Genomic DNA, 46,577 nt, shown 5'->3' with positions numbered 1-46,577 from the left:
GGAGTGGGGTGATGGGGGGACAAGGTAATGGGGAGTGGGCTGGAAGTTGTGTTGGAAAATTCGGGTTTTCTATCCCCTTGTCCCCTTGTCCTGATTCCCAATTTCCTAAAACTTGCAGCCATTCTTGCCAGCGTTGAAACAGCCCCTGCCAGTCGGATGCGTCCAGACTTTCGGTTGATTGATCGGGTTCTAATCCAGCGGCTTGCACCATGGAACGTGCTAGTGCCGGACTTAAACCTCGATAACTCTTGAGTAGCTGACGCCCTAATGCTCCTGGAACTAAACTGACTCGTTCTTGCCAGCGTTCTTGGGATTCGCTCAAGCTGGGAGTCGTGCCGATGAGGGCGGGAGGGGGTTCGTAGGGCTGACCGGTTTGAATGGGACGGACGCTGGATTGCTGAGCACTCACTTGATGAGCTGCTGTGACAATGAGATTATCGGCTCCTGTGAGGATAAGGTTACTGTATTTGCCGATAACTTCCACGTACAGGTGCCAAATTGCCGGATCTCCAGGGCGGCGGGCAAATTGCAGATCTAATACCCGTTCCCATGGGGCAATTGTTTCAATTGCGACTAGGGCTAAACCGTTTAACTGGTGCCGCAGTTGGTCGCTGAAGGTAAAGGTATCGGGGGTTCGGGGCGGTGGGTTACTGATGCAAATCCTGGCGGCTTGGGGATGCCAGGATAGGGTTAGCCACCCGCGACTGTTGAGGGTGCGTAGTGCGAGGGAGATAGTAAAGCGATCGCGCTGATAAACTTGTTCGATACGTGCTGGTATCCATTCAGCGCGTATCTCAGCACAAGCGGCGATGAGGGTCGTAAAATCAACCAGTTGCATACCCAAGCCCTGTTTAGACGTAACTACTTATTTTTGGGTTTGTCCTCTGTCTTGAGGAAGAACTAATGACCCGAAACTACGATTGACAGCTAGCAAACCTAATCTTTTTGAGCTTAAAACCTAAAATCAGGTTGTTCTGTACAATTTAGCCTTGTAAGGCTCAATTTTTGTGGATAACATTGAAATTAAATCCTCTTAATCGCTCCTCGCGCGGCTCTGCCGTTATCTCTCCATGGACATTCAACTGATCAATATCGGTTTTGGTAACATCGTGTCGGCAAACCGAGTCGTTGCGATTGTCTCCCCAGAGTCTGCTCCTATCAAGCGTATCATTACGGATGCCCGCGATCGCGGACAGCTCATTGATGCGACCTATGGGCGTCGGACTAGAGCTGTGATTGTCACGGATTCTAGCCATGTTATTCTCTCAGCCATTCAGCCGGAAACGGTTGCCCATCGCTTCGTAATTGGCAAAGATGGGAGTAGCAGCAATAATTAAGCCTTACTGAACCTGCAAAATGCAAACAGGCAAACTTATCGTATTGACCGGTCCGAGTGGCGTGGGCAAGGGAACATTAGTGCGATCGCTCCTGCGACGCTATCCTCAATTGTACCTGTCTATTTCAGCGACCACTCGCCAACCCCGCCCTGGGGAAGTTGACGGCAGAGACTATTATTTTGTCAGCCGTGAGAAATTTAAGGAAATGGTGGCAGCTAATGAGCTGCTAGAGTGGGCTGAGTATGCAGGGAATTACTATGGAACTCCCCGAACTCCTGTAGAGGAACAAATTCAATTGGGGCAGTCTGTTCTATTAGAAATTGAAGTGGTTGGGGCAAGGCAAATCCAAAAAACGTTTCCTACTGCCTTGCGTATTTTTATCCTACCTCCCAATTTAGAAGAATTAGAGCAGCGAATTCTCGGTCGCGGTAAGGATAGTGAGGAAGCAATTGCCCGACGCCTGGAACACGCCAAAGCTGAAATTGAGGCGGCTGATGAGTTTGATTTGCAAATTGTGAATGATGATTTGGATGAAGCGCTTGTGAAGGTTGAAGGAGCGATTTTTGGATAAAAATTAATTTTTAATTCTTCCAGAAGAGGATAAACGGAGCCTGTAATAAAACAGTAGGCTACCTGAAAATTGACCTGACAAGGATGAAGGATTTTCACCCAAGAGGGTGTAGCCGAGGATGAAAAACTCGGTTACGTTTTGATTACAAGCCCTTGCTTTTAAGGGCAGGGATTAATTCATCCTTCAGCCTTCAGTTAATCTACTGGTAATCTACTGGTGACTTTTGGTAAAGAGTAATGTCAGTATTGAAGAACTAGTATCAGGGAGCATCGCTAAAGTATCGAAGCTCAATCTAAATCATTGCAATCTAATGCAAATTAATATAAATCCCCCTGTACTGGAGCAACTTATCGATCTACTCCAATCCTGTTTTTCTGTGGAAGAGGTTCGCACAGCCATTGAACCCCTGATGGAACAACTCTTTCCGAACGAAGCTGGTGCAATTTATATAATGAGTTCCTCAAAAAATCTGCTAGAGGCGATCGCAACTTGGGGTTCGTTGCCCTTAAGTAGTGATCCGATATTTACTCCCAACGAATGTCTCGCCCTGAAAAGAGGGCAAGCTCACTTAGCCGAAGATACACATCATTGTTTACTTTGTCAACATATCCGCAAAAATTCCCTGTCTGTCGAAACCTTATGTGTACCCATGATGGCTTATGGGGAGCCTGTGGGAGTGTTATCAATCACTTCTCACAAGCGGGGAAAAATTGCCGGAATCAGGGAACTGGCAGAAAAAGTTGCTAAATATACAGGATTAGCATTAGTCAACTTAAAACTTCGGGAAACCATTAAAAACCAAAGTTTCCGCGACCCCCTTACTAAACTTTACCATCGGCGTTACTTAGAAGAATCCCTGGAACGAGAACTCCACAAGTCAAAACATCACCCCCAGTCTGTAGGCATCATTTTGCTTGAAGTCGATCACTTTGAACACCTCAATAATAGTTTGGATCAAGCTGCCAACGACTTCCTGCTCCGAGAGATAGGCTTGTTCTTACCCCAGAAAATTCGGGCTTCTGATATTGCTTGCCGTTATGGAAGCCAACAGTTTCTGCTACTGTTGCCAGACGTGCCACTGACAGTTACCCAAAATCGAGCTGAACAACTGCGGCAGGCAATTGAGCAACTATCTGTCGAATACAGAGGTAAGCTTGTCGGCTCAGTTTCAATATCTTGTGGAGTAGCAAGTTTCCCAGAAAACGGCACGACGGCAAAAGAAATAATCCAAGCTGCTCAAACAGCACTCAACCAGTCTCAAGAACTAAGAATGCTGCATATCTAAGTTAAATGTGGCATAGCTTAGGCTGCGATCGCATTGTGGAGATTTTCAACTCCTGAACGTCTGAACTTCTCTGCCTTTTGTCCTATTTCGGATTCCCGACTCTCCCCCATCCCCCTAGAGGGGATGGTACGCTAAGGGTTAGTGGGTGTGCATTTGTCAAGGTAAGGCAAAGCACTCCAGCTATTGAAGTTCAATCTATCGATAGGAAAGCAAAGTGGTTGCCACGCCTGAAAAACTTCAACCTGTATCATCCCCGCAAACTAGCGGTAGCGATCGCGTTGCCGTTTTGCTCATGGGCTACGGTGAGGTCGAAAGCTATGAAGACTTTGCCAATTACAATGAACAAGCCTTAAATCTACTCACGGCTAAATTCGCGCCCGTACCAACCTGGATCTATCCACCCTTAGCGAAGATTCTGGCAATTTTTGATTTCCACGAGTGGGGACATCAGCACAACAACTTTATCTCACCCCACAACAAAATTTTTGAGCAGCAACGGGCGGGTATTGAACAACACCTGCAAGAAAAATGGGGCGATGGCGTTCAAGTCTTTAAAGCCTTTAACTTCTGCGCTCCTTTTCTGCCGGAACAAGTACTGGCTGAAATTCAAGCACAGGGCTTTGACAAATTGCTCATCTATCCCCTGCTCGTCGTTGATTCTATCTTCACCAGCGGCATTGCGGTCGAACAAGTGAACAAAGCACTGGCGAAGTTGACTGAAGGGAGCGAACATTGGGTCAAGGGACAACGTTACATCCCATCCTTCTACAACGAACCCGACTACATTGACTTAACAGCCCAACTGGTTGAGGAGAAAGTCGCCGCCGATTTAGCACAAGCGCATCTGCCCTCCCAAATTGGCATCGTGCTGATGAACCACGGTTGTCCCCACGAAGCTAAAGGTTTTACCTCTGGCATCATGGAAAGTGAAGCGCTCTACGAGCGAGTACGGGAGAAGTTAATTAACAAATATCCCCTTACTTCCGTCGGCTGGCTCAATCACCAGACTCCCTTGATTAAGTGGACTCAGCCCAATGCTGAGTTAGCTGCCAAGAACTTAATCGATTTGGGTGCCACAGCGATCGTGTTTATGCCGATTGGCTTTGCTACAGAAAATCACGAAACGCTGCTAGATGTTCACCACATCATCCATGACTTGCAGCACCGCAACCCTGATGTTACCTACATTCAGATGGCTTGTGTCAATGACCATCCTGATTTTCTAAAGATGGCGGCTGATTGGGCTAATTCTCATATTGAAGCACTGTTGGCGGAAACTGCGATCGCCGTCAATCCTCAATTGGCATCGGTTCAGGCATCAAGCCACCATCACCACCACGACCACCATCATTAGTTCAAAACTAGTGTAATTGTCTGGCACTGTAAATACACGCCCTGCTCCTTTGATGGGGTAGGGCGTCTTTCCTGCCAAATCCAGTTGTATAGTTATATAGACTTCTTCCTAGAGACAAACAATTTCGACACTTTCATCTATCCTAGTTATGACTTTAGTCGGTTAGCTAAATGCCATCTGCTACCTTCAGACTATGACCGAAGGACAAAATCGCGACCAAGCAGGTCGTCTGATTTTATTTACTACTCTCTGGCTGACGCTATTCGTTCTATCCGTTAAAGTTTCAGCAGCTTGGGCAACGCGATCGCTAAGTCTGATGGCAGAGTCCCTGCACACCCTGATCGTCAGTTTCAGTATGCTTCTGAGTTTGGTAAAACTGACAGCCCATGACCGCCCGATGGCACGCTCAGTTTATGGTCATGGCAAGCGAGAAACATTCATCACCTTCCTGCTTATTGCCTTTTTAGGCTTTGTGGGTTTGAATTTGTGGATTATGTCGAGTCAGCAGTTAACCACCGCGACTCAGGGAGAACCCCTACCGTTTCCAATCCGTGTCAGTTTGCCCTTAATACAGCTATTGGGCGTTGTGGTAGCAACTAGCTTGGGTTTGGCACTTCTGAGTCTTTATAAAGGCAAAGTTTTGGGTAATTCTGCCCTCCGCTTTAATTCCCGTCAACTATTAAAGGATGTCTGGCTGACACTCTTGGTATTAGGTGGGCTTTTGGGAGTGTGGTGGGGGTTAGTGTGGCTAGATGTGGTGCTGGCAATTTTGTTGGTGTTATTGGCGGCTGGTAGTTGTTGGCAAGTGATTAGCTGGCAGTTACCCCTCTTAGTTCAGCAAACAGCGATCGCTCCTGAAGTTCTTGCTCAAATTGCTCACCAAGTCGGGGGTGTTACTCACTGCTACAAAATTCAGTCGCGGGGGATTATCGGACGATTGGTGTACATTCAGATGCACCTGGTCATACACCCGGAGTTTGCTGGAGTTACAACGTTGATTGTTGAGCGAATAAAAGGAATGCTCCAAGAACGTTACGGTTCCGTTCAAGTAACTTTTTATATTGATGATGACTTTCGGGAAGCGGTAAATTGGCACCGTTCAACGCTAAAGTCAGAAGCTAACGGCAAAAGTGATCATCTTGATGATTAACTAGTTCTTTATCAATGACAGGGCGCTAGAGTAAATTTCATAAACCGGAATTATTCCACTGGGTACTGATGATGGCTGTTTGGCTTGCACCAGTAACACGATAGTGGCAACTAAAAGAGTAAGGATAACGGTGATCGTCATTCCCAAAAGGAACCTTCTCGCGGTTTTGCTAGGCTTGCGAACAGTGCTGTTTTCGTCTTGGATGGGATGTTCTAAAGCTTTTGGGTCAGAGTAGCGATCGCAATAGGAACCTGTTGTTAGTGGGCTAACAGTATAATTTTGATGTCTAAATGCTTGAGTTTTTTCAGTGTTCATCTTAAATTCCACCTTACTATAGGGAGCTTAAATGAAGAGGGTTTAATTGTGCTAACCTACTTAAATTGCTTCAAATCAGGGTATTGCCCATGATACAATCAACAGGTGAACCGGATTTCCTTTCTATGAGTTAAAGTCAAGCCAGGGAAAATTAGCACATCAGGGAGGAATTGGCTGATCTATTTTAAGAGACTCTACTACCAAGATAGCTGTTTCGATCATCTGAGCGACTCTACCTGGGAATAGATTGGTAGCTATATCCCAAGCATGAATTTTGGCTTTCTATGGGTCACTCAGTAGTACCAAGTTCTAACTCAGAGTGCATAGATGCCGTCTTAAATCGGGGAATGATAAGGTAGAAGGGGTTAACCATCTCATCTTTAGTATATCTATCACTCTAGATTTGCATTAGCCTTCAGTTTAGCTTCTTTCTCTTCAAGTTGCTGGTGTTGCTGTATTAACTCTTCTTCCTTAGCTTTCAATTTAGCTTCTTGCTCTTCAAGTTGTTGCTGTTGCTGTATTAATTTTTCTTCCCTAGCCTTAAATTGGGCTTCTTGCTCTTCAAGTTGCTGCCGTTCGGGTATCAATTCGCTTTCGAGGGTTTGAATATTTTCTCGACGCGCTTCCATTTCAGCTCGCTGGCGAGTCAAGTCCTGGCTTTGCAGCGTCAAGTCTTGCCGCCACTGTTCGCTACGAGCTGCTTCTTCTTCCAAGAAACTTGGAGTAATTCCATGGGCTAGGTACTTCTGCACGAAATCCAATACCCAATCTTTGGCAGACTGAATATCTAGAACCTCTTGAGTTTCAGAAAGATCTACCAACACCAACAAGCCTTCGCTCAGGGAGTTGGCATTAGGCAGCGGAATGCTTTCTGGGTTAATGATTGCCCAGGAATTTTCAGAGTTTTGGCGGGCGAGCAATTGAAGTTTTGTCCCGCCTACACTCTCGTTGTTTTGCACTTGGGCCAAGTGTAGCATTGCCTGTCAGTTGTTGTTGGTTAGTGATTAGAAACCCTGCTTGAGAAGCAAAAAAGCTGCCTCTTTAGAGCCGATTGAGGCGATCGCGCAAAATCTCCGCCTGCTTTTGTGCCTCTGCTAAAGCATCCTTCGCACCCTGCACGACTTCTGCTGGAGCTTTGCTGACAAATTTCGGATTAGCCAGACGAGCAGAAAGGGATTGGATTTCCGCTTCTACTTTGCCTAAATCCTTTTCTAACTTAGCGCGGAGAGCGTCTACATCCACAATACCAGCGAGGGGAATCAGGGCTTGGATAGTACCGATAACACCTGCCATCGTTGTTTTGAGTTCTTGCTCCAATGCTGAAGTAATCGTTAAAGTTTCTACCTCGGCTAAGTCTTGAATGTAAGACCGACCTGCTTCCAGAATTTGACGTTCGTCAGAATTCTCACTTTGCAGAATAATCGGTACCTTTGTCCCTCGCTTGATATCTGCCTCAGCTCGGAGGTTGCGAATGGTGCCGATTGTATCAATCAGCAGCTCGAATCGCTGCTCCAGTTCCGGATTGATGGGGGTGGCAACGGATGGGGTAACAGATGTAACAGATGAGGGATGGGGTGTTTCTGCTGCTTCAGTCTCAGCGCTAGGCACTTTTGGATAGGGTTGCAGCGCTAAAACGTCTTCATCCTCAGCTTTTTGTGTGAGTGTGTGCCAAATTTCTTCGGTGATGTGAGGCATGAACGGATGGAGAAGTTTCAGGATACCCTCTAAGACATGGGCGAGGGTTTTTTGAGCAACAATCCGTGAAGCTGAGGTTGCTTCTTGGCGCAGTCGGGATTTAACCAGTTCGATGTACCAGTCACAGAAGTCACCCCAAATGAAGTCGTAGAGTCCCTTAGCCGCTTCTCCCAACCCGTAGGTATCGAGGTATGCACGAGTTTGATGGACGACTTGGTAGAAGCGGGAAAGAATCCAGCGATCGCACAATTCCAACGCCTCAATTTCTCCTGCTAGTGGAGAACCCAACTGCTCGGGCGTCTTCCCCTCCAAATTCATCATCACAAATCGGGCAGCATTCCACAACTTATTAGCAAAGTTGCGCGATGCTTCCACTGATACCGATTCATCGGTTTTGCGGTTGTATTCTAAGCGAATATCTTGACCTGCCCCTGCTACTTCCTTAATTAGGGTATAGCGCAGGGCATCAGTGCCGTACTTGTCAATCAGGATTAAGGGGTCGATGCCATTGTTGGCTGACTTCGACATTTTCTTATTGTTCTCATCTCGCACCAAACCATGAATGTAAACCGTTTTAAAGGGCATTTGACCTGTGAAATGTCCTGCCATCATCGTCATTCGAGCAACCCAGAAGAAGATGATATCAAAGCCTGTTACTAAGGTGGTGGTGGGGTAATAGGTCTGGTAGTCAACTGTCTCGTGGGGCCAGCCTAAGGTAGAGAAGGGCCACAAGCCGGAAGAAAACCAGGTATCGAGAACGTCGGGGTCTTGTTGAAGCTTGACAGTTTCGCCAAATTGTGATTTAGCTTTTTCTAGAGCTTCTTCTTCGTTATGGGCAACAAAAAAAGGCGTGTTGTCCTTAATTTCTCCATCGGTTTCGCTGACGGCATACCAGGCAGGAATTTGGTGTCCCCACCACAACTGGCGAGAAATGCACCAGTCTTCTAATTTCACCAACCAATCTCGGTAGACTTTACGCCAGCGTTTGGGGACGATTTCGGGGGAGTTGTGCTGGTCGAGGAATTCTAGGGCTTTATCAGCTAGGGGGCGAATTTTGACAAACCATTGGGTTGAGAGGAGGGGTTCGACGGGGACTTTCGCGCGATCGCTATAAGGGACGGTATGCTTGTAATCTTCTACTTTGACGAGGAAGCCCTCTTCTTCTAAGCGTTTGACGACACTCTTGCGGGCGTCAAATCGGTCTTGTCCTTGGAAAGAACCCGCCTTTTCGTTTAAGGTGCCGTCCTTATTCATAATGTTGATAAAGGGCAGGTTGTGCCGTTGACCCATTTGAAAGTCGTTGGGATCGTGTGCCGGAGTTACTTTCACGCAACCTGTCCCGAAGCTGGGGTCAACCAACTCATCCCCAATAATCGGGATTTCTCGCCCCATAATGGGTAGGGTTAGGGTCTTACCAATAAGGTGCTGGTAGCGTTCGTCCTGAGGGTTCACGGCAACGGCAGTATCACCCAACATGGTTTCAGGTCGGGTAGTTGCCACTTCTACAAAACCGCTGCCGTCGGTGAGGGGATAGCGGAAGTGCCACAGATGCCCCTCAACTTCTTTATTCTCTACCTCCAAATCCGAGACGGCGGACTGCGATGCGGGACACCAGTTCACCATGTATTCGCCCCGGTAAATCAGTCCTTCTTCGTAGAGTCGGGCAAAGGCTTCTAGCACAGCTTTGGATAAGCCTTCATCCAGGGTGAAGCGTTCCCGCGACCAATCCACCGAGACGCCCAAGTGCCGCAACTGATTGACAATTGTACCGCCAGATTCTTTCTTCCACTGCCAAGCGCGAGTGAGATAGTTCTCGCGTCCCAAGTCGTTGCGAGTTTTGCCTTCTGCTTTTAATTGCTTGTCGAGAATCGTTGATACCGCAATACTGGCATGGTCGGTGCCCGGTAGCCAGAGGGTATTGCACCCTTTCATACGCTGGTAGCGGACGAGGGTATCGATTAAGGCACTCTCGAAGGCATGACCCATATGCAAGCTACCCGTGACATTGGGCGGCGGAATGACGATACAGTAGGGTTCACCGCCTTGTTCTGGGTGGGCTTGAAAGACTTGATGCTTTTCCCAGAACTTCTGCCATTTGGCTTCAGTGGTGGTTGGGTCGTATTTAGTTTGTAGGGTGGGATTGGTTGCAGTCATTCTTTAGGGTCTAATTTTACCTAAAATTGTGCCATATCAAACAAGGGAGTTTTGAGATTAGCGCTGTTGCCGCTTTTGATAGCTGGGACTTTGCGACAATCGCACTCCCACATTAACCTCGGTAGTTAAATAGATTTACTAATAGTCAGAGTTTAAATCAGTAATACTGTTTGAACTTGTTACCTATCGCTACGAGCCTGTATTTACTGGAGGAATTAAACATTATCCCTAATGGGGGGGGATTCGTTACAAATTGGTTAAGTGATTTTGTTATGACTGTACACCGCGATAATATAGAGGTTTAATCCTAAAACAACAAATTATTAGGGATGCGAGTGTACGCTCCATTGGTTCTAGCTGATGAAACACACCCTTTCGGTTCTGGTTGAAGATGAAGCTGGGGTTCTGACTCGAATTGCCGGTCTATTTGCCCGTCGAGGTTTTAATATTGAAAGTCTGGCTGTTGGTCCGGCTGAACAGGTTGGTATTTCTCGGATTACGATGGTAGTGCCGGGAGATGACCGTTCGATCGAGCAGCTTACCAAGCAACTCTACAAGCTGATTAATGTAATCAAAGTCCAGGATATCACTACAACCCCTTGTGTAGAGAGAGAGTTGATGCTGATTAAGGTCAATGGCACTAGCTCAACGCGATCAGAGATTATTGAACTAGCTCAGGTATTTCGGGCGCGGGTAGTTGATATTGCCGAGGAGTCACTGACGCTGGAGGTTGCGGGTGATCCGGGGAAAATGGTAGCGATTGTGCAGGTATTGAGTCGATTCGGTATCCGCGAGATTGCCCGGACTGGCAAAATTGCTCTCGTCCGGGAGTCGGGGGTTAATACGGAGTATCTCAAGTCTTTGGAGGCGAAAGTTTAGGTTTTGCTTGTTCCTGAAGCGCTGGAGGGGTTGTATTGAGAGAACCTCCAGCGCTTTATCGTTGGGAGGACGGTTCGATACCCAATCGTATTAATTTAGAGCAACCAAGCCTTTTTAGCAAAATCAGCGGGCTTCTCACTATCTTTTTGAATGGGTCTTCCTATGGTCTGTTGCTGCGGCTGCATTTGCTTTATTTGCCTATTTGTCTTATCTTCTTTGTTTTGTTTTGTCAGGGTGTTAATTTCCTGAGTTAGCCGTTCGTTGGCTTGGGCTAGTTGAACCGCTGCTTTTTTGGCTTGCTCAAATTCGGCTTTCAACCCCTCAATTGTCTTGAGTTGTTGTTGCAGTTTCTCAACTGAGTCTTTCTGCTGTTCTAAATTAGCTTGCAGGTCGGTAATTTGTTGCTGTAGAGAGGCTTCTCGTTGATTGGCTTCTTCTAAAGCCTCTTTTAACTCGATCAGCGTTGTATCCTGATGTTGAGTTTCTTCCAGTGCCGCTCTCAACTCTGTTACCGTTGCTTCCAACTCAGCCTTGGTCGGAGCGGAGCGTCTAGCATTCGATTTGCTTTGTGTAGTCATTGTTGGTTTCTCCACTGCTTCAGTATCCTGCTCTAAATCTTGTTCGCCAGAGGTTTCATTGTTTTCCTCGTCGGGTTCTGCTAACTTTTCTACCTCTTCCCGCAGCAGGTCTGTCAAACGTTTCTTTGTCATTTATCCCCCAATCACGCTGTAATTCGTCTATCACGCGGCGATAGTCTGACTGAGCTTCACGGGCATTTTCACCTCGCCATTGAGTAATGGGTACGCCCTGAAGTGCGGCTCGTTCGTGAGCTTTATAAGTCCGTATAAACGCATGGAATGCTGGGACTCCTAGTTCCCGAAGCGTGGTTTGAGCTTCCAGCGCTTCTCTGATACTGCGGGAGTCTACCCGCGTTAGTAACACCCGATAGGTAGTTTTCTGCGGGGCAATTGCTTTGCGCACGGTTTCAATCAGCACAGCCAAGTCCATGGGCGCGGGTGGTGTCGGCAAAACGATGTAATCGGCGATCGCCACAACTGCGGCTAAAGCTTCCGAACGGAGTGCTGGCGGAGTATCCACCACCGCTAACTCGTAGCCTTGGATTTTCTGCAAACGGCTCAAGAGTTCGGGATTTGTTTCTTGAGCAAGGTCAAAACCCATGCCACCTTCAGTTCGTTCTGCCCACCACGTTGCCGAACCTTGAGGATCGGCATCAACCAACAGGACTCGTTTTGTATCTGAAAGAGCTGCGGCTAAATTGATTGAGGTAGTTGTTTTGCCAACGCCTCCTTTACCATTAATGATAGCGATTATGCTTGGCACGATAAATCCACATTATTTCCGAAAAACTTGGTGCTAGTTTGTAACGTTTACTCACACAAAAACCATAAAGCTTTGCTTTGCATCGCTTATCCTTTTCTTAAAACCCGATTTTTCGACCCTTGGCTTGAATGGACTTCCGGGGCTAGCTGTAGATAGTGAATTGCACTAATTTTCCTCTATTAATTAGAATGCCAGTCTATGGGAGCAAAAGCAAGAGTCGGCGCGACTGCGAAACTAGGCAGGGGAAGCGGAGCCTGTAGCAGGGATTGTCATAAAGTGTGACCTCTTCAGCCCTTGAGGGAATTGAATGGACGTTTTTTGCTATCTCGATCTAGATGCATAACTCCCCATTGGTGCATGGCATCAATGATGGGTTTCAAACTCTCTCCTAATGGCGTCAGGGAATACTCAACTTTCGGCGGCACTTGCGGATACACTTCTCGGTAAACAATTCCATCAGCTTCCATTTCCCGCAGTTGTTGGGTCAGCATTTTTTGGGTAATTCCGTTCAAGGCTCGGTGCAACTGACCAAAACGTTTCACACCTGGAAATAATTCCCGCAGAATTAAGACTTTCCATCGTCCGCCTATTACCTCTAGAGTTCTTTCCACAGGACAACTTGCTCTCTCGCTGACGGTTGCTTTGACTTCCATAGTATCTTTTTGGATATTACCTTACTTTAAAGTACATACTTATCATAATAGCTGTAAAGGGTATAAAGTAGAACTATACGAAAAAGAAAAACAAATAAAGGTTGAAAGCTACTTGCAACTGCAAACATACCAGTAATCCCCCTTATTGTGATGGGAATCACAGCAAACTTTAATGGGTCATTTGTCCTCTGTAAAAATTAATGACTAATGACTAATGACTAATGACTAATGATCAATAGATGTAACTGAGGACTAATATGATTAAACTTCGCAAAGCTCAAGAACGAGGACACGCCAATCACGGTTGGCTAGATACTTACCATACCTTTTCCTTTGCCAACTATTATGACCCAAACTATATGGGATTTCGCAGCCTACGGGTGATTAATGAAGATCGAGTCAGTCCCGGCAAAGGTTTCGGTACCCACGGACATCGCGATATGGAAATTATCACCTACGTCCTTGAAGGAGCGCTAGAACACAAAGACAATATCGGGAATGGTTCAGTGATTTATCCCGGCGATGTCCAGCGGATGAGTGCTGGCACGGGTATCTTGCACAGCGAGTTCAACCACTCCCAAAGCGAATCTGTTCACTTGTTGCAAATTTGGCTGTTGCCGAAAACTACGGGAATTTCGCCAAGCTATGAACAGCACAATTTTGGATTAGCAAAAAATCCTGGTCAACTGCGCTTAATTGCAGCACCCGATGGTAGAGATGGAGCTGTTACTGTCCATCAGGATGTGAATTTGTATGCTGCAATTCTTCTAAAAGGCGATCGCATTTCTCATTCCCTACAACCCCAACGCCATGCCTGGGTACAGGTTGCTCGCGGTGCTGTGACGCTAAATGGCTTATCCCTCGAACAAGGGCATGGCGCAGCGATTAGCGACGAAACGGATTTAGCGATCGCAGCAACAGAAGATGCTGAGATACTACTATTCGATCTCCCATGAACTGGCTCATAACTGAGTCACCTTCACAGGGCTGGAATAATACTTCCCCCTTCCCCTCAACTCTTCAGCCAAGAGACAAGGGGATTTTTTTTGCACGCCATATTGTATTAGTGATTGCAGCCAATTTACACAAAATATGCTATAAGATAAATTTCGCGACCAGAGCGCTTTGAAGAGTTCAGCAGCACAACTCAGGATGAAAATTAGAGAATATGGTGTTTAGAAGGGTGCAACTATTTATGAGCAGACAATGACCGAAGAAACGTTTAACCAACAGATTACACTATCCCTCAGACGGGTAGAAGCGCTCTGGCAGAATGCACAGGAATTGCTGAAGCTGCCCGGAGAGCCGTCTCAATCTTCTGAGGAGTTTTCCACTCAGCCACAAAAACTTCTAATGGAGAGTTTGACAGAACTGTCTCACTCCCTGCAAGAGTTGCAATTTGCTGCTGGGGAACTACACCAGCAAAATGAACAGCTCGTCGAAAGTCGCAGGACGCTAGAAGCAGAACGCCAACGCTACCAAGAACTTTTTAATTTTGCCCCAGACGGTTATCTGGTAACAGATCTTGATGCGACAATTGTAGAAGCGAACCAAGCAGCAGCTCGATTGCTGAACGTTTCCCCAGAGCTTTTGGTTGGTACATCATTAGTCGTTTTTGTCGCAACCCAAGAACGCCGAGACTTTTACTATAAGTTGAGTCAATTGCAACAGGGCGAATCTATTACGAATTGGCACGTCCAGATTCAGCCGCGTGGCGGTGACTCTTGCCTAGCGTCGTTTAGAGTAGCACCGATTCAAAATTCCTCAAATCAAGTGGTGGGGTTACGCTGGCGACTCGAAGACTTGCCTGCCACACGGCACCGCGAGTCAACTGAACAGCAGAGCAAAAACCTTTTCTGTTCTATGGTTGAACGGGCAGCGATTGGTATTGCCATTTTGGACAGTCAGGGGCGCGTTATCAATAGCAACCAGATGTTACGAGAAATGGTTGGTTGTGACTCCGAAGCGTTGCAGACATTTTTTCCTAAGTTGATGAACTTGGATAAACCAGGAGTGGAGTCGGCAATGTTTCATCAACTGCTGACAGGACAACGCTCCTCTTACCAGGTAGAAAAGCATCTGGATAAGCCAGAGGCATCGGTTGAGTGGGGACGCTTGACTGTTGCCTTAGTGTCCGGTACAGATGCCGAGCCAACCTGTGCTACTTGTATCTTCGAGAATATTACCGAGCAAAAGCAAATTAAAGCCGCACAACAGGCGGTTATCAAACAGCAGCAGGACATTAAGCAGCAAGCGCTTAAACAGTTAGAAGCCAGTCAAAAAGAGCAGGCTTCTACGGCAAAGCCACCACCAGAGAAACTTAGCCAAAATTCAGATATCTCCGTCGAGCAGATGGGAAAACTGCTGAATGAGATTCTATCGAACTCCAGCGATTTTTTCTTTATCTGCGATCGCTCTGGGAAATATATCTATGTGAACCCGACAGCCGCAAAAGCATTGGGATTGGCACAAGGGGATTTGATTGGGAAAACCTGGCAAGAACTCAATCTGTCTGCCCAAATCGCCGAACGGCTGGATGCTCAACAAGAGACGGTGCTGACAATTGGACAGTTCATTACTGATGAAGCGAGTTTGACGACAGTAGAAGGGGTGAGGGATTATGAATATAAGATAACCCGCCTCAGCAATACGAATGGCAACGACGCAGCGGTGGTTGTTACCTTTAAAGACATCACCCAGGAGAAGCAAGCAGCAGTAGCAGCCAGTGAAGCTTTAGCGAAGGAAGCAGAGTTTAATGCGCTCAAATCTCACTTTGCTAAGTTTACCTCGGCTGTCACTCAGGAACTGCGCAATCCGCTCAATAGCATTTTTTCTTACGCCAAAGTCCTTGAGAGTAATCATCTGGAAGGGAATAATGAACAAAAAAGTCATTACCTCCAGCGCATTCAAATTGATGCCAAACGAATTAATCAGCTTCTGAATGACCTGCTGTTGGTTAAAAAAATAGAAATCGGTGAATTGCGGCTAAATCCCACCTGGATTGATTTGACGGCGTTTTGCAATGAATTAGTCCATGAGTTGCAACAAAGTACCTTTTCCCATCATCAGATTACCTTTGTCAGTCAATGTCAGCGTTCTGGGATGTACGATGAAAAGGTGTTGCGGCGAATTCTGACGAATTTGCTGCTCAATGCCATGCAGTATTCACCAGAGGGCAGCAAGATTCAGTTTGAGCTGGTATGCCCAAGAGAACAAGCCGTTTTTCGTATCCAAGATTTTGGTATTGGCATTCCTGAAAAAGACCAACGATTACTATTTAAAGCGTTCCATCGTGGCAGCAATGTCGGTGCAATTGCTGGGAGTGGCTTGGGATTGTATATGGTTAAGCAATGCGTGGACTTAGAAGGAGCCACAATTGGCGTAGAAAGTCAAGTCGGTGTGGGTACAACCTTTACTGTGACTTTACCCTTGAAGCAACAACCTGTGGGGAGTTGAAAGGAGCGATTCAGGAATGGGTAAAGATACTCATCTCCATTCCCCATTCCTTATTCCCCATTTTCAGCTTACTAAGTGGATGAAGATTTGCTATGATAGCAATCTGGGAAAGTCGCGGACGTGGCGGAATTGGCAGACGCGCTAGATTTAGGTTCTAGTACCGCAAGGTGTGAAGGTTCAAGTCCTTTCGTCCGCATTTGAGAACTAGTATTGTATTTTTCCACAAGTCCCTAAGCGCTTTCTTCCTAAGGGGATGCCTGTTGAGGACTTACGGAGCTACACCACAAATAGGGGTAATGGCGCGTTATGCTCCGCTGGACAGCTACGCTTCACGCACGCCCTCCCTTCCTAGCTGTAACCTCCTCTTAAGACTGAGATGAATTGATACTGCCTCAGTCGATGTCGGTGGGTAAGTCATCGATTGACATTCCTGCCTGCTCTAGCAGTTCTTTTAATCGTCGGATTTGAGCAAAGTTCAGTTTTATCACTCGTTCGCCTGCTTCGTGGCGGATGACGGTTCTGCGCGATATTCCCAAACAATCGGCTATTTGCTCCTGAGTCATTCCCAGTCGCTCTCTGACTTCCTTAAGAATTGGCAATTCTGGGTTGCGTTCTGAGTTTTGATCGTCTACCATTTTACTTGTTGAGTGACACTCGGTCACTTTTGAAGCCACAAAAATAACGGGGAAACACTTTGGGAAGTCCCTATACTTCCTGTTTCCCTGTCTCTCTATGGGTAGTTTCTCACACCAAGCAAGTCAGCCAAGAGTTTAAACTCTTGGCTCATAGCGAAAGTCCACTTAAGTGGACTGAATTTCTTGTGCTGCAATCTTTTAGTCCTCTTCAGAGGACTTTAGGGGCTTGCGGAGAAATAAGCTCCCAGTCATCCTAGAAGATATAGGAAGAAAAGAGCAACCTGCTTGTGCTATCCATCTCTACCCTGGGAATCTCCAGAATAATGCTAAGCGACTCGATTAAATCTACCATCAAAGATGCAGCCACGAAACTGACGGGCAACCGAAAACGAGCCTTCATGGCAAAAGTCACCGAAGACTACTTCGAGGGTTCAGCCCGTAAAGCAGAAACCGTTTTAGGCTGGTATCGTCACAGCGTCCAACTGGGGTTGCATGAACGGCAAACAGGGATTGTCTGTGTGGACAACTATCAGGCAAGGGGACGACACAAAAGTGAAACACTCTTACCCAACTTAGAAGCAGATGTGCATTCCCTGGTGGATGCTCAAGCCCAGGCAGATCCTTTCATTGCAATCTCCCCTGCTCTATACCCGCATTAGTGCCAGAGCGGTGCGAGAAGCACTGATGAGTAAAATGGGCTACCAGCAAAGCGAGCTGCCCACTCGCCAGACCATGGGTGAGATTCTCAATCGCATGGGGTATCGCCTAAAAAAACACAAAAAACGAAACCGTTGAAAAAGATTCCTCTTTCCCGATGCTATTTTTGAAAATGTGTTCCAACACAATCAAGCATCGGACGACAATCCTAACTCATTACGAGTGTCTATTGATACTAAAGCCAAGGTCAAGATTGGGAACCTCTCACGCGGAGGCAAAGCCCGTACCCTGGAAGCCAAGCAGGCAGATGACCATGATACAGAGTGGCAGAACGTCTTAGTTCCGTTTGGGATTCTCAATACCCAGACAGACCAACTCTCGATTTACTTGGGTCAATCGGCTGAAACCAGTGATTTTATCGTTGATTGTTTAGCGGCTTGGTGGAGTGACAATCAACCCCATTACTCCCATCTAGATGAATTAGTGATTGACCTCGATGGAGGGTCTGCCACCCGTTCTAACCGCACCCAATTTATCAAACGGATGGTCGAACTGTCCCAAACGATTGGTTTAACCATCCGGTTGATTTACTACCCTCCGTACCACAGCAAATACAATCCCATTGAACGGTGTTGGGCGGCGCTAGAAAACTATTGGAATGGGGCGATTCTAGATTCAGTTGAAGTTGCTCTACACTGGGCTTCCAATATGTCTTGGAAGGGAGTTGCGCCAATTGTACATCGGGTTGAAACCACCTATGCAAAAGGCATCAAGGTTCTGGGCGCAGCCCTAGAACAGTACCAACCCTTCTGGCAACGTTCTGAAACATTACCTAAATGGGATATCACAATTGTTCCCGCTTGATTGGGAGGTTATTTTCTTGCAATTCCCTTAGTAGCTTTGATGTGATTGTCTACTGCTGATTCATAGGCTTGGTAGGATGCTTCACCCTGCGTATTCTGGACAGTTTTAGCATTTTCCTGAAAAGCTTTCGCTAACGTTTGTATAGTTTTGCCATCCTCTTCGATTATCTGTCCGTGTTCCTTGCGAAGATACTCTTTTTCTTGTAAAGACTTTCCCCTTTCCTCTACCTGTTTTCCATGTTTCTCTACCTTTTCAGCGTGTTCCAGCGCAAGCTTTGCGGTTTTTTCGGATACCCCATGCCTCATGCTTCCCATTTTTTTGCCCTCAACTAGAAACTGACTGTTATGCTAACGCCAAGCTCCCCCTACTATCACCTATCTCAGGTTATACCCAGTTGCAGCGAGGGTTGCGTAAGGAGAGAAACATCCACTCCCTACTCCCTTTCCTTGATATTAGGATTCTAAACTCAACCGTCCAGACGCGATCACTCAGATTGTGTAAAAGGGTATAGCTCTTTTGTAGAAGCGATCGCTATGTCAAATTCCTCCCCGCCCGAACCGCCATCTCCCCTCAATATTGATGAGTGGATGGCAATTTTTGTCGCCTTTACCGCTATCAGCAGTATTGGATATTGGGTGCAGAACAAACAAGATCAGGGTTGGACTCTAAAAAACTTGCAATTTTTGCCACCCTCGCCTCAACCTAACCAAACTCCAGAGGCACTATCAACACCCAAACCAACCCCAACTGCGCCCGAATCTTCTCCAGTCATTTCCAATCCAATCCCGACTGCGCCCAAGTCACCTTCCCCTCGCAGCCCGACTCTAGCCATCCCCAGACTGTCTAAATTGCTAACACGCAAAAAAAAACCATCTCCCACCCCTCCTACCTCATCTGTTGAATTTTCCGATGTTCCCAATAACTTTTGGGCAAATCCTGCGATCGCCTCCCTTGCCAAACGTAATGTTGTGGTTGGCTTTCCCGATGGCACCTTTGAACCTGAGCGCTTCGCCACGCGGGGGGAGTTAGCCGCTATGCTGCAAAAAGCATTCGACCGCAAAAATAAACAAAACCCTGTCGATTTTGAGGACTTGCCCCCCAACTACTGGGCAAGTGATGCTATTGCAGAAGTCTTTCAAACCGGTATTTTAAAAGGATATTCAGATAACCGCTTCCGCCCCAACCAACCCGTCTCCCGCGCTGAGGTTTTGGTTGCTCTCGTCACAGCACTAAATCTTAAACCGCCATCGACGCCAGAGAAAAGCTTACAGTCTTTCAAGGATGGGGAGCAAGTACCCGATTACGCGATCGCTAAAATTGCCGCTGCTAAAGCTGCTGGTTTAGTGACTGGCTACCGTAATGGAGAATTGCTAGTTCCAAGCAAACCTGCCACCCGTGCTGAGGTTGCCGCCATGATTTATCAAGCCTTACAGCAGTGAATGTTTGTTGCACCTTTTAGATCGACTAAATTCCAACCCCTCTGAGAGGAGCAAGGGTCGTGAAATGATACATTGATCAGAGTTTTGCGTCAATGTAGCACTTTGACCATGGAGTAATATTGTGTAATATAACTATACAGTTCTTAATTTTTCACCGCCAGAGACTGAATCCCGAAACGGCAAGAAGTGTCAACAACCCAACGCTCATCCTACGTTTTTATCATGACAAAAGCACTGACAGACGAATACCTTATGAGAGATGACCTTCAGGAATCCTTTACGCGCAGTCATATCAATCCTTCGACCTTAAGCACATTTCAGAGAATTTTATTAACAACAGATGGTACGGTAACGGATATATTAGAAGCCTATTTGTTTGAACAAATTAAAATAGATAAGCTATCCGAACAACTTAATAAGCTTTCAGATAACATTTCAGTAATAGGGTTAAAAGAAGGGACAGAAGTCATTGAAAGAAAAATACTTTTACAGGGAAAAATAAGTCGAAAAAACTACATTTACGCCGAGTCGATTATTGTTCCTGAAAGACTGAACGAAAGCTTCCGATATGCCCTGCTTCAAACTAAAACACCCATTGGAAAAATTTGGCTAGAGCAACGAGTTGAAACTTTTAAGGAGATTATCGATTCTGCAAAAGAACCTGCTAATGATTTAGCCTACCATTTTAATATCAAATCTTCAGAAAATTTACTATCACGAACTTATCTCGTTTTTTCAAATCGTCAAGCCGTGATGATGATTACCGAAAAATTTCCGGAGAGCTATTTTATTAACAACTTCTGACGCTGTAGAGATGTTGTAGGGAACGTCTCTATATGGTGACATATGCCATGCCCTTACACATTTTTTTGTTTATTACAAAAGCTAACAAAATTTTTAACTACACCCATCTATATTAATTAGCTCGTTAAAAAGTACCCCATAAGGGTACTGTAACCTTTCTCAGACTGTACAGAGATAGCAGACCCATTCGTCGTCAATCAACAACTGGACTTTGAAGAAAAGGCACTTTTGTATCCTATCGTACAACACGTAAGTGAACTAACGTTATATATGGTTAAGTTCAAATTTTCGATGGTACTAGCCATAGTGTCATCCAGTTTACCAAAATCTGGAAAATGGTTGATTGCTTGAACGTTTAGAGGTGTGTTATGGAGTCAGAAGTAAACACGGGGAACAGCCGCACCCCTACTCCGAATTCAAAATTCAAAACGGTTAAAGAGTTTGCTTTGAATTTTAAGTTCAACTGATCCCGATTGGATTGACTAAAAGGAGTTTTTTACCATGCGACAAATGTGCTGGCTATTTCGGTTTGGTACAACCGAGGCAAAAATTTTGCACCTGCGGACTTCACCAAACGAAGCTTGGCGTCCCTATACAGCCTTTCCGCAATACACCGTTCCCGATTACCGCATCCCAGGTGGTTCCAAAGGTTGGGCAACCTATCAGAAACTCAGATTAGCAGGCTGGGTGTTAGTCTCCAGCTCTAATGAAACGGTTAATGAGTCTCAGAAACTTGCCAGTTAAACATCAAGAAAAAAGTGAAAGGGGAAAGGGCTGGGAAAAATTTTATCCCCCTTCCCCCTAAACTACTACGCCAATACTTGGTAAGGATTGGTTAACTTCTCCAACTGCTGTAGCAACAAACTCAGGAACAAACCGACATCAGTAACGACGCCAACCGATTCGATAGAACCGCGATCGCTTAATTTCGTCACCACGGCTGGGTTGATATCCACACAAACCATCTTCACCCCTGCCGGCGTCATGTTGCCAACTCCAATGGAGTGCAGCATTGTAGACAGCATCAAAATCAAATCAGTCCCTTCTAACAGCTTGCTATATTCAGTCTGCGCTTTAATCAAATCCATCTGGGTGTCTGGTAGAGGACCATCATCGCGGATCGAACCCGCTAAGGCAAAAGGCACATTGTTTTTCACGCATTCATACATCACGCCTTTTGTCAAGACTCCGTGCTCGACCGCTTTAGCAATGCTGCCATAGTGCCGGATGGTGTTAATAATTTTCAGGTGGTGTCGGTGTCCGCCCCGCACCGGGACTCCCCGTTGCATATCAACCCCCAAAGAGGTTCCCATCAGGGATTGCTCGATATCGTGAACGGCGATCGCATTCCCACCTAAAAGTCCTTGTACATAGCCCTCTCGAATCAGCCGCGACAGGTGTTGACCGCCCCCAGTATGAATCACCACAGGTCCGGCGGTAACGAGTACTTTACCACCTTGGTCGCGGATTTGGCGCATTTCCCAGGCAATCTGCTCAACAATTAATTCCACACGGCGTTCGCTAGAGACACCGGCTCCCATGAAACTGAATTCCTGCTGATTACTGCGCTGTGTCCTAGATTCCGTCTTGCGTACCGTGCGAATTCCTTCAACACCGACGATTACCTGTTCACCGGCTTTTAGATCCCGTAGCAGTTTGCATTGAGCTACGGAACCCTTGGGAGTATCAGAGACAGCGATCGCCCCATCCATGCGCTGGTTTTCCACTTTCACCCACTCACCATTCACCCGCACCTCTGTCGGATAAATCGTCGTAACGTAAAAATCATCGGGAGCCACACCCTCTTGAGTAACAGCTTCCACGTTAATATCGCAGACGTCTTGAGGAGTAGCGACAGCCCCCAGATCGATAAGCTGGCTGACGATCTCTTCCATCACATCATGGGAAGGAGCCGATACCTTCACCTCAGCGCTTGAGGTACTCTGCCGTTGTTCTCCCAGATTAAAATTGAGAACCTGAAAACTACCGCCATTTTCCACAATCAAATCTAAAGCGCGGCTGATGAGCCCGGAGTCTAACAGATGCCCTTCCATGCGCATGGTGCGGCTTTCAACTAGGACATTGGCATGGACTTCGGTACGGACTGGCTCAGTAACGCGCAGGGTTAGGCATTTAGCAGCCCCCCCTGCTTTCAGAAATTCTGTGAGGGGCGTCTCAACGACTTCAAAGCCAGCGTCAGCAAAGCGTTGATTGAGGCGATCGCTGGCTTTGTTCATCACGATCACTCGGTCGATATTGACTGCATTGCAAGCGAAGTTTACCGCATCGGCTTCTTCAATCGCAATCCGTTTTTCTGGCAGCACCCGCATCTCGATCAAGCGGTTGGAGTAGGCGTCGAACGCACCAGGGTAGTAGAGTAAATAGCCGCCTGTCAGAGGGCAGAAGCAGGTATCTAGGTGATAGAACCGCTCATCGGTTAGTCGCAGCGATACGACTTCAATGTCGAGCCATTTTGCCAGATAGGGATGAGAATCGAGTTCCGAGCGGAAACCATATCCCGCCCACAACCAGCGCCCTTCCCGGTCGAGTAAGGCATCGCCAGCACCTTCAAAGGGTAAGTCTTTGGGCAGTTCGTAGACGGTATAGCCGTGATCTTCAAACCATTGTTTAAAGTAAGGTTCTTCACCCTGACGTTCTTTGTGCAGGAAACGACTGAGAACAACGGTTTTACCCAGAACTAAACCGGCATTGGCAGTAAATACCATGTCGGGCCAACCCTGTTGGGGTTCAACTAAGTCAACGAGGCTGCGATCTTTGAGGATGTGATGCAGCTTGTACCACTGCTCAACGGCGCGATCGCGCGAGGATTTGTGAATGTTCCCTTCCATCCAGGGATTAATCACATAATCTACGTCGTAGTGGTCGGGAGCACACATCAGAAAGCGAATCGAATCAGTCATAATGAATGAAAAATTTTAGGTAGATGCCTACAAGAGATTTCTATTGACCGTAGGCTTGGCAGTCAAAACAGACCAATTTTCTATCCTATCTGATTTTGACGGGCAAGTATCCAACTTTAGCGTTTGGGTTTGACAATAGAAGTATCCTGAGCAAAGCAATAAGGGATAGGGGTGATCTACATTGACAGTTACATCAAAAATATACGGAATCCAGTTCAATCTGACTGAATATTGAAGCAGGGCATTGATCAGGAATTATTATGGCAATCGATAATTTTGAGCGGTTTTTTGAAGCGTGTAATCCCAGCAAAACTATCGATATGGGTAATCCGGCAGACCGCCCCTACTATATCGATTTTTCGACGGTGCGCGGTGGCAAGATGATTGAGGCATTGAATCGCACAATTACTCGTCTCTCGCCGGATACACCGACCTGCCAACTTTTTACAGGTCATATTGGTTGTGGAAAATCTACAGATTTATTGCGGCTAAAAGCTGAATTAAGCGAACGGGGTTTTCATGTGGTTTATTTCGAGTCTACCCAAGACTTGGATATGGGGGATGTGGATATTAGTGATATTTTGTTAGCGATCGCTCGGCAAGTGAGTGCTAGCTTGGAGCAGCAAAAAATACATTTACAACCCCGTGGCTTCAAAGCGTTACTGAAAGAAGCAGCCGAGTTGGTTAAATCAACAGAAGTAACAGCCGAAGCCTCTTTTCCGGGATTGGGCAATCTGACAGTCACCAATCAGGGAAATGCTGAGTTTTCACTAGCTGCGGGTATTGGCAAGATTACAGCTAAAACCAAAGATAGCGCTAGGCTGCGCAGTCGTTTACGGCAATATCTGGAGCCTCAAACTAATTCTCTTTTGCAAGCCATCAATGAAGAACTGCTCAAACCCGCCATAGAAAACCTGAAGCAACAGGGTAAAAGAGGACTTGTCGTCATTGTCGATAATTTGGATCGAGTAGATGCTCGACTCAAAATAGCGAAACGCTCGTTGCCAGAGTATTTGTTTATTGACCGGGGTGAACAATTACGCAGACTCAACTGCCATGTGGTGTACACTATTCCCCTATCGCTGATGTTCTCGAATGAGAGCGAAACGCTGAAAAATCGCTTGGGCGGTGGGATACCTCCTCAAGTACTGCCCATGGTATCAGTACAACGGCGAGACGGCAGGGACTACGAACCCGGAATAGCACTGCTGCGACAGATGGTGCTAGCGAGGGCATTTCCGGAAGTAGATGCCAATCAACGCCTGCACTCCATTACCGATTTATTTGACAGTCCTGCAACATTAGACCGTCTCTGCCGAGTCAGTGGAGGTCATGTGCGGAATTTGCTAGGGTTGCTCTATGGCTGTTTACGAGAACAAGATCCGCCATTGTCGCGTCATTTGCTGGAAAAGATGATTAGGCAAGACCGCGATCGCTTGCTCTTACCCATTGATAATAATGAGTGGGAACTGCTGTTTCAAGTCATCCAACAACAAAACGTCTCAGAAGAGCAAGAGTACCAAACCCTGTGGCGAACTCTATGGTTATTTGAGTATCGAGATGAGCAGGGATGCTGGTTTGGTATCAACCCCGTTTTGGCTGAGTCAGAAAAATTTAAGTCTTGGCAGGAGTGTAATCATTAAGTTAGCCACTCACCTTTTGAAGAGGGTAAGAGGATGAGCGATCCCGATTTACTCACAGATACTGATGCCGAAAACGAGCGCTCCCTGAATACCTTAGCTCGAGCAATCAAGCTTTCGCGGGGACGGTTCTGCTTAATCTTGGCTCGCTGCAATTATGGCTGTTGTCAAGAAACCATTGGGCAACGACTTCAACAACTCTGTCCTTTTGAGATTCGAGAGTTCGCTCTGCCGGAGTCAGCCAGAACTCTTTATACAGCACTCAAAGAAGAACTGGGGGATGAACAGCCACCTGCATTAATGGTTTTGGGTTTAGAGGCAGTAACGGAACTTGATGATTTACTAAGTGCCACGAATCAAGTCAGGGATGAGTTTCGGAAACGCTTTTCCTTCCCGATTGTGCTTTGGGTGAACGATCAAGTGCTGCGTAAGCTGGTTAAAATAGCCCCCGATTTCAACAGTTGGACGGGTATCCCCATTGAGTTTATGGTGAGCAGCCAACAAATACAGTTGCAACTGCAACAAGAAGCACAGGGATTCTTTGCTGCCATTTTAGACACTGGCTCTAGTGAGTTTCTGCCCAACTTTGCCATTCTGGGCGCGAGGTATCGTGATGAACTGACTGCCGCTGTCAGAGATTTAAACCGTCGCCAGATCCACTTAGAACCAGAGATTGAAGCAGGTGTGTCTTTTGTATGGGGTCGAGATGAATATGCCAGTGACCATATTGATACTGCTGTTACTTATTATCAGAAAAGTTTAGGGTTTTGGCAGCAAAACCGTAATCTAGAATACTGCGGCGTCTTACGATACCATCTAGGACTGTGTTGGTTACGTTGTGCTGAACTCGAACGCAACGACAATCAAGATTATTGGCAGGACGCTAAACAGGAATTCCAGGAAGGGATTAATGATTTTGAAGTAGTAGGACGTTGCGATTTAGTCGCTAAATTTATTAATCCCCTAGGGGCAGTTCTACGACGATTAAAAGCTTGGGATGAACTGCAAACCCTTGCCCAAAAAGCTCTGAAACTACATCAAGATTGTGGAACTCCGGTGCAATTGGCTCAGGATTACGGCTTTCTAGCAGAAGTTGCCCTAGAGGAATCCCACAATTACAAACAGGCAAATGAGTGGGCGAATCAAGCTCTGGTGATTATCAATACACTGCCAGAGGCGGAGCAACAGCAACGGGGATTGTATGAATTACTCTTGGCGCGATCGCAACAGCAGTTAGGTCAAATGCAACAGGCAATTGACACCCTAGAACAAGCCAAAAAAGGAAGCAATCCTCAGGACAATCCACAGCTCTACATTGACATTCTGAGAACCTTGCGATCGCTCTACTTTCACCAAGGTGATTATTTAGAAGCATTTGGGAACAAGCAAGAGCAACGCGCCATTGAATCTCTCTATGGTTTCCGCGCCTTTATCGGTGCAGGACGCTTACAACCTAAGCGACAGGCAAAAACAACACTGGGGATCAAGACAAAGAGCCTACACCCTGATGAGATCATTGCACCAGAAATTGCGGTTTCCGGACGGCAGTTTGATGTCAATCGCCTAATGGAGAGAATCACGCGGAATGACTGCAAATTGACCGTGATTCATGGTCTTTCAGGTGTTGGCAAAAGTTCAATCTTAACGGCAGGATTAGTCCCAGCGCTTAACTACCACACTATTGATACACGCGATCCCTTACCCATTGTGATTAGAGTTTATACCAATTGGGAAAAGGAGTTGGCTAAGAAGTTAGCGAAGGCGCTGGAGAGTCCTGAACGGCAATTTTTGAGCCATGGGTCATTTGACAGTTGTGACAGTTGTGCGATCGCTGCCAGCACCATTTTAGAGCAATTGCGAAACAACGAAAACCGTCATCTGCTAACTATTCTTATTTTCGATCAATTTGAAGAGTTTTTCTTTGTCAACCATGAGCCATTAGCCAGACGAGCATTTTTTCGTTTTTTAGACGACTGCCTCAGCATTCCCTATGTGAAAGTTATCTTGGCTTTGCGTGAAGATTATCTGCATTATCTGTTAGAGTATGAACGCTTAACCAAGCATTCCATAATCAACTTTGATATTCTAAATAGAGAAAACCGCTACTACTTAGGGAATCTCTCACCCAAAGATACTGAATTAGTTATTAACAGCCTCACAGAACGTTCTCATTTATTCTGGGAAACCGAGCTGATTCAGCAACTGGTACAAGATTTAGCGGGAGAACTCGGAGAGGTGCGTCCCATTGAATTGCAAATTGTGGGCGAGCAGCTCCAAACGGAAACTATCACGACATTAGAGAAGTATCAGGACTATGGTAAACAAAAACTAGTTGAGCAATTTTTAGAAACTGTAGTTAAAGACTGTGGCTCCGAGAATCAAGACGTTGCTGAATCTGTTTTATACTTCCTTACCGATGAAAAGGAAAACCGCCCCCTTAAAACTTATGCTCAAATTTCAGCCGAGCTAGCCAAAGAAGCTGAAAAGCTAGATTTAGTATTAGAAATTTTTGTCGCTTCCGGTTTAGTGGTGCTGCTTCCCGAAGTTCCCGCCGCTCGCTATCAATTGGTCCACGATTATCTAGTCACCTTTATTCGCCAAAAGCGAAAAACAAAATTAAGCCAAAAACTCCAAGAAGCTGAAGAAGAGAATCAGAGATTAGCAGAAGTCATCGCCGAACTGAAACAGGAAAAGGCACAACGGCAGCGGACTGAAGCCCAGCTCAATCAGGCACAAGTAGAGATTGCACAGGCTCAAAAGAGAAGTCAACAGAAAATTCAGAAAACGATTCGGAGAGGTCGTCTGGTACTAACTCTGTGTTCTTTGCTAGCAGTTACTCTCGTAGCTGGGTCATTAACCTGGGTAGGTACAACACTCAAAACAGCTAGAAAAGGCACACAGATAGAGTTGGCAGGGGTCAAAACTTTACAACAGTTTGAGTCTAAAGAAATAGAAGCACTACTTTCGGCAATGGAGAGTGGACAAACCTTAAATCAATTTATTGGCAAAAATCCCCTGTTCACCCAGTTCACCCAGTCTTTAATAACCAGTCCCGTATTAGCACTACAAACAATTCTGGACAATATTCATGAAAAGAACCGACTTAGCGTTAAAGGCGATACAGTGAATGATGTGAGTTTTAGCCCAGATACAGAGCGTTTGGTTACTGTCGGGAAGGATGGCAGGGTGCGGATCTGGAGCCTTTCAGGACAGTTATTGAAAGAATGGCAGGGAAATCAGGGAGAAATTTTTAGCGTTAAGTTTAGTCCAACAGGGCAATATTTAGTTACGGCAGGAGAGGATAGTACAGCGCGACTGTGGGACTTATCAGGGCGGCAACTGGCTCAACTCAATCATCAAGCCGCAGTAACCAATGTGGATTTTAAGTCAGATGGACAACTCCTAGCAACGGTGGGAAAGGACGGTACAGTTCGACTCTGGAACCTATCCGGGCAGCAACTGCGCCAATGGGATGGAAAAGAAAGTCAGGATCTACTCTGGGATGTAAGTTTTAGTCCAGATGGGCAACGACTAGCAACTACCGGCGAAGATGGCATCGTTCGACTCTGGAACCTATCTGGGCAGCAGATTGCTCAAATGCAAGGTCATCAGGGTGCAGTTTTTAGTGTCAGTTTTAGTCCCGATGGGCAGCGCTTGGCAACAGTAGGAGCGGATGGTATTGTTTTACTCTGGAACCTATCAGGGCAGCAGGTCGGTGGATTTAACACCAAGCAACCGATACTTACAAGTGTCAGTTTTAGCCCGGATGGGCAGAGTCTGGTGACAGCCGGAATAGATGGTACAGTCCAACTCTGGAATTTGTCCTATAGCCCTATTCCAGAAGGTACAGAGCGCACGGTCAAATTCTGGAGGTTGTTAGAGCAGCCCATTCAATTTAAAGGACATCAAGGCTGGGTTTATAGTGCGAGTTTTAGTCCGGATGGGCAATACCTGGCTACAGCCGGGGAGGATGGCACAACTCGCCTCTGGCAGCTCTCAAAAGAGCAACCCGTTGAATGGAATGCTCACAAATCTAGCGATTGGAGTGTGGTGAGTTTCAGCCCAGATGGTCAGCATTTAGTCACAGCTAGCTTTCAAGACAATACTGTCCGTCTTTGGAATCGCTCTGGGCAGCAGCTAAGAGAATGGAAGACAGAGCAGAAAAACATTGAGAGTATCAGTTTTAGCCCAGATGGGCAGTACCTCGCTACAGCAGCCGATGACGGTACAGTCAAACTTTGGACTCGCTCCGGGCAGTTCATCACTCAATTTGACGCCCATCAAGGCATAGTCTACAGCGTCACTTTCAGCCCAGATGGTCAACGTCTGGCTACTGCTGGAGCAGATGGTACAGTCCGCCTCTGGAACCTGTCAGGGCAGGAAATTGCTGAATATAAAGGTCATCAAGGTAAAGTTTACAATGTCAATTTCAGTCCAGATGGTCAGCGTCTGGCTACTGCTGGAGAAGATGGTACAGCCCGACTATGGAACCTGTCAGGACAGTCTCTCACTCAATTTGACGCCCATCACGGCAAGGTCTACAGCGTAACCTTCAGCCCCGATGGGCAACGCCTTGCTACTGCTGGAGAAGATGGTATAGCCCGACTTTGGAACCTGTCAGGAAAGGAAATTCGTCAACTTGAGGGGCATCAAGGCAAAGTCTTTAACGTTAATTTCAGCCCCGATGGGCAACGCCTTGCTACGGCTGGAGCAGATGGTACAGTTCGATTGTGGAATTTGTCAGGGCAACAAATCGCTCAATTTGACCGTGAACGGGATGCAGCCTACAACACCAGTTTTAGCCCAGATGGTCAGCATTTAGCCACTGTCGGGGCAGATGGGATAGTGCAGTTATGGGAAATTGAAGAGTTGGATGAACTGCTAAGTCGGGGTTGTGACTGGCTGAGTGAATACCTCAAAATTCATTCTCAAGAAACAAATCTCTGCCCCAGTCAGCCTTGAACTGGGTTGTCTAAACGAGTGTCTTTATAATTCCTTGTCCCAATACTTGATTTATGTGTTAATATTGTAAGTTTATTATAAATAGCCCTGGAGAGGTAAGGAATTAGGTGTAAGTTTGTGTATAGTGCTAGTAGGTTCCTACACTAGGAGAAAAACCGATGTCTAGATTATTGCTCATTCTTGGAATCCTTATCCTCAATACACCTGCTGTCTTAGCCTGTAACGGGCAAACCATAAGAAACAACAGCAACCATTCTGCCTTCTCTAGAGAGTATGCAGGACAAGGAAAACTTGGATTACCTCCAGGTCCTGGTTCACCTGATCGTGAAAGTTCAGGGACAAGGTAGTATGACCCAGGATAACGTTCAGATTCAACAGGGTGCAAGGCTAATAAAACCCTACACCAAGCTGAGTACAGGTATGGTGCAGTTAGTTTTTATGTTTATCCTTTCCTAAGTCACTTTAATAGGGCGAATGGCTTGCCACAATTCCTCATACTGTTCAACGGCTTCCTTCGGCAGAGGATAGAGAAATTCACTGTCATTGAGAACAGACAAATCAGGCAGAAGTAAGGGATTTTTGCGGATTTCTGGGGGTATTTCTTGGGGATTAAGGGTGAAGAGTAGAGGCGAAGCGGCATCGCTCAACAGAGAAATTTCAATGGCGGATTGCTGTTGCCAGCAAAAATTAACCCACTGCTGGGTTGGAGAGAGGGAATCTGCGGTTTCTCCAGTACTAGCTTGCTGGGTTCTAGCGGTGGGTTGTACCCATACATCTGCCCAAAGAGCCGTTCCCGGTTGGGGAAGTACTGCTTCAACTTGCCGATCGCGTCCTCGCAGTGCCAGGATATCAGTAGACCAACCCACGGCTAGCCAGGTATCTCCCAAAATCAGAGGCTCTAAATAGTGCTTAGAACTGTAAAACTTAGCTTGTTGGTGCAGTGCTAACAGTTCCGCTTCAAGGTTTGGCACCTCACTTAAATTAGGGGTGTTGTAAGAAAAGCCCAGTTTTTTCAACGTCAGACCGATTACTTCTCGCGGATGATCCAGTAAAGAAATGCGATCGCGTAACTCGGGACGCCACAAATCACTCCACTGTGTCGGTGTCCAACCCAGCGCCTTGAACTTATCGCGGCGATAGGCAATAACAGTACTGCCCCAGCGGTAAGGTGCGCCCCAGATTAGTCCAGATTTGTCAAGTTTACCTTTGCGGTTGCGTTGCACCAGTAACTGCCAACGAGGGGGTAGCTGCTGCCATTGGGGTAATTTTGAAAGCTCTAGGGGTTGAATCAGTTCCTGCTCGATGGCGGCGTCTAACCAATAATCCCCTAATGTTACCAAGTTTGCGATCGCTGGAGTTTTGGGAGTAATGAACGGAATTGACAAACGCGGTTTAGTATCCTTTGTCTTTGCTTGCCGCTTCCAGATTTCCAGGCGCTTGTACACATCCACTAACTGTGTTTCTGGCTCGAAGTTGAGCGCGATGGGTTGTGTGAGCGCCTTGCGAAATTCACCCAGTAGTTGAGCTGGGATTGAATCTTTCAGCAGTCGCACGTTCAAAGACTGCTGCTGCCTGCTATTACATCCAGATGCCAACTGCCCTAGAGTCAGGGCACTAGCACCCACGAGAAAGGAGCGTCGTTTCATCTCTCTAATCTGCTGGATACCTCGTCTATGTGTAACATGGGCGGTGTCGTTTACTGATAGTCTGCTTGATTTCTGACCAGACCTATCCTAGCCTTTGACAGAGCTGGAGGTTACTAAAACTTATTTTGCTGCAAAAAACGATACATTCTGTCCATATTCCTCTGTCGCTAAAAGTGAGATTGATAACGGCAGCCTGCATTGGTAAAAAAGTCTGAAAAGGCTCGAAAGCTAGTGAATACACGACTAAATTAACCTTAAATTTTGAATGAGCGATCGCTGAAATTTTCACAATTGACCCTAGAAAAAAATGAGCAAATGCTTGAATTGCCCAATTGTCTCAAATAATTAAATGAATCAGCACTCAAGAGGCTTTTTGGCTTACATTAACTAGCATGAGAGAGAACCAAGTTATGGAAATTGGCAGTCGCATGGATACAGCTCAACAGCAAATCGTCGGTCTAAGTCATAAAGTTGATTCGCTATATCAAATCATCGATCAGCTCAGTCACCAAGTGTCAGAATGTGTGTTGGCAATTCGCCAAATACCACCATCAGGCTCTAACCCATCCTCGTTAGGGGTAAATGAGAGACCGTATACCTACCACAGCCCCAGTCTTCTCGACTCTGTGATGGAACATAAAGATATTTTAATTGACAGCAACAGTGAGAGCATAAATTCCCATCAAAACAGTGATAATGTTCTGTCTGCTGACGTTCAAGTGCAACGCCTAACCGCTCAACTGACAGCCGCCTACAATCGCATTGCGGCTCTAGAAGAACAGTTACTCGTTCGCAGAATCCACTCCTAACTTATCTCACTAACATCGGTTGTATCGCTCGACCAAAGCTTCAATCCTTTGAAGTAATTCCATAGAGTTCCAGCCTTTGGAGAGATGGCAAGCGATCGCACATCCCCCAGCACCAACCCCTTCCTTAACATAGCCTTGCTCGTAAGCTCGCAGTTGAGGGTATTGGGATGTCGCAAAACTCAACTCGGTTGCTAAAAGAGGCACGCCGCCAATAGCTTGTGCTAATCCAATCGTGTCACCGGTGGAGTCTTCTGCCACCCATCGGGTTGTTCCTACAACGACTCGGGTGGGTTGCCATAGGAACGAATCAGGCTCAATGCCTTTTAACTTAAACCTATCGCCCAACACTCTAGGCTGTGCTAACGCTTCTGCTAAAGCGTAAACTGCCAGCATTTGCGTACCACCAGCTAACAGAACCCCACTGCTACGACTTGCCCCCATCACCAGTCCGGCGGCAGCGATTTGCATGGGATCTCCTACCGCTGCCACTAATTGGAAGGGATCAATAGCATAACCATGCTCCAGTCGGGCACGTTGCAACCCAACCTGCACAATTTCCCACTTTTGGGCATGATTGCAGGTTGGGTGACTGCTATTGACCTTACCCGCAGCGGCAATGCCTAACCCTGTTAGGATACTCAAAGCCGTTGTGGTTCCTCCCACCACACATTCTCCAATAATTAAATAGCCATCAGCCGCAATAGCTGCAAGTTTTTGCCCCCACTTTACCCCTTGTTCAAACAGGTGTTTTACGGTGTCGAGGGGCAGGGCATTTCCAGAAGTCAGGCAATTAGCAGGAACACCACCCAAGTCAATAGCAGGTACGGCTGGGGGTTGAGGTAAACCGGCGTTGAAAAGATATACAGGCAGGTTGCACGCTTCGATGACAGCGCGAGAAATGAGTACAGGAGATGCCCCAATGTCTAAAGGCGGCAGGGGATACCGAGGATGGGGAGTCGGTCCGTTGATTAAAAATTCGGCATCTGCGATCGCAGTATACTTGCGATCGGCGGGTGTGGCACCAGCAGCAGAAATACCGGGAATCAAACCCGCAGCCGTAAATCCTAAAATGCAGGCGAACACGGGCGGACGCCCCTGATACTGTTGCAACCATTGATGTCCCTGTTTGAGCTGGGTATAGATTCGGATCACAGAATTACCAAATATAAAATTAATCTACAGTTTATCGCTCGAGATAAAGGGTTTTACTGTTAAAATTTCTTCAACCCATCTTAGACAACCTATCCGTCCTTAAACTGGGGCGTTTATATCGTCATCGTCACTAATGCACCATTCATAATTCATCTGATCGCCCAATTGCAGCCCATCAATCCCTTCAATATACAGCTTTAAAATAGTAGCCTTCCTTGCTGTATTGATGTTAGGGTAGAGGAGCAGTTTCTAGGGTTGAGTTACTGTTCAGGGAGAATCTACCCGTGGCAGACTTATTTAACAAGTCGCTGATTTTTTTTGTAAGAACTAGAAGATTTCCCCTATGTCATCTCTACTAGAAAAGTTACTTGCCGCTGGCTGGTGTTACGAAAGCCATCGTCCTCAGCATGAGGAAGAGAAGAGTGAAATCTATAAGGATTGGGAGATTATCACTCACCCAGAACTGGCTCTACACTATCTGCCTACGGGAGAGTATTTTATCGCCTCGACTAACCCTATCTCTGGATCTAAGGTTTCTCAAGCTAAAGTCGGAGTTATTAAAGCTTTGATTGATTCCGATTTATAATATAGCGTTTCTACTCCATTAAAATCAGCCGTAGCGGATCTAAACGGATATACCACGGAAAAGGTCGGTCTTTTAGGTTAGCCCACTTTTCTTTATACACTTCAGCTTGCAGATGGTATTTACGAGAACCGTCTGGAGGACTGTTCAGCCTGATATACAAAGTTACTCGGTGCTGGGTTTCACTCGTCTTTACTAACCAGCAAGGAAAGGTGTTCTTTTGATTCGGATTATTTGAAAACGTGAGGTGATGGGCGCGAATTCCCACATAAGTTAATAAGTCTGGGATAGGTTCGACAATGTGGAGGATACACCCCCAGTCCAGCGCCTCGATGTGTTGGGAATCAACAGTCTGGACATGGGAAAAGTTTTTGCATTCTGTAACCTGTGCGGCTTTGAAGGTGGGAGGACGCTCAAAGATTTCTTCTTTCGATCCATCGGCGATAATTTTTCCGTCCGAAAGAATCAAAAGATTATGACAAATTCGATAGGCTTCCTCTAGTTTGTGGGTGATAAAAAGTGTGACTCCTTTATACCTCGAAAGAACCTCAATCAGCAGTTGTTCGATCTGACTTCGTAAATAAGTATCTAATGCTGAAAGGGGTTCATCTAAGAGTAAGGCTTCTGGCTCAATTGCTAAAGCTCTGGCTAATGCTACCCGTTGTTGCTGTCCGCCTGAAATTTGGTGAGGGTAGCGGTCTTCCATTCCTTTCAACTGCATCAGATTGAGGTATTTTGAAACTCGCTGTATACGTTTTACTTTGGGTAAATTTTGCAGACCAAAAGCAATATTTTGAGCGATAGTTAGGTGGGGAAAAAGGGCGTAATTTTGAAAAACCAAACCAATTCGGCGTTTGCGACTAGGAACATTAATACCCCGTTGCGAATCAAATAAAACTCGTCCGTTTAAAATGATGCGTCCCTCAGTCGGAGTTTCCAAACCAGCAATGCAACGTAGAGTCATACTTTTGCCAGAACCGGAAGCGCCTAAGAGTCCCAAAGGGTTTCCATCTGCACTAAAGGTGGTTTCGAGTTTAAAGCTAGGAAAGTTTTTTTGCAGATTAACTAAAAGTTCTACATTTTGCTTTCGATTCCGTTTGGTTTCATGGGTGTCACCTTTTGTAAGGGCAGATTTACCAATTTTATTGTTCCACTCAGAGAGGGGTGAGTCCGCCCCTACCGACCTGGTTTTGCCTGATGCATTCCCGTCCGAGAATTCCACATCCTGAAACTGACCCAGAATCAAGAAATTTAACAGTTTTTTAGTAAACGTGCTGGCTTTTGGGGGAACTGTATTTTTCAGACTTTGGGTGCTAGACCAATAGTTAATAGCAGTAATCACAGCTAGGGAAATCGCTACCATAATCAGCACCCAGTTTAAAGCTTGACCTATTCTTCCGGCTTCTGCCTCAAAAAAAATAGCGATCGGTATGGTTTGTGTTTTGCCAGGAATGCTGCCAGCTACCATTAATGTGGCACCAAATTCACCTAATGCTCTGGCAAACGATAGAATCGTCCCAGCTACAACTCCCGAGCCTGCTAGAGGTAGGAGGACTAACCCAAAAATTTTCCACTCAGGAACCCCCAAGGTGCGAGCGCTATTAAGCAAATTAGTTTCAACTTGTTCAAAGGCTCCCAGCGTCGTTTTATACATTAAAGGAAAGGCAACCACACTCGATGCAATTACGGCGGCTGACCAAGTGAAAACAAAGTTGATGCCAAACTGCCTCAACACTTGTCCCACAGGACTATTTCTACCCAAAAGCAGCAGCAATAGAAAACCTGTCACCGTTGGCGGAAGTACGAGAGGAAGGGTAAAAATGCCGTCAATAAACCCTCTACCTTTGCCTTGATAGCTATGCATCCACCAAGCTGCCATCATTCCTGTGAAAAAGGCGAAGATTGTGGCGACTAAAGCTGTTTTGAGGGAGATCCATAGGGGAGATAAATCCATTTCCATGTTAGCTACGCTTGACGGGTTGCGATCGCTTCGCTCCAGTGCAAAATTAAAAAATAACAAAAGGGAAGTGAGTTTACTGAGCCATACTAAAGCCGTACTCTTCAAAAACTGCTTGAGTTTCGTTGCTTGATAGAAACTCCACAAATTCCTTAGCCGTTTCTGGATTTTTACTATCTTTAATGACTGCTATGGGATAGATAATCGGTTTATGAGTGTCTGCTAGTGCAGTCGTGACTACCTTTACTTTATCAGAGACTTTGGCATCAGTGGCGTAGACAATGGCTGCATCAACGTTACCCGTCTCTACATAAGAGAGGACTTGACGTACATCTTTAGCGAAGACAGTTTTGGTTTGAAGTTGGTTGTAAATCTTAAGCGATGTCAATACTTCCTTGCTATATTGTCCGGCGGGAACGCTTTCAGGTTCTCCGATAGAGAATCGTTGTATTTGGCTACCCGCTAAGTCCTTAAAGTCAGAAATATCAGGTGCATTCCCATTGTTAGGTACAATCAAGACCACTTGGTTTTTTAAGAGGTTTTTGCGAGTACTATCTAGCAGCAGATCTTTTTCTTCTAAAGCATTCATCTGTTTTTCTGCTGCCGAAATGAAGATATCAACAGGCGCTCCCTGTTCAATTTGTTGCTGCAACGTACCGGAACTACCAAAGTTGTAATTAAGGGTGGTGTTTGGGTTTTCTTTTGTGTAAGCTTCTCCTGCGGCTTTCATGGCATCTTGCAGACTGGCAGCCGCTGATACTGTCAGTTCTTGAGGTTGTGCTTGGGGGGGTGATGTTGCAGAGGGCTGATTGGTTGTGACTTGACTACAGCCGACTACTATTAGAACTATCGCAACCATCCAAGCCATGACGGTGAAGACACGTCTTTTACTCATGGGTTTTTAGTTGTAAATTGCTCTACCCTCCTCTTCTTTTTTATGTTAATCAATACTCATTTATAAAATAAATAAGAATTAGCTTTATTATCGTTTTTTCGATTAAAATTCCTATAAATTTGAATTGGGTTAACATAGCTTCAATATTATTTACATAATTGTGAGTCTTTGCTCAGTCTACTTCAATCCATTTGAGGCTAGTTTAGGGAGGTTCATTCTCTATATATAGCCCTTATGTTATTGAAAACTTAACATCATTTTGTATAAATGATAACAAAATAACGAGTACGTTTCAAACTCTGATGAAGAATTGAAAAGCCCTGTAACTCAAGGCTTGCAAACTCTAAAAAAAAGCTTACTATGCCTTTAGTAAGTCATTTAGTTTACGGGTGTATCCCAACGCTGCCACTGGTGGTGAGAGCATCTTGCTCCCGGAACTATGGCAAGCGGGGAACGTCTCCGCACTACAGATTTGCATCTAAATGGGATTCTCCCGTCAGTTTCTCGGTTAGTTTTCAGTTTTCAATTAAAGAGCCATGTCAATTACCAGTTGCCTAACAGACTTTTCTGTACCAGAAATTCTGCAATTTATTGAAAAAGGGCGGAAAACCGGCTTGCTAACGCTTGGTTCTTTGCCAGATGATCCCACAACACCGAGCGATATTCATTACATCTGGGTCCATCAGGGACGCATCGTGGCAGCCGCAAATCAGTTAGACCATCAGGGGTTAGCAACGCTGATGTCTCAGCAGATGGGGGTTAGCAAGCGCGTCGTTGCTAAACTCGTTCAGTTATGTCCCACGGATAAACCCCTAGGTTTATCGTTGAGACGCAAGGCTATTTTATCCGCCGAACAACTCAAACAACTGTTTCAGATGCAGGTATTGGAGCGAGTCAGTACCTTATTTGAACTCAAAGACGGTCAGTTCAAGTTTATCCAAAACGCGCCCATACCAACGCGAGAAATGACGGGTTTGACCGTATCGGCGACGGAAGCAATTTTGATTGGGTTGCGAATGCTCAAAAAATGGGACACCCTAGCTGATAAGTTACCTGATCCGAATGGGGGTTTGGTTGGTATCGCGGCTAGTTCCCCTCCCTATCAACTGAATTATCTAGAAAAGAAGGTGTGGGACAACGCTCAAGGTACACTTTCTCTGTCTGCAATTTCCAAGGAACTGAAACTCACCGTTGAAGAGGTACAGCAAATTGCATTCAGGCTGATCACATTGAATTTAGTTGAAGAGGTTCCTTTACTGACGGGTATTCTGCCAACCCAAGAAATCGAACCCCTACCTGTCCAGTTAACTGAAGAATTGGAACACGAAACCATTACCCCTTCATTGTTACAAAACTTAGTAAATTTTTTGCACAGTAAAGGAAACGATCACATTCCAATCCGTTGGGGTTATGCTTCAGAACGTCATACTCAAGAAGGAGTCATGCCGATTGAGCCTTCGATCGATATAGTACGCTGCTAATTTGTGTCGTGATGCTTTGAGTATTCGAGTGGGTTCAAAGTACACTCTTGCTGATCACCTTCAGTCATCGCTCACAAAATGCCAATGTCCAGAAGCTTTTCCTGGTTCAAACAAACACCCGATGTTCTAAAGAGGGCATTTGGCGACGGACTTGCTCAAGACGAACGGGATTGATTTCAGCGATCGCTATTCCAGGCTTATCTCCAGCATCAGCTAAGATGGAACCCCACGGATCAACAATCATTGCATGACCATGGCTTTGGCGCATTGCATAGTGATGCCCCGTTTGTGCGGGGGCAATTACATAGCAAGTATTCTCAATAGCTCTAGCTTGCAAAAGGACTTGCCAGTGATCTTTGCCCGTATAGGCAGTGAAGGCAGCGGGGATCAACAAAATATCAGCTCCCTTGTAAGCTAAGTGGCGGTAAAGTTCTGGGAAGCGAACGTCGTAGCAGACGGAAAGCCCCAAACTCCCCAGTTTTTCCGATGGGTAGACCGGCGGGAACAAGGTGCCAGACATCACCGTGCTAGATTCTTGATAGGTGTTGCCATCAGGTAGATTGACATCAAAGAGATGAGCTTTCTGGTAACGAGCGAGTTCAGTACCGCTGGGATCGATGAGCAGAGCTGTGTTATAGACTTTGTTACTACTGACAGGTACAGGAAAGCCTCCCCCTAAAAGGGTCACTTGAAAGCGCTGTGCCATCGTTTTGAGGAATTTTTCGCTCTCCAGAGCAATTGCATCTGCCTGAGAAATTTTTTCTTCCTCTTTACCGAGGAATGAGAAGTTTTCAGGTAAGGTAACGAGTTCGGCACCGCGACGCACTGCTAGTTCGATAAGTTCTTCAGCCGCAACCAGGTTTTTTTGAAGGTCGGGCAAGCTGGTCATTTGAATAGCAGCAGCAAGATAAGATTTCATGGGCAGACGCAGAACGGATAATTTTCTGGCTTGGGTATTGGAAACTTACTATACCAAGCAAAGCCGCTAACTGCTACCTTTTTACCGAGTCAACCGGGTACATTCCCTGAACCATTTAGCTCTATCTCAAGGCAGATACATCCGTCGTTATTCCGGGTTAACCTTCATTTGGAAAAAACAATAGCGGCAAAAAATTGACTAGCCAAATTTTGTAAACATATGTAACTAGTATACTGATGCTCTGCCCGCAAATCCAGCAAGCTGAAACAAAAGTTAAGGAGTTGCGTCTTTGAGTTATTATGTGCTTAAAAAGCAGGAAGTCGGTATTGCTGTTAGTAAACGGATGAGGACATAGTGAAGATGATGGGAATCCAGGAAATTGCACAACAAGCGCTAATGACAGGGTGTCTGACAACAGAAGCCGAAAACCAACTTCGCCAGTTGTTATCGATGAAGTACGATTGGGAAGACTTTCAGGCTTTCATTAAATTGCAGAAAGAAGTGATGGAAGGTCGAGTCAGGCAGGAATCTCGTGAGTTATTTGGCTCTGGGTTTTCCAGCAACCCATTTACCCAAAACGTTGTGATTGCGTCTTAAGTGCCGTCTAGTCAATAGTGTTTTATCCCCTCTCTACTTTAGGGGAGCGATCACGGCTTTGTTCCTAAATCTAGTCCTACACAGTGATCTTAAACAGCAATTTTTTCTCGGAGAATTAGGGCAAAGGCTTTGGCTTCACTTCTTTCTTGGGGCCATCCCTTCGCCTCTGTCACTCTCCCTCCCGTTTTAGTGATGGCGACTGTGGGAATACCGCAAAAACCCAGATAAGCAATGCCTATACCAGCGACTAAAACGAGCAATCCACTGAGTTTAGCAATGAAACTGCCCGATAAAACTATATTGAGAGCAAAAAATAAAACTAGCCCCAGACTCCCCGTGATAATCGTCGCCCAAGATTTTGGCTGATAAAAGCGAACCGCAACAATTTGCGTTAAGGGAATCTCTTCTTTAGCTCCCTTATTAAATAAACCTTTATTACTTAAAAATGTAACCTGTTTGATCGATATAGTTCCAAACTTATTACTGATAAGGCTTTCCTCTAGGCTTTCAGGCATACACGCTAGCTTCCCGCTGATAGAAACAGCTCGATTTTAACCTTCTCTTCTATCCTTTGGCTCTAGAGTTTACAGAATATTTTCAAAACAAGCTAGCTCCTGATTTTTCTTCATTCAATCAAAATTTAGCGATCGCAAAATCTTCATAAAGAAGAAGAGAAAAGCATTTGAAGTCTTACCCATCTCCCCAATCACTTTGTTGCAACAACCGCCATATTCCAAGCCAACGGCTTCATTAACGGAATTTGTTTCAAAACTCGGTCAATTTTCTCTAAGCGCTGATAATTTGGCTGCAGCCGTTGGTGTTCGAGAATTATTTTTTTCCAGTATCGTTCCTGATTAGGGTTAACTTTTTCTATTAAATAGAAGCGTAGAAAAATCCAGAGGGTTCCTAGCCAAAAGGTATCCCAAGCCGTTTGTGAAAATAGAGCCTTAATGTCATTCACAATAGCAATATCCAACGGTTGCTCGTCGTCCGTGCGGACTTCTGTTGCCATGCGCCGATAGACATTAATAATAGGATTATGCTTCAAAGGGTCCCAAAAACAGGCTTTTCCCCCTGGTTTGAGGACTCGGTGCATTTCCCGCAATGCCATTTTTGGGTCTGGGATGTGGTGGAGTAAATTGGAGGCGTAGACAAAATCAAAGGTATTCTCCTCAAAATCGAGCGCCATCGCATTAGCAGTACGTCCTTCTATCTCGACACCATTCCCTTGTGCTAACTTCAGTGCTACCTCTACCATTCCTGGCGAATAGTCAGCCGCCACGCAACGTGCCCCTTTTTGGGCAAAATAGACGCTATTTTCACCGGCACCACAGCCTAAGTCTAAAAGTAACTTGCCGCGAATATCTCCCATCTGTTGGAGAATAAATCGATTTTCTGGTGCAGTGCAAGCTTCAAAGTAGTCTGCCACTCGTATACCATCGACATCAATCGCAGCCGCCCAAGTATCGTGGAAGCGTCGCTCTTTGTCTAGGGTTTCCTCTGACATTTTGTTTTTCTTGGGGAGATACGGTAAGAGATTTAATCTCTAGGGTACACGAATCGATCCTTAAGATTCATTGGGTCTGTGTAACAAAATAAGCTGTTTCAAGTCGTTGTTATAGGCAAGCTGGATACAAAAAACCCCACAAAGAGGATTTGTGGAGTCCCAGTTATTTTGCCGTAACTGATTACATCAAACCAATTTGTTGGAGAATACCTTGACCGGTTAGTAATTCGGTTGCCAAGCCAATGACAAAGCCCAGCATTGCTAAACGACCGTTCCAGGTTTCAGCAAAGGATGTAAATCCGAACTTGTTCTCTTGTTCCTGCATGAGCGGTGTCTCCTAAATCTATCCCTTTAATAAAACGTAACTTAATTCTTCTAAATCTGCAACATTTCTTTAAACTATTGGAGACAAAACCTGGTATTAAAGCTTGGGCAGCTACTACAGAACACCCCCGTAACAATCTCAGAAAGGATTACCCTGGAAATACGTTGTAACTTTACTCCATGATCAGTCATGAAACCCTGGCACTTCCTGCTGTTGCTAATACTAACCACAGCGACTGCCTGTGGTTCCACCAGCACCTCCGTTGAACAAGCCACCTCCCAGTCCACGCCAGAAAGCCAATCCTCTCAACCCGTTACCGAACCTGCCGATAGTCCCAGCCAGCAGTCTGCTGCCATACCGACACAGAACCTTGTAACCACAAAAACCCTAACGCCCCAACCTATCAAAATAACCCTTGCCGACTTACCCCCACCCTTTGCAACCAATAGCGCTTCTAAATCTCCCAACGTCGTAGCGATACCGAAAAATCCGACGCTGAACGTACCTGAAGGGTTTCAAGTCAATGTCTATGCCGATGGGTTAGACAGTCCCCGTTGGCTGGCACTCACTCCCACAGGTGATGTTCTTGTCACCGAAACCCGGCAAAATCGCATTCGCCTACTCCGCGATACCAACGGTGATGGGGTTGCCGATGTCAAAAAAACCTTTGCCAATGCCGAAAATGGGTTAGATATCCCCTTTGGCATGGCATTCACTGACAGTTACTTCTTCCTCGGCAATACCGATGCAGTTCTGCGATTTCCCTATCGCCAAGGTCAAGAACAACTGACTGGCACGGGTAAAAAAATTGCGGATCTCCCTGGTGGTGGCTACCGACAGCACTGGACGCGCAATGTTGTTGTTTCCCCAGACGGTCAAAAACTTTACGTTTCCATTGGTTCCCGTTCTAATGTAGACGAAGAACCGCTACCACGGGCATCGGTGCAAGTGATGAACCTCGACGGTTCCAACCCACAAACCTTTGCCTACGGTTTGCGCAACCCCATCGGACTCGACTTTCACCCCACCACCGAGGAACTCTACACCACAGTCAACGAACGGGATAAACTTGGGGATGACTTAGTTCCCGACTACCTAACACGCCTTCGCCAAGGGGAATTTTACGGCTGGCCCTACGCTTATCTATCACCCAATCTCATCGACCCACGTCAGGCAAACAACGGTCAAAGTAAACGTCCCCAACTCGTTGCTAAAACTCAGACGCCTGATGTTTTGTTCCAATCTCACTCCGCCGCTTTGGGACTGCAATTTTATAAGGGGCAAACTTTTCCTGACAGGTATCGTAACGGTGCTTTTGTGGCGTTTCGCGGTTCCTGGAATCGCGACCGAGGTACAGGTTACAAAATTGTCTTTGTTCCCTTCGATGCTTCTGGACGACCTCAAGGCGATTATGAAGACTTTCTCACAGGTTTTCTGATTAATCCATTGGGACCAACGACCTGGGGACGCCCTGTTGGTTTATTAGTGCTACCAGATGGCAGTTTATTGGTAACAGAAGAAGCCAACAATCGCATCTACCGCATTCAATATCGCGACTGAATTTCCCTGGACGCTGTAGGGAATGGGCTTTGATTATTGGTTATTACCCCTTACTCAAGGAAAGGCAACGGTGAAGCGAAAGTTACTAGTTCTAGCGATGGGTGCTGCTAGCAGCATCTTGGTAGTATTGGCGGGTCGCGCTCAGATTCCCTCTAAAGTCGAAGCTGATGTAGTTGAGGCAGACTCTGTAGGAGTTTTACTGCTGGGTTCAGACGCAGAAAGCGAACCCTACTACCCCCTAGCATCAGGAGTTTATTTAGGTCGCGGCATCGTTCTCACCAATTGGCACGCCGCCACTTATGCTGCCCTGCTGCTGTTAGAAGATATTGAGCTAAAACCCACAGACGAACTCCTGACTTATAAAATGGGCGATCGCTCGAATTCTCTGATATATTCCTGGATTTGTCTGGCTCAGACTAATACCGACACTCTCAAACCCCCGAACTCTCCCTACTGGATCAGCCCCACTGATGCTGATAACTGCATTCCCTACAATCTCACCCCATGGCAAGCATTTCGACCCTCAGAACCGAATCAAGCACCGATGCCCACAGCTCAGTTTGAGGAACTACTCTTTCTAAACCGTAGTATGGAACTTGCCATTGTCAAACTCGATCCTCAAGACTTAGCAAAAATAGAGATTTCACCGCCTTGCCTGTCGAAAGTTCCGGTAAAAAAAGGGGAAACCCTAACGGTTCAAAGCCACGTTGGTGGTCGCTATCCAGCCGTTACCGTCACTGCCATCGTCAAGGATGACCAACCTCAACTGCGCGTTGACCCTGATCCTCGCGTTCCTGTAGATAAACGGTACGCTGCCATGTCCATTATTGCAACTCTTCCGGCTGACCAATCCAATTCGGTCGGTCCCGGTTCATCGGGGGGTCCGGTATTCAATCAACGGGGAGAACTCGTGGGTTTGGTTTGGACGGGACAGTACTTAGACGACGGGACAATGGAGGTTTGGATTACACCCACCTCCAGTTGGTTGCCTTTGCTGGAACAGGAAAAAGTTCCTGATGAGGATTTGCGTCAAGTTGTCGAGGCACCTTGTCCGGCTATTTCTAATTCACCGTGACATCCTCCTACACTAAATCTCTAAGATAAAATTATCCCTAACGGCGATTAGACTGGAAGAAGGAGAGAGTTGGCGCAGGTGGTTGCAGATTCACCCTAGGGACTGAATCTGAGGAAAGTCCGGGCTCTCGAAAGACCAAACTTGCTGGGTAACGCCCAGTGCGGGCGACCGTGAGGATAGTGCCACAGAAACATACCGCCGATGGTGTAGAGACGCGCCATGGAAAGTCTCTACAAACAGGTAAGGGTGCAAAGGTGCGGTAAGAGCGCACCAGCAGCATCGAGAGGTGCTGGCTCGGTAAACCCCGGTTGTGAGCAAGGTCAAAGGAACTACGGTTGGTCTTTTACCAGTTCCGTCTAATAGAGCCGCTAGAGGCGTCTGGTGACAGGCGTCCCAGATAGATAACTACCCTCTTGGCGATTCGTCAGGAGAACAGAACCCGGCTTATGTCTGACTCTCTCCTATTTTCATTAAAGAAGGGGAATGGGGAATAGGGAATAGGGGGTAGAAATTGAAAAATGAGAGTTTCAGTGTTCCATATGACAGTTGAACCCAGACGACGCAAACAACTCCAAACATTAGTACAGAAGCTAGGATTGCCCGACACTATACCCGTCGATTGGTCGTTGCTAGACGTGGCGCTAACCCACCCCAGCATTTCCTCAGATGCCAATTACGAGCAGTTGGAATTCGTCGGTGATGCAGCGGTACGCATAGCGGCATCAGAATTATTATTTGAAACCTACCCCCACGCCTCAGTCGGTGAATTTGCCGCAATTCGTTCTGTATTGGTGAGCGATCGCATTCTTGCCCAGATAGCGAAAAGCTACGGATTAGAGCGGTATTTACTGGTGTCTAACAGTGCTGGTGCGGACAAAGCCGGGGAGCGATCGCGCTTGGCAGACGCCTTTGAAGCCATGTTAGGAGCACTCTACCTGAGTACCCATACCCAAGAACTGATTCGTCCTTGGCTGGACTCTCACTTACTACAACTGGCAGCAGAAATTCGCCAAGATCCCGCCCGCCAAAACTATAAAGATGCGCTTCAAGAGTGGACTCAAGGTCACTACAAAATTCTCCCCGACTATCGCCTCACCGAAACCAGTTCTGTACACGGTGACAGCCAACGCTTCACCGCAGAAGTCTGGCTTAACGATCAGCGATTGGGTGAAGGCAAAGGGCGTTCTAAAAAAGCGGCTGAACAAGCTGCTGCAAAAGAAGCATTTATGGCAGTCAGAGATAATAGTTCTATTTTACAGAATTAAATATTAGTCATATAATTATACAGGGTTTTGAGTTAGAAATGAATGAAATTTTATCAAATGTGAAACCCGTAAGAATTGTGGTATTGGGAGTGGGTCGCTGGGGTAAGCATCTGGTGCGGAATTTCTGGGAACACCCCGATGCCCAATTGGTGGCAGTAATCGATCCGCACCCAGAACGCTTAACAGCAATTCGAGAGCAGTTTAGTCTGGATACCGATGTTGTTTTGGCAACGGATTGGGGATCAGTACGCGAGCGTACTGATATAGATGCTGTCGTCGTTGCGACTCCGGCTGCCACCCATTATTCCCTAATTCGGGATGCCCTACAGCAGGGATACCATGTCCTAGCCGAAAAACCCCTGACCTTAGATGTTGCTGAATGCATCCAACTCTACCACTTTGCCCAACAACAGCAGCGGCAACTTATGGTTGATCATACCTATTTGTTTCATCCAGCCGTTGAGGGTGGTAAAGCTGTGATGCAATCAGGGCGATTGGGAGAGTTGCGCTACGGCTATGCTGCCCGCACTAATTTAGGTCCAGTCCGTCAAGATGTAGATGCTCTATGGGACTTAGCGATTCATGATATTGCCATTTTCAATACCTGGTTGGGACTGTTACCGATAGAAGTTCAAGCAACGGGTAAGGTATGGCTGTGCCGGGAAGGAGAAGCTGGGGAGCGGGGGAGCAGAGG

At 46.3% G+C, this 46,577-nt stretch carries 40 protein-coding genes, 1 tRNA gene, 1 other RNA gene and 1 pseudogene; 25 read left to right on the top strand and 18 right to left on the bottom strand.

The window, feature by feature from the left end; translation table 11 throughout:
* A partial coding sequence (locus tag IQ257_RS12630) for an Rqc2 family fibronectin-binding protein (RefSeq protein WP_193933057.1) occupies positions 1–838 on the bottom strand: 838 nt, incomplete at its 3' end.
* A gap of 232 nt (positions 839–1,070) precedes the next feature.
* On the opposite strand from IQ257_RS12630, the gene remA reads away from it, so the two are divergent.
* The 5 genes from remA to IQ257_RS12605 all read left to right on the top strand — a co-directional run bounded on the left by remA (position 1,071) and on the right by IQ257_RS12605 (position 5,697).
* Positions 1,071–1,337 (top strand): extracellular matrix/biofilm regulator RemA, encoded by a 267-nt coding sequence (gene remA / locus IQ257_RS12625; protein ID WP_193873578.1) that lies wholly within the window; start codon positions 1,071–1,073, stop codon positions 1,335–1,337.
* A gap of 19 nt (positions 1,338–1,356) precedes the next feature.
* Complete coding sequence (gmk, locus tag IQ257_RS12620) at positions 1,357–1,908, top strand: guanylate kinase (protein ID WP_193873577.1); 552 nt, start codon at positions 1,357–1,359, stop codon at positions 1,906–1,908.
* A 310-nt stretch (positions 1,909–2,218) separates the two neighbouring features.
* Entirely contained in the window at positions 2,219–3,193 is a 975-nt protein-coding gene (locus IQ257_RS12615) for a diguanylate cyclase (RefSeq protein WP_193873576.1), read from the top strand.
* A 214-nt stretch (positions 3,194–3,407) separates the two neighbouring features.
* A complete protein-coding gene (locus IQ257_RS12610; RefSeq protein WP_193873575.1) occupies positions 3,408–4,547 on the top strand; it encodes a ferrochelatase in 1,140 nt (379 codons plus the stop codon).
* A 193-nt stretch (positions 4,548–4,740) separates the two neighbouring features.
* Positions 4,741–5,697, top strand: coding sequence for a cation diffusion facilitator family transporter (locus IQ257_RS12605; protein WP_193873574.1), 957 nt, complete (start codon positions 4,741–4,743; stop codon positions 5,695–5,697).
* On the opposite strand, the gene IQ257_RS12600 is transcribed toward IQ257_RS12605, so the two are convergent.
* From IQ257_RS12600 to IQ257_RS12590, 3 genes are all read right to left on the bottom strand, one after another.
* On the bottom strand, positions 5,698–6,012 hold the full coding sequence (locus tag IQ257_RS12600; RefSeq protein WP_193873573.1) for a hypothetical protein: 315 nt from the start codon (positions 6,010–6,012) through the stop codon (positions 5,698–5,700).
* Between the two features lie 392 nt (positions 6,013–6,404).
* On the bottom strand, positions 6,405–6,989 hold the full coding sequence (locus IQ257_RS12595; RefSeq protein WP_228060662.1) for a hypothetical protein: 585 nt from the start codon (positions 6,987–6,989) through the stop codon (positions 6,405–6,407).
* 64 nt (positions 6,990–7,053) lie between these two features.
* Entirely contained in the window at positions 7,054–9,861 is a 2,808-nt protein-coding gene (locus IQ257_RS12590; RefSeq protein WP_193873572.1) for a valine--tRNA ligase, read from the bottom strand.
* A gap of 360 nt (positions 9,862–10,221) precedes the next feature.
* Between IQ257_RS12590 and ilvN the strand changes: the two genes are divergently transcribed.
* Entirely contained in the window at positions 10,222–10,740 is a 519-nt protein-coding gene (ilvN, locus tag IQ257_RS12585) for an acetolactate synthase small subunit (protein WP_193873571.1), read from the top strand.
* A 95-nt stretch (positions 10,741–10,835) separates the two neighbouring features.
* Here ilvN and IQ257_RS12580 read toward each other — a convergent pair whose 3' ends face one another.
* From IQ257_RS12580 to IQ257_RS12570, 3 genes are all read right to left on the bottom strand, one after another.
* Complete coding sequence (locus IQ257_RS12580; RefSeq protein WP_193873570.1) at positions 10,836–11,450, bottom strand: hypothetical protein; 615 nt, start codon at positions 11,448–11,450, stop codon at positions 10,836–10,838.
* Positions 11,374–12,081 (bottom strand): ParA family protein, encoded by a 708-nt coding sequence (locus IQ257_RS12575; RefSeq protein WP_193873569.1) that lies wholly within the window; start codon positions 12,079–12,081, stop codon positions 11,374–11,376. Before IQ257_RS12575 ends, IQ257_RS12580 begins: the two co-directional genes overlap by 77 nt.
* Before the next feature lie 287 nt (positions 12,082–12,368).
* Positions 12,369–12,734, bottom strand: a complete 366-nt coding sequence (locus IQ257_RS12570; protein ID WP_193873568.1) for a winged helix-turn-helix transcriptional regulator — start codon at positions 12,732–12,734, stop codon at positions 12,369–12,371.
* A 257-nt stretch (positions 12,735–12,991) separates the two neighbouring features.
* On the opposite strand from IQ257_RS12570, the gene IQ257_RS12565 reads away from it, so the two are divergent.
* From IQ257_RS12565 to IQ257_RS12555, 3 genes are all read left to right on the top strand, one after another.
* A complete protein-coding gene (locus tag IQ257_RS12565) occupies positions 12,992–13,690 on the top strand; it encodes a pirin family protein (protein ID WP_193873567.1) in 699 nt (232 codons plus the stop codon).
* Positions 13,691–13,940: 250 nt separating this feature from the next.
* Positions 13,941–16,190: a PAS domain S-box protein gene (locus IQ257_RS12560; RefSeq protein ID WP_193873566.1), complete on the top strand. Its 2,250-nt coding sequence runs from the start codon at positions 13,941–13,943 to the stop codon at positions 16,188–16,190.
* Positions 16,191–16,304: 114 nt separating this feature from the next.
* Positions 16,305–16,386: transfer RNA gene (locus IQ257_RS12555), tRNA-Leu, on the top strand.
* A 196-nt stretch (positions 16,387–16,582) separates the two neighbouring features.
* Here the strand turns inward: IQ257_RS12555 and IQ257_RS12550 are convergent.
* The gene (locus IQ257_RS12550; RefSeq protein ID WP_193873565.1) at positions 16,583–16,825 is read right to left on the bottom strand and encodes a helix-turn-helix transcriptional regulator; all 243 of its coding nucleotides are present in this window, start codon (positions 16,823–16,825) and stop codon (positions 16,583–16,585) included.
* A 323-nt stretch (positions 16,826–17,148) separates the two neighbouring features.
* On the opposite strand from IQ257_RS12550, the gene IQ257_RS12545 reads away from it, so the two are divergent.
* Complete coding sequence (locus IQ257_RS12545) at positions 17,149–17,484, top strand: hypothetical protein (RefSeq protein ID WP_193933056.1); 336 nt, start codon at positions 17,149–17,151, stop codon at positions 17,482–17,484.
* Positions 17,408–18,346: pseudogene (locus tag IQ257_RS12535) on the top strand (ISAzo13-like element transposase-related protein). The gene IQ257_RS12545 and the pseudogene IQ257_RS12535 overlap by 77 nt, the downstream one beginning before the upstream one ends.
* An 8-nt stretch (positions 18,347–18,354) precedes the next feature.
* Here IQ257_RS12535 and IQ257_RS12530 read toward each other — a convergent pair.
* Positions 18,355–18,660 (bottom strand): hypothetical protein, encoded by a 306-nt coding sequence (locus IQ257_RS12530; RefSeq protein ID WP_193873562.1) that lies wholly within the window; start codon positions 18,658–18,660, stop codon positions 18,355–18,357.
* A 219-nt stretch (positions 18,661–18,879) separates the two neighbouring features.
* Here IQ257_RS12530 and IQ257_RS12525 point away from each other — a divergent pair, with 219 nt between their 5' ends.
* The 3 genes from IQ257_RS12525 to IQ257_RS12515 all read left to right on the top strand — a co-directional run bounded on the left by IQ257_RS12525 (position 18,880) and on the right by IQ257_RS12515 (position 21,333).
* Positions 18,880–19,785 (top strand): S-layer homology domain-containing protein, encoded by a 906-nt coding sequence (locus tag IQ257_RS12525; protein WP_193873561.1) that lies wholly within the window; start codon positions 18,880–18,882, stop codon positions 19,783–19,785.
* Positions 19,786–20,007: 222 nt separating this feature from the next.
* Positions 20,008–20,589, top strand: coding sequence for a chorismate--pyruvate lyase family protein (locus IQ257_RS12520; RefSeq protein ID WP_193873560.1), 582 nt, complete (start codon positions 20,008–20,010; stop codon positions 20,587–20,589).
* Positions 20,590–21,090: 501 nt separating this feature from the next.
* Entirely contained in the window at positions 21,091–21,333 is a 243-nt protein-coding gene (locus IQ257_RS12515; RefSeq protein WP_193873559.1) for a hypothetical protein, read from the top strand.
* A gap of 65 nt (positions 21,334–21,398) precedes the next feature.
* Here the strand turns inward: IQ257_RS12515 and IQ257_RS12510 are convergent, their stop codons facing one another.
* Positions 21,399–23,510: a TIGR00300 family protein gene (locus IQ257_RS12510; protein ID WP_193873558.1), complete on the bottom strand. Its 2,112-nt coding sequence runs from the start codon at positions 23,508–23,510 to the stop codon at positions 21,399–21,401.
* A 260-nt stretch (positions 23,511–23,770) separates the two neighbouring features.
* Here IQ257_RS12510 and IQ257_RS12505 point away from each other — a divergent pair, with 260 nt between their 5' ends.
* Positions 23,771–25,153, top strand: a complete 1,383-nt coding sequence (locus IQ257_RS12505; RefSeq protein ID WP_193873557.1) for a P-loop NTPase fold protein — start codon at positions 23,771–23,773, stop codon at positions 25,151–25,153.
* Positions 25,154–25,186: 33 nt separating this feature from the next.
* Entirely contained in the window at positions 25,187–30,112 is a 4,926-nt protein-coding gene (locus IQ257_RS12500) for an eIF2A-related protein (RefSeq protein WP_193873556.1), read from the top strand.
* A 452-nt stretch (positions 30,113–30,564) separates the two neighbouring features.
* Here the strand turns inward: IQ257_RS12500 and IQ257_RS12495 are convergent, their stop codons facing one another.
* Positions 30,565–31,758, bottom strand: coding sequence for an extracellular solute-binding protein (locus IQ257_RS12495; protein WP_193873555.1), 1,194 nt, complete (start codon positions 31,756–31,758; stop codon positions 30,565–30,567).
* Positions 31,759–32,150: 392 nt separating this feature from the next.
* Here IQ257_RS12495 and IQ257_RS12490 point away from each other — a divergent pair, with 392 nt between their 5' ends.
* Entirely contained in the window at positions 32,151–32,567 is a 417-nt protein-coding gene (locus IQ257_RS12490; RefSeq protein ID WP_228060661.1) for a hypothetical protein, read from the top strand.
* A gap of 9 nt (positions 32,568–32,576) precedes the next feature.
* On the opposite strand, the gene cobT is transcribed toward IQ257_RS12490, so the two are convergent.
* Positions 32,577–33,719: a nicotinate mononucleotide-dependent phosphoribosyltransferase CobT gene (gene cobT / locus IQ257_RS12485; RefSeq protein WP_193873554.1), complete on the bottom strand. Its 1,143-nt coding sequence runs from the start codon at positions 33,717–33,719 to the stop codon at positions 32,577–32,579.
* 343 nt (positions 33,720–34,062) lie between these two features.
* Here cobT and IQ257_RS12480 point away from each other — a divergent pair, with 343 nt between their 5' ends.
* Positions 34,063–34,305 (top strand): hypothetical protein, encoded by a 243-nt coding sequence (locus IQ257_RS12480; protein ID WP_193873553.1) that lies wholly within the window; start codon positions 34,063–34,065, stop codon positions 34,303–34,305.
* Positions 34,306–34,315: 10 nt separating this feature from the next.
* Here IQ257_RS12480 and modB read toward each other — a convergent pair whose 3' ends face one another.
* Together modB and modA are read right to left on the bottom strand one after the other, a co-directional pair.
* Positions 34,316–36,262 carry a molybdate ABC transporter permease subunit gene (gene modB / locus IQ257_RS12475; RefSeq protein ID WP_193873552.1) on the bottom strand — a complete coding sequence of 649 codons (1,947 nt, stop codon included), beginning with the start codon at positions 36,260–36,262 and terminating at the stop codon, positions 34,316–34,318.
* Positions 36,263–36,335: 73 nt separating this feature from the next.
* Positions 36,336–37,154 (bottom strand): molybdate ABC transporter substrate-binding protein, encoded by an 819-nt coding sequence (modA, locus tag IQ257_RS12470; RefSeq protein ID WP_193873551.1) that lies wholly within the window; start codon positions 37,152–37,154, stop codon positions 36,336–36,338.
* Positions 37,155–37,690: 536 nt separating this feature from the next.
* Here modA and IQ257_RS12465 point away from each other — a divergent pair.
* Positions 37,691–38,635, top strand: a complete 945-nt coding sequence (locus IQ257_RS12465; RefSeq protein ID WP_193873550.1) for a DUF4388 domain-containing protein — start codon at positions 37,691–37,693, stop codon at positions 38,633–38,635.
* 106 nt (positions 38,636–38,741) lie between these two features.
* Here the strand turns inward: IQ257_RS12465 and IQ257_RS12460 are convergent, their stop codons facing one another.
* A complete protein-coding gene (locus tag IQ257_RS12460; protein WP_193873549.1) occupies positions 38,742–39,554 on the bottom strand; it encodes a carbon-nitrogen hydrolase family protein in 813 nt (270 codons plus the stop codon).
* 360 nt (positions 39,555–39,914) lie between these two features.
* On the opposite strand from IQ257_RS12460, the gene IQ257_RS12455 reads away from it, so the two are divergent.
* The gene (locus tag IQ257_RS12455; protein ID WP_193873548.1) at positions 39,915–40,151 is read left to right on the top strand and encodes a hypothetical protein; all 237 of its coding nucleotides are present in this window, start codon (positions 39,915–39,917) and stop codon (positions 40,149–40,151) included.
* 89 nt (positions 40,152–40,240) lie between these two features.
* On the opposite strand, the gene IQ257_RS12450 is transcribed toward IQ257_RS12455, so the two are convergent.
* The 3 genes from IQ257_RS12450 to IQ257_RS12440 form a co-directional block, all read right to left on the bottom strand.
* The gene (locus tag IQ257_RS12450; protein ID WP_193873547.1) at positions 40,241–40,666 is read right to left on the bottom strand and encodes a hypothetical protein; all 426 of its coding nucleotides are present in this window, start codon (positions 40,664–40,666) and stop codon (positions 40,241–40,243) included.
* Positions 40,667–40,857: 191 nt separating this feature from the next.
* Complete coding sequence (locus IQ257_RS12445; RefSeq protein ID WP_193873546.1) at positions 40,858–41,658, bottom strand: class I SAM-dependent methyltransferase; 801 nt, start codon at positions 41,656–41,658, stop codon at positions 40,858–40,860.
* Between the two features lie 181 nt (positions 41,659–41,839).
* Complete coding sequence (locus IQ257_RS12440; RefSeq protein WP_193873545.1) at positions 41,840–41,983, bottom strand: chlorophyll a/b-binding protein; 144 nt, start codon at positions 41,981–41,983, stop codon at positions 41,840–41,842.
* A gap of 189 nt (positions 41,984–42,172) precedes the next feature.
* On the opposite strand from IQ257_RS12440, the gene IQ257_RS12435 reads away from it, so the two are divergent.
* From IQ257_RS12435 to IQ257_RS12415, 5 genes are all read left to right on the top strand, one after another.
* Positions 42,173–43,543, top strand: coding sequence for a PQQ-dependent sugar dehydrogenase (locus IQ257_RS12435; protein WP_193873544.1), 1,371 nt, complete (start codon positions 42,173–42,175; stop codon positions 43,541–43,543).
* A 70-nt stretch (positions 43,544–43,613) separates the two neighbouring features.
* The gene (locus tag IQ257_RS12430; protein WP_193873543.1) at positions 43,614–44,618 is read left to right on the top strand and encodes a S1 family peptidase; all 1,005 of its coding nucleotides are present in this window, start codon (positions 43,614–43,616) and stop codon (positions 44,616–44,618) included.
* Positions 44,619–44,683: 65 nt separating this feature from the next.
* Positions 44,684–45,080, top strand: an RNA gene (rnpB, locus tag IQ257_RS12425) — RNase P RNA component class A.
* 77 nt (positions 45,081–45,157) lie between these two features.
* Positions 45,158–45,883, top strand: a complete 726-nt coding sequence (rnc, locus tag IQ257_RS12420; protein ID WP_193873542.1) for a ribonuclease III — start codon at positions 45,158–45,160, stop codon at positions 45,881–45,883.
* A 38-nt stretch (positions 45,884–45,921) separates the two neighbouring features.
* Positions 45,922–46,577: Gfo/Idh/MocA family protein (locus IQ257_RS12415; protein ID WP_193933051.1), on the top strand; the 656-nt coding region annotated here is incomplete at its 3' end.

Origin of the sequence: Coleofasciculus sp. LEGE 07092, from assembly GCF_015207375.1 — a bacterium.
Taxonomy (GTDB): Bacteria; Cyanobacteriota; Cyanobacteriia; order Cyanobacteriales; family Coleofasciculaceae; genus LEGE-07092.
This window is presented reverse-complemented; position numbering and strand designations above follow the sequence as displayed.

Coding starts and splice junctions, on each gene's coding strand:
- IQ257_RS12510 (WP_193873558.1), bottom strand. CDS start 23,510: ATGACTGATTCGATTCGCTTTCTGATGTGTGCTCCCGACCACTACGAC.
- IQ257_RS12450 (WP_193873547.1), bottom strand. CDS start 40,666: ATGCCTGAAAGCCTAGAGGAAAGCCTTATCAGTAATAAGTTTGGAACT.
- IQ257_RS12500 (WP_193873556.1), top strand. CDS start 25,187: ATGAGCGATCCCGATTTACTCACAGATACTGATGCCGAAAACGAGCGC.
- IQ257_RS12595 (WP_228060662.1), bottom strand. CDS start 6,989: ATGCTACACTTGGCCCAAGTGCAAAACAACGAGAGTGTAGGCGGGACA.
- IQ257_RS12490 (WP_228060661.1), top strand. CDS start 32,151: ATGAGAGAGAACCAAGTTATGGAAATTGGCAGTCGCATGGATACAGCT.
- IQ257_RS12570 (WP_193873568.1), bottom strand. CDS start 12,734: ATGGAAGTCAAAGCAACCGTCAGCGAGAGAGCAAGTTGTCCTGTGGAA.
- gmk (WP_193873577.1), top strand. CDS start 1,357: ATGCAAACAGGCAAACTTATCGTATTGACCGGTCCGAGTGGCGTGGGC.
- IQ257_RS12545 (WP_193933056.1), top strand. CDS start 17,149: ATGCTAAGCGACTCGATTAAATCTACCATCAAAGATGCAGCCACGAAA.
- IQ257_RS12455 (WP_193873548.1), top strand. CDS start 39,915: ATGATGGGAATCCAGGAAATTGCACAACAAGCGCTAATGACAGGGTGT.
- IQ257_RS12435 (WP_193873544.1), top strand. CDS start 42,173: ATGAAACCCTGGCACTTCCTGCTGTTGCTAATACTAACCACAGCGACT.
- IQ257_RS12600 (WP_193873573.1), bottom strand. CDS start 6,012: ATGAACACTGAAAAAACTCAAGCATTTAGACATCAAAATTATACTGTT.
- remA (WP_193873578.1), top strand. CDS start 1,071: ATGGACATTCAACTGATCAATATCGGTTTTGGTAACATCGTGTCGGCA.
- rnc (WP_193873542.1), top strand. CDS start 45,158: ATGACAGTTGAACCCAGACGACGCAAACAACTCCAAACATTAGTACAG.
- modB (WP_193873552.1), bottom strand. CDS start 36,262: ATGGAAATGGATTTATCTCCCCTATGGATCTCCCTCAAAACAGCTTTA.
- IQ257_RS12440 (WP_193873545.1), bottom strand. CDS start 41,983: ATGCAGGAACAAGAGAACAAGTTCGGATTTACATCCTTTGCTGAAACC.
- IQ257_RS12480 (WP_193873553.1), top strand. CDS start 34,063: ATGTCATCTCTACTAGAAAAGTTACTTGCCGCTGGCTGGTGTTACGAA.
- IQ257_RS12530 (WP_193873562.1), bottom strand. CDS start 18,660: ATGGGAAGCATGAGGCATGGGGTATCCGAAAAAACCGCAAAGCTTGCG.
- IQ257_RS12580 (WP_193873570.1), bottom strand. CDS start 11,450: ATGACAAAGAAACGTTTGACAGACCTGCTGCGGGAAGAGGTAGAAAAG.
- IQ257_RS12605 (WP_193873574.1), top strand. CDS start 4,741: ATGACCGAAGGACAAAATCGCGACCAAGCAGGTCGTCTGATTTTATTT.
- IQ257_RS12520 (WP_193873560.1), top strand. CDS start 20,008: ATGACAAAAGCACTGACAGACGAATACCTTATGAGAGATGACCTTCAG.
- IQ257_RS12495 (WP_193873555.1), bottom strand. CDS start 31,758: ATGAAACGACGCTCCTTTCTCGTGGGTGCTAGTGCCCTGACTCTAGGG.
- IQ257_RS12460 (WP_193873549.1), bottom strand. CDS start 39,554: ATGAAATCTTATCTTGCTGCTGCTATTCAAATGACCAGCTTGCCCGAC.
- IQ257_RS12525 (WP_193873561.1), top strand. CDS start 18,880: ATGTCAAATTCCTCCCCGCCCGAACCGCCATCTCCCCTCAATATTGAT.
- ilvN (WP_193873571.1), top strand. CDS start 10,222: ATGAAACACACCCTTTCGGTTCTGGTTGAAGATGAAGCTGGGGTTCTG.
- IQ257_RS12515 (WP_193873559.1), top strand. CDS start 21,091: ATGCGACAAATGTGCTGGCTATTTCGGTTTGGTACAACCGAGGCAAAA.
- IQ257_RS12465 (WP_193873550.1), top strand. CDS start 37,691: ATGTCAATTACCAGTTGCCTAACAGACTTTTCTGTACCAGAAATTCTG.
- IQ257_RS12505 (WP_193873557.1), top strand. CDS start 23,771: ATGGCAATCGATAATTTTGAGCGGTTTTTTGAAGCGTGTAATCCCAGC.
- IQ257_RS12615 (WP_193873576.1), top strand. CDS start 2,219: ATGCAAATTAATATAAATCCCCCTGTACTGGAGCAACTTATCGATCTA.
- IQ257_RS12560 (WP_193873566.1), top strand. CDS start 13,941: ATGACCGAAGAAACGTTTAACCAACAGATTACACTATCCCTCAGACGG.
- IQ257_RS12550 (WP_193873565.1), bottom strand. CDS start 16,825: ATGGTAGACGATCAAAACTCAGAACGCAACCCAGAATTGCCAATTCTT.
- IQ257_RS12565 (WP_193873567.1), top strand. CDS start 12,992: ATGATTAAACTTCGCAAAGCTCAAGAACGAGGACACGCCAATCACGGT.
- modA (WP_193873551.1), bottom strand. CDS start 37,154: ATGAGTAAAAGACGTGTCTTCACCGTCATGGCTTGGATGGTTGCGATA.
- IQ257_RS12445 (WP_193873546.1), bottom strand. CDS start 41,658: ATGTCAGAGGAAACCCTAGACAAAGAGCGACGCTTCCACGATACTTGG.
- IQ257_RS12590 (WP_193873572.1), bottom strand. CDS start 9,861: ATGACTGCAACCAATCCCACCCTACAAACTAAATACGACCCAACCACC.